53 protein-coding genes and 1 tRNA gene (1 of these 54 cut by a window edge) are annotated in these 55,244 nt (G+C 61.4%); 26 read left to right on the top strand and 28 right to left on the bottom strand.

Going from position 1 to position 55,244, the window contains the following annotated elements; all coding sequences use genetic code 11:
* From MK745_RS05015 to MK745_RS05000, 4 genes are all read left to right on the top strand, one after another.
* Positions 1-2,406, top strand: partial view of a helicase-related protein gene (locus MK745_RS05015; protein WP_243612178.1) — the 3' portion only. 387 nt of this gene lie to the left of the window's left edge; 2,406 of the gene's 2,793 nt are visible here — the last part of the coding sequence; the start codon falls outside the window, past its left edge; it ends in the stop codon at positions 2,404-2,406.
* Between the two features lie 44 nt (positions 2,407-2,450).
* Entirely contained in the window at positions 2,451-2,825 is a 375-nt protein-coding gene (locus MK745_RS05010; RefSeq protein WP_243612177.1) for an RNA-binding S4 domain-containing protein, read from the top strand.
* 52 nt (positions 2,826-2,877) lie between these two features.
* Entirely contained in the window at positions 2,878-3,216 is a 339-nt protein-coding gene (gene fdxA / locus MK745_RS05005) for a ferredoxin FdxA (protein WP_243612176.1), read from the top strand.
* Between the two features lie 310 nt (positions 3,217-3,526).
* Complete coding sequence (locus MK745_RS05000) at positions 3,527-4,042, top strand: CarD family transcriptional regulator (RefSeq protein ID WP_243612175.1); 516 nt, start codon at positions 3,527-3,529, stop codon at positions 4,040-4,042.
* A gap of 60 nt (positions 4,043-4,102) precedes the next feature.
* Here MK745_RS05000 and MK745_RS04995 read toward each other — a convergent pair whose 3' ends face one another.
* On the bottom strand, positions 4,103-4,852 hold the full coding sequence (locus MK745_RS04995) for an adenosylcobinamide-GDP ribazoletransferase (RefSeq protein ID WP_243612174.1): 750 nt from the start codon (positions 4,850-4,852) through the stop codon (positions 4,103-4,105).
* 82 nt (positions 4,853-4,934) lie between these two features.
* On the opposite strand from MK745_RS04995, the gene cobT reads away from it, so the two are divergent.
* Positions 4,935-5,945, top strand: coding sequence for a nicotinate-nucleotide--dimethylbenzimidazole phosphoribosyltransferase (gene cobT / locus MK745_RS04990; protein WP_243612173.1), 1,011 nt, complete (start codon positions 4,935-4,937; stop codon positions 5,943-5,945).
* A gap of 55 nt (positions 5,946-6,000) precedes the next feature.
* On the opposite strand, the gene MK745_RS04985 is transcribed toward cobT, so the two are convergent.
* The 4 genes from MK745_RS04985 to MK745_RS04970 all read right to left on the bottom strand — a co-directional run bounded on the left by MK745_RS04985 (position 6,001) and on the right by MK745_RS04970 (position 11,908).
* A complete protein-coding gene (locus MK745_RS04985) occupies positions 6,001-7,872 on the bottom strand; it encodes a monovalent cation:proton antiporter-2 (CPA2) family protein (RefSeq protein WP_243612172.1) in 1,872 nt (623 codons plus the stop codon).
* Between the two features lie 17 nt (positions 7,873-7,889).
* Entirely contained in the window at positions 7,890-8,345 is a 456-nt protein-coding gene (locus MK745_RS04980) for an Lrp/AsnC family transcriptional regulator (protein WP_243612171.1), read from the bottom strand.
* 308 nt (positions 8,346-8,653) lie between these two features.
* A complete protein-coding gene (locus MK745_RS04975; RefSeq protein ID WP_243612170.1) occupies positions 8,654-9,526 on the bottom strand; it encodes a 1-acyl-sn-glycerol-3-phosphate acyltransferase in 873 nt (290 codons plus the stop codon).
* Between the two features lie 36 nt (positions 9,527-9,562).
* Positions 9,563-11,908, bottom strand: coding sequence for a hypothetical protein (locus tag MK745_RS04970; protein WP_243612169.1), 2,346 nt, complete (start codon positions 11,906-11,908; stop codon positions 9,563-9,565).
* A gap of 166 nt (positions 11,909-12,074) precedes the next feature.
* Between MK745_RS04970 and MK745_RS04965 the strand changes: the two genes are divergently transcribed.
* Positions 12,075-12,770 carry an SIMPL domain-containing protein gene (locus tag MK745_RS04965; protein ID WP_243612168.1) on the top strand — a complete coding sequence of 232 codons (696 nt, stop codon included), beginning with the start codon at positions 12,075-12,077 and terminating at the stop codon, positions 12,768-12,770.
* 115 nt (positions 12,771-12,885) lie between these two features.
* Here MK745_RS04965 and MK745_RS04960 read toward each other — a convergent pair whose 3' ends face one another.
* Positions 12,886-14,178, bottom strand: a complete 1,293-nt coding sequence (locus MK745_RS04960; RefSeq protein WP_243612167.1) for an O-acetylhomoserine aminocarboxypropyltransferase/cysteine synthase family protein — start codon at positions 14,176-14,178, stop codon at positions 12,886-12,888.
* A 120-nt stretch (positions 14,179-14,298) separates the two neighbouring features.
* Positions 14,299-15,303 carry a hypothetical protein gene (locus MK745_RS04955; RefSeq protein ID WP_243612166.1) on the bottom strand — a complete coding sequence of 335 codons (1,005 nt, stop codon included), beginning with the start codon at positions 15,301-15,303 and terminating at the stop codon, positions 14,299-14,301.
* A 120-nt stretch (positions 15,304-15,423) separates the two neighbouring features.
* On the opposite strand from MK745_RS04955, the gene MK745_RS04950 reads away from it, so the two are divergent.
* Complete coding sequence (locus MK745_RS04950) at positions 15,424-15,876, top strand: hypothetical protein (protein WP_243612165.1); 453 nt, start codon at positions 15,424-15,426, stop codon at positions 15,874-15,876.
* Positions 15,877-15,881: 5 nt separating this feature from the next.
* On the opposite strand, the gene MK745_RS04945 is transcribed toward MK745_RS04950, so the two are convergent.
* Positions 15,882-16,556 carry a TetR/AcrR family transcriptional regulator gene (locus MK745_RS04945; protein WP_243612164.1) on the bottom strand — a complete coding sequence of 225 codons (675 nt, stop codon included), beginning with the start codon at positions 16,554-16,556 and terminating at the stop codon, positions 15,882-15,884.
* A 75-nt stretch (positions 16,557-16,631) separates the two neighbouring features.
* Between MK745_RS04945 and MK745_RS04940 the strand changes: the two genes are divergently transcribed.
* The 4 genes from MK745_RS04940 to MK745_RS04925 are packed head-to-tail and all read left to right on the top strand — an operon-like array spanning position 16,632 to position 20,540.
* Positions 16,632-17,951 carry a flavin-containing monooxygenase gene (locus MK745_RS04940; RefSeq protein WP_243612163.1) on the top strand — a complete coding sequence of 440 codons (1,320 nt, stop codon included), beginning with the start codon at positions 16,632-16,634 and terminating at the stop codon, positions 17,949-17,951.
* Positions 17,948-18,850: a bile acid:sodium symporter family protein gene (locus tag MK745_RS04935; protein WP_243612162.1), complete on the top strand. Its 903-nt coding sequence runs from the start codon at positions 17,948-17,950 to the stop codon at positions 18,848-18,850. Before MK745_RS04940 ends, MK745_RS04935 begins: the two co-directional genes overlap by 4 nt.
* The gene (locus tag MK745_RS04930; protein ID WP_243612161.1) at positions 18,847-19,785 is read left to right on the top strand and encodes an SDR family oxidoreductase; all 939 of its coding nucleotides are present in this window, start codon (positions 18,847-18,849) and stop codon (positions 19,783-19,785) included. Before MK745_RS04935 ends, MK745_RS04930 begins: the two co-directional genes overlap by 4 nt.
* Positions 19,782-20,540 (top strand): SDR family NAD(P)-dependent oxidoreductase, encoded by a 759-nt coding sequence (locus MK745_RS04925; RefSeq protein ID WP_243612160.1) that lies wholly within the window; start codon positions 19,782-19,784, stop codon positions 20,538-20,540. Before MK745_RS04930 ends, MK745_RS04925 begins: the two co-directional genes overlap by 4 nt.
* Here MK745_RS04925 and MK745_RS04920 read toward each other — a convergent pair.
* Entirely contained in the window at positions 20,537-21,649 is a 1,113-nt protein-coding gene (locus MK745_RS04920; protein WP_243612159.1) for a CaiB/BaiF CoA transferase family protein, read from the bottom strand. The two genes, MK745_RS04925 and MK745_RS04920, sit on opposite strands and share 4 nt — an antisense overlap.
* A gap of 9 nt (positions 21,650-21,658) precedes the next feature.
* Entirely contained in the window at positions 21,659-22,231 is a 573-nt protein-coding gene (locus MK745_RS04915) for a cupin domain-containing protein (RefSeq protein WP_243612158.1), read from the bottom strand.
* Positions 22,232-22,388: 157 nt separating this feature from the next.
* Between MK745_RS04915 and MK745_RS04910 the strand changes: the two genes are divergently transcribed.
* Positions 22,389-23,603 carry an acyl-CoA dehydrogenase gene (locus MK745_RS04910; protein WP_243612157.1) on the top strand — a complete coding sequence of 405 codons (1,215 nt, stop codon included), beginning with the start codon at positions 22,389-22,391 and terminating at the stop codon, positions 23,601-23,603.
* Between the two features lie 57 nt (positions 23,604-23,660).
* Here the strand turns inward: MK745_RS04910 and MK745_RS04905 are convergent, their stop codons facing one another.
* Both MK745_RS04905 and MK745_RS04900 read right to left on the bottom strand, forming a co-directional pair.
* Positions 23,661-25,631 carry an elongation factor G gene (locus tag MK745_RS04905; protein ID WP_243612156.1) on the bottom strand — a complete coding sequence of 657 codons (1,971 nt, stop codon included), beginning with the start codon at positions 25,629-25,631 and terminating at the stop codon, positions 23,661-23,663.
* Between the two features lie 178 nt (positions 25,632-25,809).
* Positions 25,810-25,893: transfer RNA gene (locus tag MK745_RS04900), tRNA-Tyr, on the bottom strand.
* Positions 25,894-26,030: 137 nt separating this feature from the next.
* Between MK745_RS04900 and rlmB the strand changes: the two genes are divergently transcribed.
* From rlmB to MK745_RS04885, 3 genes are all read left to right on the top strand, one after another.
* Complete coding sequence (gene rlmB / locus MK745_RS04895; RefSeq protein WP_243612155.1) at positions 26,031-26,816, top strand: 23S rRNA (guanosine(2251)-2'-O)-methyltransferase RlmB; 786 nt, start codon at positions 26,031-26,033, stop codon at positions 26,814-26,816.
* Between the two features lie 47 nt (positions 26,817-26,863).
* Positions 26,864-27,157 (top strand): hypothetical protein, encoded by a 294-nt coding sequence (locus MK745_RS04890; RefSeq protein WP_243612154.1) that lies wholly within the window; start codon positions 26,864-26,866, stop codon positions 27,155-27,157.
* Between the two features lie 184 nt (positions 27,158-27,341).
* Positions 27,342-27,809, top strand: coding sequence for a CoA-binding protein (locus tag MK745_RS04885; RefSeq protein WP_243612153.1), 468 nt, complete (start codon positions 27,342-27,344; stop codon positions 27,807-27,809).
* A 7-nt stretch (positions 27,810-27,816) separates the two neighbouring features.
* Here MK745_RS04885 and MK745_RS04880 read toward each other — a convergent pair whose 3' ends face one another.
* Genes MK745_RS04880 through hisA form a run of 3 tightly spaced genes read right to left on the bottom strand, consistent with a single transcriptional unit; the run spans position 27,817 to position 29,665 of the window.
* Entirely contained in the window at positions 27,817-28,131 is a 315-nt protein-coding gene (locus MK745_RS04880) for a phosphoribosyl-ATP diphosphatase (protein ID WP_243612152.1), read from the bottom strand.
* Positions 28,128-28,892 (bottom strand): imidazole glycerol phosphate synthase subunit HisF, encoded by a 765-nt coding sequence (gene hisF / locus MK745_RS04875; RefSeq protein WP_243612151.1) that lies wholly within the window; start codon positions 28,890-28,892, stop codon positions 28,128-28,130. The genes MK745_RS04880 and hisF overlap by 4 nt, the downstream gene beginning before the upstream one ends.
* A gap of 50 nt (positions 28,893-28,942) precedes the next feature.
* On the bottom strand, positions 28,943-29,665 hold the full coding sequence (gene hisA / locus MK745_RS04870; protein ID WP_243612150.1) for a 1-(5-phosphoribosyl)-5-[(5-phosphoribosylamino)methylideneamino]imidazole-4-carboxamide isomerase: 723 nt from the start codon (positions 29,663-29,665) through the stop codon (positions 28,943-28,945).
* A 133-nt stretch (positions 29,666-29,798) separates the two neighbouring features.
* Between hisA and MK745_RS04865 the strand changes: the two genes are divergently transcribed.
* Positions 29,799-30,185, top strand: a complete 387-nt coding sequence (locus MK745_RS04865; protein ID WP_243612149.1) for a DUF2147 domain-containing protein — start codon at positions 29,799-29,801, stop codon at positions 30,183-30,185.
* A 33-nt stretch (positions 30,186-30,218) separates the two neighbouring features.
* Here the strand turns inward: MK745_RS04865 and hisH are convergent, their stop codons facing one another.
* A complete protein-coding gene (hisH, locus tag MK745_RS04860) occupies positions 30,219-30,857 on the bottom strand; it encodes an imidazole glycerol phosphate synthase subunit HisH (protein WP_243612148.1) in 639 nt (212 codons plus the stop codon).
* A 4-nt stretch (positions 30,858-30,861) separates the two neighbouring features.
* The gene (gene hisB, locus MK745_RS04855) at positions 30,862-31,449 is read right to left on the bottom strand and encodes an imidazoleglycerol-phosphate dehydratase HisB (RefSeq protein ID WP_243612147.1); all 588 of its coding nucleotides are present in this window, start codon (positions 31,447-31,449) and stop codon (positions 30,862-30,864) included.
* 134 nt (positions 31,450-31,583) lie between these two features.
* Here hisB and MK745_RS04850 point away from each other — a divergent pair, with 134 nt between their 5' ends.
* Positions 31,584-31,823, top strand: a complete 240-nt coding sequence (locus tag MK745_RS04850; RefSeq protein ID WP_243612146.1) for an Lrp/AsnC ligand binding domain-containing protein — start codon at positions 31,584-31,586, stop codon at positions 31,821-31,823.
* Positions 31,824-31,939: 116 nt separating this feature from the next.
* On the opposite strand, the gene guaD is transcribed toward MK745_RS04850, so the two are convergent.
* Positions 31,940-33,232 (bottom strand): guanine deaminase, encoded by a 1,293-nt coding sequence (gene guaD, locus MK745_RS04845; RefSeq protein ID WP_243612145.1) that lies wholly within the window; start codon positions 33,230-33,232, stop codon positions 31,940-31,942.
* Between the two features lie 257 nt (positions 33,233-33,489).
* Between guaD and mgtE the strand changes: the two genes are divergently transcribed.
* The 5 genes from mgtE (at position 33,490) to MK745_RS04820 (ending at position 39,140) form a co-directional block, all read left to right on the top strand.
* Entirely contained in the window at positions 33,490-34,884 is a 1,395-nt protein-coding gene (gene mgtE, locus MK745_RS04840; protein ID WP_243612144.1) for a magnesium transporter, read from the top strand.
* A gap of 17 nt (positions 34,885-34,901) precedes the next feature.
* Positions 34,902-35,459: a 5-formyltetrahydrofolate cyclo-ligase gene (locus tag MK745_RS04835; RefSeq protein ID WP_243612143.1), complete on the top strand. Its 558-nt coding sequence runs from the start codon at positions 34,902-34,904 to the stop codon at positions 35,457-35,459.
* 153 nt (positions 35,460-35,612) lie between these two features.
* Positions 35,613-36,431 (top strand): TIGR00282 family metallophosphoesterase, encoded by an 819-nt coding sequence (locus tag MK745_RS04830; RefSeq protein ID WP_243612142.1) that lies wholly within the window; start codon positions 35,613-35,615, stop codon positions 36,429-36,431.
* The gene (locus MK745_RS04825; protein ID WP_347813642.1) at positions 36,428-37,318 is read left to right on the top strand and encodes a DMT family transporter; all 891 of its coding nucleotides are present in this window, start codon (positions 36,428-36,430) and stop codon (positions 37,316-37,318) included. The genes MK745_RS04830 and MK745_RS04825 overlap by 4 nt, the downstream gene beginning before the upstream one ends.
* 43 nt (positions 37,319-37,361) lie before the next feature.
* On the top strand, positions 37,362-39,140 hold the full coding sequence (locus MK745_RS04820) for an SLC13 family permease (RefSeq protein WP_243612140.1): 1,779 nt from the start codon (positions 37,362-37,364) through the stop codon (positions 39,138-39,140).
* 379 nt (positions 39,141-39,519) lie between these two features.
* Here MK745_RS04820 and MK745_RS04815 read toward each other — a convergent pair whose 3' ends face one another.
* Genes MK745_RS04815 through MK745_RS04785 form a run of 7 tightly spaced genes read right to left on the bottom strand, consistent with a single transcriptional unit; the run spans position 39,520 to position 45,563 of the window.
* Positions 39,520-40,293 (bottom strand): HpcH/HpaI aldolase family protein, encoded by a 774-nt coding sequence (locus MK745_RS04815; RefSeq protein WP_243612139.1) that lies wholly within the window; start codon positions 40,291-40,293, stop codon positions 39,520-39,522.
* A 3-nt stretch (positions 40,294-40,296) separates the two neighbouring features.
* Positions 40,297-41,217: a DUF6282 family protein gene (locus MK745_RS04810; protein ID WP_243612138.1), complete on the bottom strand. Its 921-nt coding sequence runs from the start codon at positions 41,215-41,217 to the stop codon at positions 40,297-40,299.
* A 58-nt stretch (positions 41,218-41,275) separates the two neighbouring features.
* Positions 41,276-41,608 carry a cupin domain-containing protein gene (locus MK745_RS04805; protein ID WP_243612137.1) on the bottom strand — a complete coding sequence of 111 codons (333 nt, stop codon included), beginning with the start codon at positions 41,606-41,608 and terminating at the stop codon, positions 41,276-41,278.
* A 47-nt stretch (positions 41,609-41,655) separates the two neighbouring features.
* Complete coding sequence (locus tag MK745_RS04800) at positions 41,656-42,708, bottom strand: dihydroorotate dehydrogenase (RefSeq protein ID WP_243612136.1); 1,053 nt, start codon at positions 42,706-42,708, stop codon at positions 41,656-41,658.
* A gap of 3 nt (positions 42,709-42,711) precedes the next feature.
* A complete protein-coding gene (locus MK745_RS04795) occupies positions 42,712-43,989 on the bottom strand; it encodes a TRAP transporter large permease (RefSeq protein WP_243612135.1) in 1,278 nt (425 codons plus the stop codon).
* Entirely contained in the window at positions 43,986-44,513 is a 528-nt protein-coding gene (locus MK745_RS04790) for a TRAP transporter small permease (protein ID WP_243612134.1), read from the bottom strand. Before MK745_RS04790 ends, MK745_RS04795 begins: the two co-directional genes overlap by 4 nt.
* Before the next feature lie 60 nt (positions 44,514-44,573).
* On the bottom strand, positions 44,574-45,563 hold the full coding sequence (locus tag MK745_RS04785) for a TRAP transporter substrate-binding protein (protein ID WP_243612133.1): 990 nt from the start codon (positions 45,561-45,563) through the stop codon (positions 44,574-44,576).
* Positions 45,564-45,707: 144 nt separating this feature from the next.
* On the opposite strand from MK745_RS04785, the gene MK745_RS04780 reads away from it, so the two are divergent.
* The 4 genes from MK745_RS04780 to MK745_RS04765 all read left to right on the top strand — a co-directional run bounded on the left by MK745_RS04780 (position 45,708) and on the right by MK745_RS04765 (position 49,437).
* Positions 45,708-46,448: an IclR family transcriptional regulator gene (locus MK745_RS04780; protein ID WP_243612132.1), complete on the top strand. Its 741-nt coding sequence runs from the start codon at positions 45,708-45,710 to the stop codon at positions 46,446-46,448.
* Positions 46,449-46,562: 114 nt separating this feature from the next.
* Positions 46,563-47,585, top strand: coding sequence for an AraC family transcriptional regulator (locus MK745_RS04775; protein WP_243612131.1), 1,023 nt, complete (start codon positions 46,563-46,565; stop codon positions 47,583-47,585).
* A 96-nt stretch (positions 47,586-47,681) separates the two neighbouring features.
* A complete protein-coding gene (locus tag MK745_RS04770) occupies positions 47,682-48,878 on the top strand; it encodes a serine hydrolase domain-containing protein (protein WP_243612130.1) in 1,197 nt (398 codons plus the stop codon).
* 229 nt (positions 48,879-49,107) lie between these two features.
* Positions 49,108-49,437, top strand: coding sequence for a hypothetical protein (locus tag MK745_RS04765; protein WP_243612129.1), 330 nt, complete (start codon positions 49,108-49,110; stop codon positions 49,435-49,437).
* Positions 49,438-49,505: 68 nt separating this feature from the next.
* Here the strand turns inward: MK745_RS04765 and MK745_RS04760 are convergent, their stop codons facing one another.
* The 3 genes from MK745_RS04760 to MK745_RS04750 all read right to left on the bottom strand — a co-directional run bounded on the left by MK745_RS04760 (position 49,506) and on the right by MK745_RS04750 (position 55,116).
* Positions 49,506-50,747 carry a class I SAM-dependent methyltransferase gene (locus tag MK745_RS04760; RefSeq protein WP_243612128.1) on the bottom strand — a complete coding sequence of 414 codons (1,242 nt, stop codon included), beginning with the start codon at positions 50,745-50,747 and terminating at the stop codon, positions 49,506-49,508.
* A gap of 101 nt (positions 50,748-50,848) precedes the next feature.
* Positions 50,849-52,561, bottom strand: coding sequence for a glycosyltransferase family 2 protein (locus MK745_RS04755; protein ID WP_243612127.1), 1,713 nt, complete (start codon positions 52,559-52,561; stop codon positions 50,849-50,851).
* The gene (locus tag MK745_RS04750; RefSeq protein ID WP_243612126.1) at positions 52,558-55,116 is read right to left on the bottom strand and encodes a glycosyltransferase; all 2,559 of its coding nucleotides are present in this window, start codon (positions 55,114-55,116) and stop codon (positions 52,558-52,560) included. The genes MK745_RS04755 and MK745_RS04750 overlap by 4 nt, the downstream gene beginning before the upstream one ends.
* Positions 55,117-55,244: the final 128 nt, after the last annotated feature.

Here is a 55,244-nt window from a genome sequence, read left to right as displayed (position 1 = left end):
CGGGGCGCGATTGCGGAATTGGTGCCGGAGGCCGAATTCATGCGGCGCGAGCGCATGTCGACGCTCAGCTATTCTGGCAGCCGCAAGATCAGCCGGATGCAGCCACGCTCGGCCATTGTCGGATTTTCGGTTGATAACGTCTATGCCATTGCCGAGTTGCTACGCCGTCAGAAGGGCGGTGCGGCGGTTGTTATGGGGGCGCTTTCTCCGCGCACGCGCAACGCTCAGGTGGAGCTCTATCAGAATGGTGATGTGGATTACCTCGTGGCGACGGATGCGATCGGCATGGGGCTCAACCTTGATATCGACCATGTGGCCTTTTCCTCGACGGTGAAATTCGATGGCCGCCGGATGCGGCCGCTGGCGCCCAACGAGCTCGCGCAGATCGCGGGCCGCGCGGGGCGGGGGATGAGCCACGGGACGTTTGGTGTTACCGGCGAAGCGCCGCCCTTGGACGATGCAGTGGCCGAGGCGATCATGGAGCATCGGTTCACACCGCAGAAAAAGCTCAATTGGCGCAATGCGCGGCTCGAATTCGGCTCGGTCGATGCGCTTTTGGCCTCGCTCGATATGGCGCCGAAGGATGAGCGCCTTGTGAAGGCGCGCGAAGCAGACGACCAGATGGCGCTCAACACCATGCGCGCCTCTGCCGAGGTCATGGCGCGGGCGAGTGATGGGGCGTCGGTGCGCCTTTTATGGGATGTGTGTCGGGTGCCGGATTTCCGTGGCATCAGCCATGCGGAACATGCGTCGCTTATTGAGGGGCTTTATGGCTATCTGCATGAGCGCGGGCAGGTGCCTGATGACTGGATGGCGCGGCAGGTCAAGCGGCTTGACCGGACAGAAGGCGACATTGACACGCTGTCTAAACGACTGGCGTATATTCGCACATGGACATATGTTGCGCAGCGAAAAGGCTGGGTCGATGACGAAAACCATTGGCGCGGGGAGACCCGCGCTGTAGAAGACCGCCTGTCGGATGCGTTGCACGAGCGTTTGACTCAGAGATTTGTGGACCGGCGCACATCCGTGCTCTTGCGCCGGCTCAAACAGAAGGAGGCCCTGTTGGCCGAAGTGAATGACAAGGGTGAGGTGACCGTCGAAGGCGAATTCGTCGGTCGGCTCGAAGGGTTCCGTTTCGTGGCGGACAAAGAGGCCTCCGGTCAGGAAGCCAAGACGCTCAAGCAGGCGAGCCTGCAGGCGCTGGCGCCGCAGTTCCATCTGCGCGCGGACCGGTTCTATAACGCGCCCGATACGGAAATCGATTTCACCGAACAGGGGGGTCTGATGTGGGGCGAGCAAGCCGTTGGTAAGCTCGTACCCGGAGATGATCCGCTCAAGCCGGGCATCAAGGTCTTCGTTGACGACGAAGCGGGGGCAGATGTCGCCCAGAAGGTCGCACGCCGCTTGCAGCATTTCATCGACCGCAAGATCGCCGCGCTGTTTGAGCCGCTTTTGAACCTGTCCAAGGATGAAGAGCTTACCGGTCTGGCGCGGGGCTTTGCGTTCCGTCTTGTCGAGACGCTTGGCGTTATTCCGCGCGGTGAGGTTGCGGGAGAGGTCAAGGAGCTTGATCAGGACGCGCGCGGATCGCTGCGCAAACATGGTGTTCGGTTCGGCCAGTTCACGATCTTCATGCCGCTTCTTCTGAAGCCTGCACCGACGCGCCTGCGTTTGGTCCTGTGGTCGCTGGCCCAAGGGCTTGATGAATTCCCCGAAGCGCCGCCGCCCGGCCTTGTGACTGTGCCGTCGGGCAAAGGTGTGCCGCAGGGCTATCACAGCATGGCTGGCTACCGCGCCGCCGGGGAACGCGCGATCCGCATTGATATGCTGGAGCGCCTTGCCGATATGCTGCGCGCGGAGGATAGCCGTGGGGGCTTTGAGGCTAAGGCCGATATGCTCTCGATCACTGGCATGACGCTCGAGCAGTTTGCAGATCTGATGCAGGGGCTTGGCTACAAGGCCGAGAAGGGCGAGCGCGAAAAGGTCAAGGCTGCACCGGAAGCACCGGCAGAGGCTGCGACCGAGAGCACCGAGACAGCCACCGATGCGCCCGTCGAAGACGCGGCAGCAGAGGACGCGGTTGCCGCGGACGCCGCGCCCGAAGCACCGGCAGCGGCAGAGGAGACGCCTGAGGCCACAGAAGGGCCGGAGATGGAGGTATTCTTTACCTTTACCTGGGCTGGAAACCGGCAGGGCAACCGGGGGCCGCGCCGTGGCGCAGACCGTGGCGCGCCGCAGGGCGACAAACCGCGCGGCAAGGGCGGCAAACCCAAGGGTAAGGGCGCACCGCGTCGTGATCAGGGGGCCAAGCAATATCAGGCCCGCCCGCCGAAAAAGGAAAAAGCCATTGATCCGGACAACCCCTTCGCTGCGGCGCTGATGGGGCTCAAGGACAAGGGATAAGAGATGACGGGGCCGGGATTTCCGGCCCCGCGTGGTTTCGTGATGTGAGTGATCCTTCTTCCAAGCAACGGCTCGACAAGTGGCTTTGGCATGCGCGGTTCTTCAAGACCCGCACGCTGGCGGCCAAGGTGGTCACGGGCGGTCATGTCAGGGTCAACGCGGCGAAGGCCGCCAAGGCGAGCCATTCGGTTGGTCCCGGCGACGTTCTGACCTTTGCGCAGGGACGGGCGATCCGGGTGGTGCGAATCGTTGCGATCGGCGAGCGCCGTGGACCGGCCCCCGAGGCGCAGGCGCTCTACGAGGATTTGAGCGAAGTCAAAGACAACGTTCCGCGCGCGCCTAGATATGAAGGACAAGGCCGTCCGACGAAGCGTGATCGGCGTAAACTCGACCTCAAACGTCGTGGTGAACTTGAATGATCCGGCGCACTGGATTAGCTAGGTGCCGGAAAAATGTAGATGAGACTCGACTATGACCTATGTCGTCACCGACAACTGCATCGCCTGCAAATATACCGATTGCGTCGAAGTATGCCCCGTGGACTGTTTCTATGAGGGCGAGAACACGCTGGTCATTCATCCCGATGAATGCATCGATTGCGGGGTGTGTGAGCCGGAATGCCCGGCCGATGCGATCCGCCCGGACACCGAGCCGGACATGGAAAAATGGGTCGAGTTCAACCGGAAATATTCCGAGATCTGGCCGGTGATCATCACCAAGAAAGATCCTCTCCCGGAGGCGGATGAGCGCGACGGAGAAGAGGGTAAGCTTGAGAAATACTTCTCGGAAGCGCCTGGCGAAGGCGGCTGAGACCCGATTCGAATCGCCCGACATGCGGGGCAGCGCCGAAAGGTTTCGGCGTCGTTTGGCGTGTGAAAAGGCGATAAAAACCGTGTGAAAGGGCCGAAAACGGCCCCGAGACCGCCCGTTTCAAGCTGCCCAGCTTGGAGATATGCGGTTTTTATGTTATAACTCTGTCACATAGACATACTGCCCACGAGCCATCCCGGGTCTGCCGAGGATGGTTTTTTGTCCCAAAGAGAAGCTGATGGCCGGGAAGGTCTTTCCCGGGCCTCCGTTTTTTTCGCGGGTGCAAGGGCCTGCGTCAGGAAGGACCCAGATGAGCAAGACCAGTAAGACCGAATTCCGCCCCAACGAATACGTCGTTTATCCCGCGCATGGCGTGGGTCAGATCGTGTCGATCGAGGAGCAGGAAGTCGCCGGCATGCAGCTTGAGCTGTTCGTGATTTCGTTCGAGAAGGACAAGATGACGCTCCGCGTGCCGACGCACAAGGCGACCGAGATCGGGATGCGCAGCCTCAGCTCGCCCGATGTTGTCGATCAGGCCATGACGACCCTTAAGGGCAAGGCCAAGGTGAAGCGGGCCATGTGGTCGCGCCGCGCCCAGGAATACGAACAAAAGATCAACTCGGGCGATCTTATCGCGATTGCCGAGGTGGTGCGCGACCTGCACCGCACCGACGATCAGCGCGAGCAGAGCTATTCTGAGCGTCAGCTCTATGAAGCCGCGCTTGAGCGTCTGACTCGTGAAGTCGCGGCCGTGGGTGGCGGTGACGAGGTGGCTGCCTCGAAGAAGGTTGATGACGTTCTGACATCGCGCGCAGCGGCAGCTTAAGCCACAGGCTAGTTGCAGAAATGAAGAACCGCGCTCCAATGGGGCGCGGTTTTTTCGTGCTCAGGCGGTCAGAGCGATCAGAAGGGCGATTTCCGTCATCTGCTGCGTCGCGCCAAGGATGTCGCCGGTCTGACCGGCGATCTTGGCCTTGGCGATGGCGGCACAGGTCAGCGCAGTGAGCCCGGCGAGAAGCGCAAGACCGATCCCGGAAAAGCCACAGAACAAGAGAGCGCCCAGCGCGGCGAGACCCGCAGCGAGGAGGGCGGTCTCTTGCGGGGCGCGGCCTTGTGCGTGGCTAAGGCCGGTGTCGCGTGCGTGCGGCAGGGCGGCCATAAGCGCGGGCATGGTGGCGCGGGAGAGCATGGCGACGGCGAGGAGCGGCCAGAGCCAGCCGCCGTGACCGAGGAGTAGGCCGACGGCGAGGATGCGTGCGCCGAGCGCGAGGACGAGGGCGAGGACGCCGTAGCTGCCGATATGGCTGTCCTTCATGATCTCAAGGCGGCGGACGCGTTCCCATCCCCCCCAAAGCCCATCGGCGCTATCGGCGAGGCCGTCCTCGTGCATGGCTCCGGTGAGGATCACCTGAAGCGCGACGAACACCACCCCGGCAAGCAGGGGTGCAACACCGAACCAGAGTAGAACGCCCGTCGGCAGCGCCGCGACGAGCGCCACCGCCAGCCCGGCAAGCGGATAGGCCCAAGCGGCACGCGCGCCACGTTCGAATGCGGCGTGCACCGGCAAGCGCGTCAGGAGCGCCAGCGCAGTGGCGATATCGGAGGGCATTGCGAGGCGGGTGTCGTCCTGCGTCATGTGTCGGTCTCTTTCCGGCCTTGCAGGCCCATCGACATCAGGTAAACAACGCACAACAACGAATTTCAACAGGAGCCACGCCATGCCCGCGCCTTTTTCAACGCTTGATGATTTCCGCAAATTGCTCGCCGAGGCACCGAAGGCGGATCAAGGCGTGTTGGACGCGGCAGCAGAGCGCAATGGCCAGTTGACCAAACCGCCGGGGGCGCTTGGGCGGCTTGAGGAGATGGCGATCTGGTACGCAGGATGGCGCGGGACGGCGCGGCCGGAGATCGCGGCGCCGCAGGTGATCGTTTTCGCAGGCAATCACGGGGTCACGGCGCAGGGCGTATCGGCCTTTCCGGCGGAAGTGACCGAGCAGATGGTGCTTAACTTTCAGCACGGCGGCGCAGCGATCAATCAGCTTTCGCGCGCGGCGGGGGCGAAGCTTTCGGTGCATGCGCTCGATTTGGACCGACCCACGGCGGATTTCACCCAAGGCCCGGCGATGAGCGAAGCAGAGGTCATCGCGGCGCTGGCCACGGGTTGGGATGCGGTAGCGGAGAACACCGACCTTCTTGTCGTTGGGGAAATGGGGATCGGCAACACCACAGCGGCGGCGGCTATCGCGGCGGCGCTTTTTGGTGGTGCGGCCGAGGATTGGGTTGGGCGCGGCACGGGCGTCGACGATGCGGGCCTTGCGACCAAGGCACGGGTTGTCGCCGAAGGGCTTGCCGTCAATCCTGCGCGCGAGGGGCTCGAGGTTCTGCGCTGTCTTGGCGGCCGGGAGTTGGCCGCGATGGCGGGGGCGATTGCCCGCGCGCGGAGCCTGTCGATCCCGGTTATCCTGGACGGGTTCATCTGTTGCGCGGCGGCGGCGGCACTTGAGGCGGCAGAGGGCGGCGCGCTTGATCATGCGCTGGCGGGCCATGTGAGCGCGGAGACCGGGCATGTGCGGCTTCTGGAGAAGCTTGGCAAGGCGCCGATGCTGTCGCTTGGCCTGCGCCTTGGGGAGGCGTCGGGCGGAGCCTTGGCGATCAATATCCTGAAATCGGCCATTGCCTGTCATTCCGGCATGGCGACCTTTGCCGAGGCGGGCGTCTCGGACGGGTAGCGCGCAAGGGCTTTCGAAAGCCCTTCTTCACGCGATTTCGAAGGCGCTTGTGCCTTCAGTCCTGCTCTTTGCGCTCGGATTCCAAGAGCGCGAGGAGCGACATCTCCAGCTCTTTCTCCAATTCCTTGGCGCGCGCGATATAGGCGCGGTTCTCGACCGTGGGGACCTTTGGGTCCCAGTGTTGGGCGAGTTCGCGGATCGTGTAGCGGTCGTGTTTGTAGAAGGCCTGTTCGGCCTGTGCGGCCTCGTATTCGCTCAGACCCACATTCTCGAGGACGTAGCGGCCTGCGCGAAGTGAGGAGTCGAACATCTCGCGCACGATATCGTTGGCCCCGGCGTTGAACAGCTCGAAGGTGTGATGACGGTCATGGGCGCGGGCGACGATATGCAGATCGGGTCGGTCGCGCCGCGCGAAGGCGACGAGCTTGGTTGCGGCTTTGGGGTCGTCGAGCGCGACGACGAGAACGCGCGCCTCAGCAAGCCCGGCGGCGTGCAGGAGTTCCGGGCGGGTCGGGTCGCCGAAGAAACCTTTGACGCCAAAGCGGCGCATCAGTTCGATGGTACGCATGTCATGGTCGAGCACTACGGTACGGAAGCCTGCGGAGCGCACGAGGCGATTGACGATCTGCCCGAAGCGTCCGATCCCGGCAATGATGACCGGACCTTGTTCGTCGACCTCGTCATCGGGATGGATCTCGGCGCTATCGCTCATGCGACGGGTCAGAAGGTCATAGGCGATGAAAAGAAGCGGCGTGATGAGCATCGAGAGAGCGACGACAAGCATCAACTCTTCGGCCAGTGCCGGTTCCAACACGTGTTGCTGCAGGGCGAAAGAGATCAGAACAAAGCCGAACTCCCCGGCCTGTGCGAGGCTCAGGGTAAAGAGCACCTGATCGCGGCCCCTGAGGCCAAAGACGCGCCCAAGGCCGAAGAGGATCACCGCCTTGGCAAAAATCAGGGCGAGGGTCAGCGATAGGATCGGAACGGGGTCAGAGAAGAAGCCGGCAAAATCGATCTGAGAGCCGACGGTGATGAAGAACAGACCAAGAAGGAGACCCTTGAACGGTTGAATGTCGCTCTCGAGTTCGTGGCGGAATTCGCTTGTGGCGAGGATCACGCCCGCAAGGAAGGTGCCGAGCGCAGGAGAGAGGCCGACCATGGTCATCAGAAGAGCGATGCCGATCACGATCAAGAGCGCAAAGGCGGTATACATCTCGCGCAGGTTGGCGGAATGGATAAAGCGGAAGACCGGGCGCACGAGGTAGCGCCCGGCGAGCACGACGGCGACGACGGCGCCGACGGTCACAAGCGTCACGCCCCAGCCGGGCAGACCTTCGACAAGGGAGAGTTCGGCGGCGTGCGCCTCGTCACCGCCGACGCTATGAATCGAGCCATCAGTGGCGATCTGCAGGATCGGCCCCGCCGCGAGAAGCGGAAGGATGGCAAGCATGGGAATGACCGCGATGTCCTGCGTCAGAAGGACGGCAAAGGCCGAGCGTCCACCGCCCGTCTTCATCAGGTTCTTCTCCGAGAGGGTCTGAATCACGATGGCGGTTGAGGACAGGGCAAAGATCATCCCAAGCGCGATCGAGGTCTTGACGGGCTGGTCCATCCAGATCGCCCCGGCGGTAATGGCGGTGCCGGTCAACAAGACTTGCAACCCGCCCAGACCGATCAATTTGTGGCGCATGGCCCAAAGGGCGCGGGGGTCAAGCTCGAGACCGATCAGGAAGAGCATCATCACCACGCCGAACTCGGCGAAGTGCAGCAAGTCTTCGGAGTGTTCCACAAGGCCGAGGATCGGGCCGATCAACACCCCGGCCAAGAGATAGCCGAGCACCGATCCCATGCCGAGCCGGGCCGAGATCGGCACGGCGATCACGGCGGTGCCGAGGAAGATCGTTGTCTGGAGTAGGAATCCGTCCATGGGGCGTTAGGTGTCCTTCAGGTGGGCAGGGGCGCGTCGCGCTTGCATTGATCCATGACGATCTGACTCTGGACGCGGGCGACAGCCGGATGCGGCAGAAGCACATCATGGATCAGGGTGTTGAGGGCGGAGAGGTCTTCGCAGAAGACGCGCAACAGGTAGTCGGCATCGCCTGTCAGGGTCCAGGCGCTGATGATCTCGGGGCGGGTCGAGATCATGGAGACAAAGCCTTGTCCGTGCTCAGGGCTATGCAATGCGAGGGTGACTTGTACGAAGGCCTGCACATCGAGCCCGACGCGCGCAGGGTCAAGGCGAGCGGTATAGGATTGGATATAGCCATCGCATTCGAGCCGTTGGCGGCGGCGTCCGGCCTGAGACGGGGAGAGGTTGAGAATATCGCCCAATTCCTGCGCCGTCAGGTGGGCGTTCTTCTGCAGGGCGGCCAGAAGCCGTTTGTCCATCTCGTCCAGCATTGCGAAAAATCCGCGTGATATTGGGGTTTCATGCGTAGAATACCTGAAAAATGTAACATGTGCACGTCAATATGCGCAAAAACTGTGGGCAAGGCGACGTATACTCGGCGGGAAGGCGCTGAACAGGTTAAGTAGAAAGCCGCGCGATCCACCCTTTCCCGACATGGGACGGGTGGTGCGCGGTTCTGGTGTTTGTCGATGCTGACCGGCGTTCCGCTCTTATCGAGATATGACGAACCCGCTCACGGGCGAGGGGGCGCCGCTGCGGTCTATGGGGATGGATCGTGGCGGCGTTTCAATAGGCGGGATCAGGTGCCGTAATAGAGGCCTGGCACGAGGCTTTCGGCCTTCTTCTGGATCAGTTCCGGAGGGCTTCCGGGAGCGAGCGGCGTGCCGTAATGCAGATCATAGCGCCCGCCCAGTTGATCCAGCATTTCGATCAGATACCGCAAAGACCCGACGGTGACGGCGAAGTTGTCGCTGCCACTTAGGCGCCACGCGAGATGGCGCAGGCGGTAGTAGTAGCGCGAGTTTCGCACGTCGATGCTGGCCGGGATGATCGGCACGTTGCAACTCTCGGAGACGCGTGTGGTGCCGGAGCGCCAGCGCGGTTCGATCAACCCGCTTCCGGCGCGGCGGGGCACGCGGCCAGAGCCGAAGATCAAAAGCGCGCCGCCATCGCGCAGATGGGCCTCCATGCCTGCGACCGTGGCGCGGGCAGACAGCGCCCGGTTGTGGCGGTTGACCCGGACAGAGACGATACGGTCGGCGCCAAGGAAGGTGCGGGCGTCATTGTTGGCCACGACCTTGAGATCTGGGCGGCGTTTGAGCAGCGTGCCGGCGTGGGCGATAAAATCGAAAGGGCCGGTCGGATGGGTCGAGGCGATCAGGGCCGGGCCGGTTTCGGGGATATGTTCGAGCCCATGCGGGTCAAGTGCGGTGCCACCTTTGAGCGCCAGAAGCGCATCGACGAGATCCACGTCGGTCGCCATGTCAAGTTCTTGCCAAAGCGCTTCGCATTCGCGCAACCCGAAGAAAGGCTTGCGAAAAAAGGCGCGGCTTGTGCCATCGACGAGATGGATCAGGCCTCGCATGAGCCGCAGTCGCAGGGTCGCATCCATTGGCAGGTGCAGCCGCTCGAGGAGGGTCTGGTCGAGGGGATGGTGCTTCTCTGGCTGCAAGGGAGACCTCTTGGCTTGGGCAGGCGGGGAACAGCCCTAGCCGCGGGGCAGTTTGAGAACGACGTTCTTGCCGGACTTGATGTAGCGCAGTTCAGTGTCACCGATGGCAGCGACCTTGCCGCCGTCAATGCGATCTCCGACCTTCACCTTTTTGAAGCGCCCGTTGGACAGGCGGACCAAAGCGCGGCGAGAATTCGATGTGCCATAGACCCCGATCAGGTTCACCTTGCGCAGGTTCATGGCATTCTGGATCGTGGCCTGCCGGGCGACAGAGGCGCTGCTTGGGATCGAGGGCGTGACGGTGGCGACGGCAGCGGTTGGCTCGACGCGCTCAGCCGGATCGGCGCGGGCGACGATCGCTTCGAAATTCTGCGGACGTGGTTTGGGGCGGAGCGAGGCAGTCACTGCGTATTGTGTCGCGGTGGTGTCCTCGGCTTCCTCTTCGGCCTTTTCGGTCTCCGGTCGCAGACGCGGGCGCATGTTCGACAGTTCCGCGAGGGTGCGGCCACCATTGGAAGCGCGTTCGTTTTGTTCGATCAGGTCTTCGGGGCGCAGGCGTGGGCGCAGCGTTGCAATCCGGGCGCGTTCGACGGGCGGCAGGGCTTCGCCCGGTGCGGCCTTGCGAACCGGATAGGCAGCGGGCAGGACCGGTGGCTTGCCAAGATAGACCAGGATGCCCTCCGGCGAGAGCGCGCCGTCCGGCGTGGCCTTGACCAATCCGCGTTCGTCCATGTCAAAATCGAGCCCGCGCGGCAGCGGTGACATCTGGCGCGGCAGGGGGCGGTCGGTGGCATAAGACTTCAGCGCCGGGAGCGCGACCGCATCCTTGGCAATCACCACGCGGTCGATCGAGGTCAGGTAGAGATCGTCGGTGCTTCCGGACTCAGGCGTTAGAGCCTGATCCGGGGCGCGTTGCCAGATTCCCGTAGCCGCATAGCGGGCCTCGGCTTCGTGCCCGTCCAGCGCGGTCGGGTGATCCGCGTCGGTCATCGCTTCGATCTCGGCACTGTCGGTGATCGTGTCGGGCGACACGGGCGGCAGCGCGGCGGTTTCGAGATTTTCGACCGGTTGGCTTTCGGGGGCGCTGTCGGCGATCTGTTGTGGCGGGTCGCGGCGGAAAAGCCCGGCCAGACCCTCGTCCATGAACAGCGACGCCCAAGCGGCGACCGCGGCGAGGAACACGAGCAGAACGACGGTAAGGGCAAGGCCAAGGTAACGCGGCTTGCCGCCGATTTCGGTGCTGCGCGCACCAAAGACCATCATGCGTTGGCGTTCGTTGGTGGCGGCAGCCTCGGCCGGAACGGCGGAACCCGCGGCGCGACGCGCTCTGCGGGCCTCGCGACGCCGGCTCAGGAAGGCGGTGGCCGCGACCACGGCGCCGGATGCATTCTCGGCCAGTCGACGGCCCCGGCCATCGGTGTCGTCGGTGGCCTCGGTCTGTTGAGGACGCAAGCCTGCTGCGACGCGGGCCGGATCGAAGCGCAGCGCCTGGCCGTCTTCACGGCTTGCGGTCAGGGTGTTTTCACGGCGCGGCGCGGTTTCGGCGCTCCGCTCTGCGCGCAAGGGGGCGGCGGTGCTACGACGACTGCCAAAAGACGGTGTGGGGGTGGCGTCAGGAAGGACTTCCGGTGCGGCGGGCAGGTCTGTGGCGTCTTCCGCCTCTTGCGGTGTCGCTTTCGTCTCAAGGGCGGGAGCAGGTGCCTCTGGCGCGGCAGCGAGCGGCAATTCCGGCTCGGCCTCGGGTTTGGGGGCGGCGGGCGCGGTGGCAAGGCCCGGGGCCGGCGCAGATTCAGGCGCGGCGACGGGCTCTGGTTCGGGTTTGGGTTCGGGCAGGGGGCCGGACGAGATCACGTGGATTGGCAATTCGTCGGGTTTGGCGGTGTCTTTCTTCAGGAGTTTCGGCGCGATCTCGGTCTGTCCGAAGAACGGCTCACCCGAGAAGGTTCCGGCGGGTGGGATGGCAACGAAACAAACCGGGTTGAAGGCGTGTTCGACGGCAAAAGCCTCGGCCTCGACAAGGGTCTCGCGCGCGACGGCGGCGACATGGGTTTCGGGCCCTGCCGCTGTCAGGTCAAAAGCCAGTTCGTCGATACCATACGGTGTCGTCGCCTCAAGCTCGGCAGAGACCGCCGCAATGCGCGCCTCGCGGTCGATTTTGCCGGTGGAAAGCGAGAGGTATTTGATCTGTTCGTTGGGAAGGACAAGCTTGGTTCGGAACGCCTTGCCGCCGATGGATTCGGCCGTATCCCGCAGGGCCTCGAGATCGGCCCCGAGGGTTTCCGAGGTCAGGGCGGCTTCGCCCATAAGGTGCCACCCGCCCTCGATGCGGTAAAGAAGGCTAATCCCTTCAAAGGAAAGGGAAAGGGCAAATTCCGGTTTCATATGGCGGCTCTAGCACCCACGTCATGGCTTGTGGAGTCTCAGCTCCGTGCGCAGGATTTTATAGCAGGGATTCGCCGAAGGGAAGGAAAACAGGCACCCCCGTAGGTTTTGACACACCCCGGCCAAAAGCGCAGTGTCGCCGGGACAGACAAAAGGAGATGTCGATATGCGTTTGTTGGTAATGGTTTTTTGGGTTTTGGGCCTCACGAGCGCCGCACAGGCAGACCCGCGCACGATCAGTGTGACAGGCGAGGGTGTGGTCACGGCAGTGCCGGATATGGCAGTTCTGACGCTTGAGGTCAGCGAGGAGGCGGCGACGGCGACAGAGGCGCTCGATACGGTGGCGAAACGTGCGCAGGCGGTATTTGAGCGGCTTGAGGCCTTCGAGATCGCGTCGCGGGACATGCAGACCAGCGCTTTGTCGCTCAATCCGCTTTGGAGCCGGGACCGGGCGCCGAACGAGGCACCGGAAATTCGCGGTTACCGGGCCGAGACCCGGGTGACGGTGCGGTTGCGCGATCTTGGGATGATGCGCGGGATTTTTGACAAGGTGGTCGCGGATGGCGCCAATGGCTTTGGTGGGTTGCAATTCGCGGTGCAGGATACGGCCCCGCTCCACGAGGCGGCGCGACGCGCGGCAGTGGCCGATGCCAAAGCACGGGCGGCGCTTTATGCGGAAGCGGCGGGCGTCACGCTCGGTCCGGTGCTAAGCCTATCGGAGACCGGTGCCGCGACGCCACGCCCGATGATGATGGCGCGGGCCGAGATGGTCTCGGACGGTGGCATGCCCGTCGCTGCCGGGGAGATGGAAACCCGTGCGCTGGTGTCGATGGTGTTCGCGATCGAAGGCGGGGAGGAGTAGGGGCACGCCCCCTTCTGACGCTGTGCCGGGGGCAAGTCTCCCCGGAGTTCGCGACAATAGGAAAAGAGAAAGGCCGCGCTGTCTTGAGCGCGGCCTTTCCTGTCTTGTGGGGCTATTAGGCGTGGGCCTTGGCCAGCGCCTGTTCGAGATCGGCGATCAGGTCGTCCGCGTCCTCGATGCCGATGGAGATCCGCACCACATTCGCGCTCGCGCCTGCGGCGTCCTGCTGCTCGGGGGTGAGCTGACGGTGGGTGGTCGAAGCAGAGTGGATCACCAGGCTGCGGGTGTCGCCGAGGTTGGCGACGTGGCTGAACAGCTCGAGGCTATCGACGAACTTGACGCAGGCGTCATAGCCGCCTTTGAGCGCCACGGTGAAGAGACCGCCGCTCCCTTTGGGACAGATGCGTTTGGCGCGCTCGTGATAAGGCGACGAAGGCAGGCCCGCATAGGTCACACCGTCGACATGCGGGTTGGTTTCGAGCCATGCCGCGACTTTCTCGGCGTTCTGCGTATGCTTGTCCATGCGTAGCGAGAGAGTCTCGATACCCATCAGCGTATAGTGCGCTGCCTGCGGGTTCAGGGTCATGCCGAGGTCACGCAGACCGATGGCGATGCCGTGGAAGGTAAAGGCGAGGGGGCCGAAGGTCTCGTGGAACTTGAGGCCGTGGTAGGCGGGTTCGGGTTCGGAGAGCGACGGGAACTTGTCCGAGGCGGACCAGTCGAACTCGCCACTGTCGACGACGACACCGCCGGTCACGGAGCCGTTGCCGGTCAGGTACTTGGTCATGGAGTGGACGACCAGCGTTGCGCCATGTTCGATCGGACGGCAGAGGTAAGGGGTGGCAGAGGTGTTGTCGACGATAAGCGGCAGGCCGGCCTTGTCGGCGACGGCGGCCACGGCGTCGAGGTCGGTCACCACGCCACCGGGGTTGGCGACGGATTCGCAGAATACCGCACGGGTGTCGTCATCAATGGCGGCCTCAATGGCGGCGGTGTCGTCGAAATCGACGAATTTCGCCGACCAGCCGAAGCGTTTGATGGTCTGGCTGAACTGGGTGATGGAGCCACCGTAGAGACGGGTCGAGACCACGACATTGCGACCCGGCGCCATGAGCGGGAACAGGGCCATGATCTGGGCTGCGTGACCGGAGGAACAGCAGACCGCGCCCACACCGCCCTCAAGCGTCGCGACACGTTCCTGAAGAACGGCGACGGTCGGGTTGGTCAGGCGCGAATAGATATAGCCCACTTCCTGAAGGTTAAAGAGCGCGGCGGCGTGTTCAGCGTCGCGGAAGACATAGGCCGTGGTCTGATAGATCGGCGTGTTGCGGGCACCGGTCGCGGGATCGGGGCGGGCGCCGGCGTGGATCTGAAGTGTATCAAAGCCGAATGCGGGGGCGTCAGACATGGGGTTTCCTCCTGCAAAATATGTCGCCGCAATCATTAGGCAGAGTCATAGCGCGGTGCAACGGCGCTTTGGCGATCAGGGAAAATGGTTTGGTTTCAGGAAGAAAGACGGAACGAGCGTTTAGCGCATCCAGAAGCCGTTGCGCTTGATCTTGTTGCGGATCGCCTGTTCCTTGCGGGGCAGGTTGTCGCGATCAAAGAGCGCGCGGACCTTCTGGCCGCGGCCTTGGTAGATCATGCGCTTCATCGGGTCATATTCCTTGAGCACTTTCTTGATCTTATTGGGGGCGGCAACGTCTTCGAGGGTCTTGATCACGGCATCAGATTCGCGCGCATAGGCGAGCGGCAGGATGCGGTAATGGCAGGTCACATCCCCGTCGAGATAGCCCTCGGGCAATGCATCGCGGCCGCCGCCGAAGGAATGGATCACAAGCGGCAGGGCGACTTGGTCAAGCCATGGGTCCAGCGGCTGGCAGATCAATTCGGGCGGTGCGTTCCAGTGGATTTCGTTGGCGTAGTCGAGGAAGCGTTCGCCAAAGAGCTTGGGGCATTTGTAGTAGAAGAACCCGGCATTGAAATAGAGATAGCGCCGCCAGTATTCGTCAGGCCAGGAGAGGTCGAGCGAGGTTTCGAAATCGAGGCCGAACTTGTCGTAGAGCGATTTCCAGATTTGCGTGTAGCCGGGGCCGTAGAGTTCAATGGTGGGCCACGTGCCTTCGACCTTGCGCGAGGCACAGGGGCGGTCGAAATCGAAGGGGACGGACATCAGATCGCCCGTGACAAGCGTGTCGGTGTCGAAGAATACGAACGGCTCACCCTCGGGTAGGGCGAGAAGCGCCTCGATCTTGTTGCCATAGGGGTAGGCGCCGCCGAAATGCGTGCTCTCGCAGGGGATGATCTCGGCGCCGAGTTCCTCTAGGGCGCTGCGCACCGGCTCAGAGTGGATGCGCGGATCGCTATCCCAGCTTGGCCCTGGCTGGGGTTCGGCGACGAAGAGGCGTCCTGAGAAATCCGGCGAATTGGCGCGCAGGGAGGCGGCGAAGAGAACCGCTTCGTATTGCAGGCGGCCCGATTGACCGACGATGACGATATTGAAGTCTGGCCGCTTCGACGCTTTTCTTGCCATTTTGACTGCTGCCCTGCACGATACTCATATGCCGCAACTATAACGGCGAAATCCATGTGTTCCACCCGGGATTGCGGGGACGACCTGTTGCGGTGCTGCAAAATCGAAGGGAGGGAGCGAATGTCAAACTATCTAAGGGCCGGATTGCTCGCAGTGGTTGCCGGGGTGGCAGGGATGGCGTTGGCCGATGAGAACTATGCCAAGGAAGACCAAAGTCCGACGGGGAAGTTTCTGACTGCGACGGAGGTGCGACCGATCCTCGAGGCGACCCGTGCGAACTGGATCGCGGTACGAGAGTATAACGGGCTCGACCTGCTCTACTTCACACATCTCTTGTCGTGGCGCTGTGGATTGCACGAGGTGCGGTTCGCGTTGAACGGCGGCGAAAGCATGGTGTTTGACTTGCCGCCTTGTGATGCGGAAGGGCCGTCACCTGCGGCCATTCCCGAAGACGCAGTCATCTACCTCAACTATCCGCTTGGGTCGATCGAGACGGTCGAGGTCGAACTGCTTTACGACGATCTTGGCACGGCTGAGGCCGTCTTCGAGCGCAAGGCGGTGCTCATCCCCTGATGGCGTCAGGCCGGATCCGGGGGTGTTGCGGCGGCGGTGATCCCGGCGGCGCAGAAACGCACCAGTTCATCAAGGTGGCTTGTCATGTCCTGTGGGGCGTCGCTTAGGGCGCGGACGCGCCAGCGGGACGTGGCAAGGGCCAGCATGGCCGAGACCGAATAGACAAAACCGGCGGCGATATCATCGCGTCGTGCATTCGGAAAGAGCGAGGCGATGGCGTCGATAAAGCGGCGCGCGGTGGGGTCGAAACAGCGCTCGGTCAGGTCTTTCCATTGCGGATCGGCCGAGACAATAGCCACCAGTCGGGCATAGGCGCGCCATTGCGGTTCGGCGGCTTCGGCTTTTTCGAGATAGGGGCCAAAGAAAGCTGTCAGCACCCCTTCGAGTGTCGGGGCGCCTGCGTGGTTATGGGCCGCCAGCGCGCTTAGGCGGGCGATGGAAAGCTCATCGGCCCGGCGCGCGACGATCCGTGCAAAAAGCTCTTCCTTGGTGCCGCCATGATGGTTCACCAGACTTGTCTGTACCCCGGCTTCTTTGCCGATATCACGGATGGAGGTGCCGTCGAATCCCCGTGCCGCAAAAAGCCGTTCGGCGGCGTTCAGAATCGCCGCGCGGGTTTCGAGGGCACGTTTGGACGGCGCTCTTTGCCGTTGTTTTTCCTGAGGAATCTTCATCTTCATAAAAACATCTTGCCTTATATTGAACGAGTGTTCAATCTAATATCATTAACACAACAATAGCACAGGGGAGGGTGCATGTTGGAAACGCGCGAGAAATTCGCCCTGATCGGGGCGGGGCCGATGGGGCTTGCAGCGGCCAAGGTTCTCAAGGAGCAGGGCGTCGGGTTCGATGGGTTCGAACTGCATTCGGATGTCGGCGGATTGTGGGATATCGACGCCCCGCGTTCGACCATGTACGAAAGCGCCCACCTGATTTCCTCAAAGCACATGACGGAGTTCGAAGACTTCCCGATGGATGAGGATGTGGCCGAATATCCGAGCCACCATGATCTCAAAGGCTACTTCCGCCGTTTTGCAGATCACTTCGGACTGAGGGAGCATTACCATTTCAATGCTGAGGTGACATCGCTTGCCCCGCTTGGAGGCAGTGGCGAAGGCTGGCGTGTGACCTGGCGTGATGGCGAGGGCGAGCATGAGGCGGTCTATGCCGGGGTGATGATCGCAAATGGCACCTTGTCCGAGCCCAACATGCCGCGTTTTGAAGGCACGTTCGACGGCGAGTTGATCCATGCCTGCGACTATCGCTATCCGTCGCAATTCGATGGCAAGCGCGTGCTTGTCGTGGGGGCGGGGAATTCGGGCTGTGATATCGCGGTGGACGCGATCCACCACGCCAAGCGCACCGATCTTTCCATGCGGCGTGGCTATTATTTTGTGCCGAAATACGTCTTTGGCAAGCCGGCCGATACGCTTGGCGGGGCGATCAACCTGCCGATGTGGCTTAAGCGGAAGGTGGATGGCTTTCTGCTCAAATGGTTCGTGGGGCGGCCCGAGAAATACGGTTTTCCCAAGCCAGACTACAAGCTCTACGAAAGTCATCCGGTGGTGAATTCACTCGTCCTCTATCATGCCGGGCATGGCGATCTGCGGGTGCAGCCCAATATCGCGCGGCTTGAGGGTAAGACGGTCCATTTCACCGATGGCACGCAGGAAGACTATGACATGATCCTCGCGGCAACGGGCTACAAGCTGCATTACCCGTTCATCGAGGATTCACTGCTGAACTGGCAAGGCGATGCGCCGCATCTTTACCTCAACGCGATGCATCCCGAGCGCGACGATCTCTTTGTGCTTGGTATGATCGAGGCGACGGGCCTCGGCTGGCAGGGACGGCATGAACAGGCCGAGATGGTGGCGCGGTATGTGGCCGGTCTGCGCGATGGCACGGCGGCGGCGAAAGAGCTTAAGGCAGAGAAAGCCAAGGGCTATGACAGGGCGACGGGCGGAATGGACTACCTCGATTTGGCCCGAATGGCGTATTACGTGGATAAGGCGACCTATCGCGGCGCCGTCACGAAATGGATCAAACGCCTTCAGAAAGGAGCGCGCGCATGACCCCTGTTGATGACGTGATGCTGAATTTCAGCCCCGGATCCCTGCAACTTCTGAACGGGATCCTTGCCGTGGTGATGTTTTCAATCGCCATTGATCTCAAGCCCGAAGATTTCAAACGGTTGGCCCATGCCCCCAAACCGCTGATCGCGGGGCTGTTCTCGCAATTCGTGGTCTTGCCGGTGCTGACATTCGGGCTTGTCCTGTTGACCAATCCGCAGCCCTCGATCGCGCTTGGCCTGATCCTCGTGGCGGCCTGTCCGGGCGGCAATATCTCGAATTTCATCACCCATCGGGCGGGCGGCAACGCGGCGCTTTCGGTGTCGATGACAGCCTTTGCAACGGTGGGAGCGATCTTTCTCACGCCGTTCAACATCGCCTTTTGGGGCAGCCTATATGAACCGACACGCGAGATCTTGCGCGCCACATCGGTCGATCCGATCTCTGTTGCTATCACGGTGGGATTCATGCTCGTGCTGCCGTTGATCCTTGGTATCTGGCTCAACATGGCGCGTCCGAATATCACCGCGCGCTTGCGCACGCCGCTGCAATGGGTGTCGATGGGGATCTTCATCGCCTTTGTCGTGCTCGCATTGGCGGCGAACTGGAACTACTTCCTGCTTTATGCCGGTCTCGTGGCGGGGCTTGTCTTGCTGCACAATGCGCTGGCGCTTTCAGGGGGCTTTGTCACAGCGACGCTTGCGGGGCTGTCGCCTTTCAACCGCCGCGCAGTCACCATCGAGACAGGGATTCAGAACTCGGGCCTCGGCCTTGTGTTGATCTTTGGGTTTTTCCACGGGCTTGGCGGCATGGCGGTTGTCGCGGCGTTTTGGGGTATCTGGCATATCTTGTCGGGTATGGGGCTTGCCTACATGCTCTCGAGGCGCGAGGCGGCCCAATGAGCAAGATTCTGATTACCGGGGCTGCCGGTTTGGTCGGGCAGGCCTTCCTGCGCGAGTTGGACGGCACGGATCACGAGGTGATCGCGACGGGGCTTTTTGCGCCGGAGCATATGCCCGAGAATGCGCGGTTTGTGCCGCTTGACGTGACCAAAGAGGATGCCGCGCGGGTCTTGGCCGAAGAACGGCCAGAGGTCGTTGTGCATCTGGCGTCGATCGTCACGCCTCCCAAGGGGGCGGATCGGGCCTTTGCCTATGCCGTCGATGTCGAGGGGACCGAGAAGGTTCTCGCGGCGGCGATCGCCGCGGGGACGCGACGCTTTGTCGTGACCTCGTCGGGTGCGGCCTATGGCTATCATGCGGACAACCCGGTGCCGCTGCGCGAGGGGGACCCGTTGCGCGGCAACGAGGCCTTTGCCTATAGTCATCACAAGCGTCTTGTGGAGGAGATCCTTGAACGCGCGCGGCAAGAAGCGCCACAGCTCGAACAGGTGGTGCTGCGCGTCGGGACGGTTCTCGGGCAGGGGACAGAAAACCAGATCACGGCGCTTTTCAAAAAGCCGCGCCTCCTTGCGCTCAAGGGGAGCGAAAGCCCGTTTGTGTTTATCTGGACGCGCGACCTTGCGCGGATTCTCTTTCGTGCAGCGACCAGCGGACCAGCCGGGATCTTTAACGTCGCAGGGGACGGTGCGATGGGGATGTCCGATTTGGCCCGTGCGCTCGACAAGCCGGTGGTGCGCCTGCCTGCGGGGCTTCTGAAGGCGGCGCTCGCCGTGGCGAAGCCTTTGGGGCTGAGCCGCTATGGGCCGGAACAGGTTCGGTTCCTGCAATATCGCCCGGTGCTCGCCAATGATGCGCTGAAGCGCGAGTTCGGCTATGTGCCAGAGAAGACCAGCGCTGAAGTATTTGAGCACTGGCGCCAGAGTGTGCAGCCATGAAAACGGCGGTGATTTCTGGGGGCGCAGGCGGGCTTGGCCGGGCGCTTTCGGCGGCGTTGCGGTCGACAGGGTGGCGTGTGGTTCTTGTGGATCGGGATATTTCCGGGCTTCAGGCGAGCGCGATGCAGATGCCTGTGGCCTGCGACCTGACAGATGGGGCGGCGCGGGCGGCAGTGTTTGACCAGATCATCGCCGAAAGCCCGTCCATCGACCTTGTGATCTACAATGCCGGGATCACGCAGATCGGCGCCTTTGCCGATCTCGACGAGGCGGCGCTGCGGAAGGTGTTTGAGATCAACCTTTTTGCCGCGACGGCCATGGCGGCGGCGTTTCTACAGCCGTTGCGCAAGAGCAAGGGCACGCATCTGGCGATTTCCTCGGTGGCGGGGTTCTCGCCGCTCTATCACCGCACGGCCTATGCGGCGTCGAAACACGCGCTTGAGGGGTTCTTCTCGTCCTTGCGTTCGGAGGAGGCGGCGCATGGGGTGCAGACGCTTATCGCGGCACCATCTTTCATTGCGACCAATCCGGGTCAGGCCGAGCGACAGGAGGATGGCACGGCGCGGCCCGGATCGGCAGGCGACGGGATCGATGCGATGACACCGGAGGAGGCGGCCACGGTGATCCTGCGCGGTGTGGCGCGGCGACAGCCGTTTATTCCAGTGGGGCGCGTGGCAAGGGTCAGCCATATGCTGCACCGCCTGAGCCCACGCCTTTTTCAGTATGTGATGCAGAAGAATATTCGCGGGGCCTAAGGCTTGGATTTCGGCAGCACGGGGGCGGATTTGTCGAGCGCAAGCTCTGCGTCTGAGAAGCGCCACGGGCCGCGCACGCCGGGGATGCCCTCGGGCGCGATCTCTAGGCCGCGTGCTTTTATCTGAGGATCTTCAAAGGCTTCTCCGATGGCGTTGATCGGACCCGCGGGGACGGTTGCGGCCTCGAGCGCGGCGAGGAGGTCGGTCTTGGTCCAGCGGGCCATCGCGGTTTCGAGCGCGGCGGTCAGGGCGTCACGGTTTTCGACGCGGAGCTGATTGGAGGCAAAGCGCCTATCCTCGGCCAGATCGCCTGCCCCAAGCACGCCGCAGAGGCGCTGAAACTGGCCGTCATTGCCGACGGCGATGATGATATGGCCATCACTTACCGGCAGTACCTGATAGGGTGCGATATTGGGATGAGCGTTGCCCTTGCGCATCGGGCTTTGGCCGGTTGCGAGGTAGTTCATCGACTGGTTGGCGAGCATGGCCGTGGCGCAGTCGAGGAGGGACATGTCGATATGCTGGCCCTTGCCGGTGCGATGGCGTTGTTCGACGGCCGCGAGGATGCCGATGGTGCCGTAGAGGCCGGTGACGATATCCGTCACCGCGACACCGACCTTTTGCGGTTGGCCGTCCGGTTCGCCGGTGATCGACATCAGGCCGGACATGCCTTGGATGAGGAAGTCATAGCCTGCGCGCGCGGCATAGGGGCCGTCCTGTCCGAAGCCTGTGATGGAGCAATAGATCAGGCGGGGATTAAGGGCGGCGAGGCTCGCATAATCAAGGCCATATTTCGCCAGTCCCCCGAGTTTGAAATTCTCGATCAGGATATCTGCGTCGGCCACAAGGGCGCGCACGCGGGCCTGTCCCTCATCGGTACGGAAATCCAGAACCTCGCAGTCCTTGCCGCGGTTCGCAGCATAGTAATAGGCCGCGGTCACATCGCCATCGCGCTCGATAAAGGGCGGTCCCCATTTGCGGGTGTCGTCGCCATCGGGGCTTTCGACCTTGATCACCTCGGCGCCGAGATCGGCGAGGGATTGGCCGATCCACGGACCCGCGAGAATACGGGCGAGTTCGACGACTTTCAGACCTTCGAGCGGTTTCATGGGCTTCCTTCAGAGATAGGGGGGCGTGCAGGCAGAGACGACCACGGCCTCGGCCTCGGAGGTGTTGCGAAAGCGGTGCGGCTGGCGGCTGTCGAAGAGATAGGCCTCGCCGGGGCCGAGCACGCGGGTTTGGCTGCCGACGGTGACTTCGATCTCGCCAGAGATAACAAGGCCGCCCTCGCTCGCCTCGTGCTCAAGCAACGTCTCTCCGGTATCGGCACCGGGGGCATAGGTTTCGTGCAGGATTTGCAGGCCCCGTTTCTTTGCGTCTCCGACCTGACGCAATTGGAGCCGCCCGGTCGCGTCGGCATAGAGCGCGGAAGTAAGATCCGAGAACTCGGCGGGGGCGAAGAAAACCTGATCCTCGGGGGCTTCCTCGGGCTCAAAGAACTCGGCCATGGAGATACCAAGCCCGCCGAGGATTTTGCGCAGCGACGAGACAGAGGGGCTCGAGCGGTTGGTTTCGATCATCGAGACCTGTCCGTGCGGCACGTCGGAGGCTTCCGCGAGCTGTCGCTGCGAAAACCCGGCTGCGTTGCGCAGCGTTCTCAAACGTGACCCTACGTCGAACTCTTCACTCATGGCCGTTTCCGCTCTAGGTTCCTCCTCGGTTCTAGGGGGATTGTGCGCCTTGCGCAACTTTTTGTTCGACTTGCTCAAAAAAATGAGCAATAGAGGAGCGAACCTGCGGAGCCGACCTGATGGAAACGCAACCGACCGTATCAAGAATGGGGCGCATATGACCGATCATCTCAAGCCGCAAAGCCGGCCCGACCTTTCGTCTTTCACCTGGGAGGACCCGTTTCTTCTTGAGGATCAGCTCGAGGAAGATGAGCGCATGGTGCGCGATGCGGCGCGGGCTTATGCGCAGGACAAGCTGTTTCCGCGGGTGACGGATGCGTTCGAGAACGAAAAGACCGACCCGGAGATTTTCCGCGAGATGGGCGAGATGGGCCTTCTTGGGACCACGATCCCCGAGGAATATGGCGGGATCGGCGCGGGCTACGTGACCTATGGCCTTGTGGCGCGCGAAGTGGAGCGCGTGGATTCGGGCTATCGCTCGATGATGTCGGTGCAGTCCTCCCTCGTCATGTATCCGATCTATGCCTATGGCACCAAGGAACAGCGCGAGAAATACCTGCCGAAGCTTGCTTCGGGCGAATACATCGGCTGTTTCGGCCTGACCGAGCCGGATGCGGGCTCTGATCCGGGCAGCATGAAGACCGTCGCGAAGAAGACCGAGGGCGGCTATGTCCTGAACGGCTCGAAGATGTGGATTTCCAACGCGCCGATCGCGGATGTGTTCGTCGTCTGGGCCAAGTCCGAGGCGCATGGCGGCAAGATCAAGGGCTTTGTCCTCGAGAAGGGCATGACCGGCCTTTCGGCGCCGAAGATCGAGAACAAGATGTCCCTGCGGGCCTCGATCACCGGCGAGATTGTGATGAACAATGTCGAAGTGTCGGAAGATGCGCTTCTGCCCAATGTCGAGGGGCTCAAGGGGCCGTTCGGTTGTCTCAACCGGGCGCGCTATGGCATTGCCTGGGGCGCAATGGGCGCGGCGGAGTTCTGCTGGCACGGGGCGCGGCAATACGGGCTTGACCGCAAGCAGTTCGGCAAGCCGCTTGCGCAGACGCAGTTGTTCCAACTGAAGCTCGCCAATATGCAAACGGAGATCGCGCTCGGCCTGCAATCCTGCCTGCGGGTGGGGCGTCTGATGGACGAGGCGAAGGCCGCGCCGGAGATGGTCTCGATCATCAAGCGCAACAATTGCGGCAAGGCGCTCGACGTGGCGCGCATGGCGCGCGACATGCATGGCGGCAACGGGATCAGCCTCGATTTCCACGTGATCCGTCACATGGTCAATCTCGAGACGGTGAACACCTATGAAGGCACGCATGACGTCCACGCCCTGATCCTTGGCCGCGCGCAGACCGGGCTACAGGCATTCGTATAAGACTCTGTATCATCGACATAAAAGCCCGCCGTATCCCGGCGGGCTTTTGCTTTGGGATCAGACCTTCTGAAGATGGTCGAACTCTGAGGTTAAGGTCCCGACGCCAAGGCTCACTGAGCGCAATTCGGTGACGATATCGCCCATTTCCGCCGCCGGGATCAGGGCTTGTACCTCGTCCCAACCGGGCCAGCCGGGTTTGGCGTCGAAACCTAGGAGTTGGCCGCGCCGTCCGGTGGCGATGCGCTGCACCTTGGGGGTGAATTCGGACGGGGCGGAGAGGGTCACTTTCTGCACAGGTTCGAGCTTGATCGGGGCGCACTTGGGGAGGGCTTCGCCCATCGCCTTGGCGGCGGCCTTCTGAAACGCCATGTCGGAGCTGTCGACATTGTGGTGGCTGCCATCGACGAGCGTCACGGCGACATCGACGATCGGGTAACCGTCAGGGCCTTTGTCGAGGAAGGCACGGACGCCTTTTTCCACGGCGGGGATATATTGTTTGGGGACCGCGCCACCAACGATGCGATCAACAAAGGCAAAGCCCGTGCCGCGCGGCAGGGGTTTGACCTCAAGCTCGACATCCGCAAATTCGCCGTGGCCGCCGGATTGTTTCTTGTGGCGGGCCTTCTGTGTGATGGATTTGGTGATCGTGCCGCGGAACGGCACAGTCGGGATGTCTTGGGTCAGGGACAGGCCGGTGTCGGCCTCAAGCTCTTTGAGAGCGATCTGTAGCTGGATCGCGCCTTGGCCTTCGAGGATCAACTCGCCAGTTTCGGGGTCATGCGCGGCGCGGATCGAGGGATGGGCCTCGGAGAGACGCGCGAGAGCTGCGGAAAGGCGCACCTCGTCTGCGTGGTGATCGGTTGAGAGGGCAAGGGCGAACATCGGCGTCGGCGGAGCGGGCCAGTCGGCCTTGGTTGTGCCACCCTCAGTCAGGAAATCGCCGGTTCTGGCCTCGGCCATGCGTCCAAGAGTGACCACCGCGCCGGGACCGGCCTTGCCAACAAGCGTTGTCTTGGCGCCGAGCGGTTGGCCCACATTGGCGACACGGTCGCCATTGAGCACATCGCCATCTCCGATCTCACCGGACCAGACCCGCACATGGCTTTGCTTGCCAGCCTTGCCCGCGTAGCCGGTGTTGAACACCTGCGCGGATTTGGCAGCCTCGGGCAGGCCAAGCCGGGCGGCGGTTTCAGCGGGGGAGGGCGCATCGTGGCGCAGCGCCTTCATTAGGCGGGTGACGCCGTTCTCGTTCTCGGCGGAACCAAAGAAGACTGGCACGATCAGGTCTTTGCGCAGGTCACGGACGAGGTTTTCATAGACGTCGCCCGTCGAGGGCGCGACATCCTCAAGAAGTTCCATCATCAGGGCATCATCGAAATCTGCGAGTGATTCCAGCATGGTATTGCGCGCACCTTCTTCGAGCGCGGCCATGTCCTTGGGCATCGAAATCATCTCGGATTTCTTGTGTGGCTCCCAGCGGAAGGCGCGTTCGCTCACAAGGTCGACCATGCCCGTCAACTGGCCGTCTGCGTCGCGGATCGGAATTTCGCGCAGCAGGAGCGGGCGGGACGAGATCGCCTGAAGCGCCTCGAAAGTGGCGCGCACGGAGGCGTCTTCCTGATCCATCTTATTGATGTAGAGCATGTGCGGGATGTTGCGGTCATCCAAGAAATGCAGGACCGGCGAAAGGGTCACGGCGCGTTCCGGCTTGGGATCGCAGACCACCACGACCACATCCGCCACCATCATCGCGCATTGCGCGTCATGGATCAGTTCGACCGAGCCGGGGCAATCGATCGCCGTCCAGGCGTCGCCAAGATAATCGAAAGAGGCGATATTGAGGTCGGTGGACATGGTGCGGGCGCGGGCCTCTGCGCCGCTGTCGCCAAGGCTCGTGCCGTCCTTGACGGAGCCGCGCCGGGGAATCGCTCCGGCGCTAAAGAGGATATCCTCGAACAGGGTTGTCTTGCCGCTTGAATAAGGGCCGACAAGGGCGGCAACGCGCGCGCCATTGGATTGGTCTGTCATGGGTGTCCTCCATCTGCCGAGTGTCTTGGCTCGGACCGCAGGAAGGCAGTCGGGACACCTGCGGTCCCGGTATGGCCACAGTCCGCAGCAGTATGAGACGCGTCCATGACTTGTGTCAAACCGCCGCGGGAATCGCCCGGAAGCACCCGAAGATCAGTGCGAAAAAGGAGGGGGAAAGTGGTGGGCGACCTTGGAATCGAACCAAGCGTGCGTCTCCGCGAGGGAGTTACAGTCCCCTGCCACACCTTGCGGCCTGTCGCCCACTTTCCTTGGCCTTGCGGCCTCGGTGTGAGGGGCTGATTACCGGGACAGAAAGGGGGCGTCAACAAGAAAATCTCTTGCACATGGCCCGCGCCCGTCGCATTGCTGGGGGCTCATGAAAAACGGGGAAACCGGGCAATGAAAAAACCGAAATGGGTCGTGGAAAAGGAACAGCAAAAGCGCAAGGCGGCTGCGGAAACCCTTTGGCTTTTCGGTCTGCATGCGGTGCGCGATGCGTTGATGAACCCGGCGCGCGAAAAGCTTCGGCTTGTGGTGACGAAGAACGCGCATGACAAGCTGTCCGAGGCGATTGAAGCGTCCGGGATCACCCCCGAGGTTGTCGATCCGCGCAAGTTCTCTGTGCCGATTGATCCGCAATCCGTGCATCAGGGCGCGGCGCTCGAGGTGAAGCCGCTGAATTGGGGCACGCTGGCGGAGCGGGCGATTACTGGCGGCGATCGTCCGTTGCGGTTGATTCTGCTCGACCGGGTAACCGATCCGCATAACGTTGGCGCGATTTTGCGCTCGGCCGAAGTTTTCGGGGCGCAAGCGGTGATCGGGACGCGTCACCATTCGGCGCCGGAGACGGGGGCGCTTGCCAAAACCGCGTCGGGCGCGCTTGAGCGCCAGCCCTACGTGCGGCTGCGCAACCTTGCCGATGCGATCGCGGAATTGCAGCAGATGGGATACCTCGTGCTTGGTCTTGACGGTGAAGCCGATCAAACCATTGAGGAGGTCCTTGATGGGCGCACGGATGCGCCTGTGGCGCTTGTTCTTGGGGCGGAAGGGCCGGGGCTGCGCCAGAAGACCAAGGAGACGGTCGATGCGCTTGTGCGGATTGATTTCGCCGGTGGCTTTGGCTCGCTCAATGTCTCCAACGCCGCTGCTGTCGCGCTTTATGCGTCACTGCCGCGCAAGGGCTGAAAATCCGCAGGCTTCGCCCTAGATAGGGGCGAGACCAAGGAGAGACGATGCCCCAGACCCCCAAGATCGCCACTTGTTGTTATTGCGGCACCCGTGCGGCCCTCGTGTTCAAGGACAGCGGGCGGCATGAACTGGCCTGTTCGGCTTGTGGTGCGCCGCTGCATGAGTTGAAGCAGATGCCGAGTGCGCCGCAAAAGCAAGAGCGCGTCAAGGTGGTGCATGTGCCGGTCTACCGCGATTCGAAACCGTCTAAGCCGAAGCGGAAGAAGAAACGCAAAAAGAGCTGGTCCCGGCGGTTCGCCGAGGAGCTTTTTGACGTGGTCGAGGATATTTTCGACTAAACACCTCAAGATCACAGCTTCTTGAGGAGTCTTTAAAAAAACCGCAACACACCTATGTCTTTCTACACGAGAGGCGGCAACGGAACTGCTGTCTCTGCGTTTACTGTCCCTCGTTCCGTACCTAGCGCCCAAGTCTGCACTTGGGCGCTTTTTTCTTCCGCAAAGCCGCGCTAGGGTTTGGCCTATGCAGTACTCTGATCAACTTCTCAAAGATGTCCTGAAGCGCACCAAGTCGGTGGCGGTCGTGGGCGTGTCGATGAACCCGGTGCGCCCGAGCTACTATGTGGCGCGCTACCTGTCGCTCAAGGGCTATACCGTGATCCCGGTCAATCCGGGCCATGCGGGCAAGATGCTCTTTGGTCAGACCGTGCGCGCGAGCCTGTCGGAGATCGACGTGCCGGTGGATATGGTGGATATTTTCCGCCGTTCCGAGGCGGTGCCGCCGATTGTCGACGAGGCGTTAGAGCATCTGCCGGGGTTGAAGACGATCTGGATGCAGATCGGGGTCGAACATGCCGAAGCGGCGGCCAAGGCAGAGGCTGCGGGCCTGACCGTGATCCAGAACCGTTGTCCGAAGATCGAATATCAGCGCCTGTTCGGAGAATTGCGCATGGGCGGGTTCGCGACAGGCGTGATTTCCTCAAAGCTCTGAGCACGTGCTAGCCCTTGGGGCGGGAGGCCTTCTCGACGATGCCGCTGGTGCCTTGGCGGCGGGCGAGCTCGGTCATCACCTCGTCGAGGCTGACGCCGCGCGATTGCAGCATGACCAGCAGGTGAAAAAGCACATCGGCGCTCTCGGAGATGAGGCCGTCGCGGTTGTCCTTGACGGCTTCGATGATCGCCTCGACCGCCTCTTCACCGAACTTCTCGGCGCATTTCTCCGGGCCTTTGGCGAGGAGCTTGGCAGTCCAGCTCGAGTCCGGGTCGGCTTCGGCGCGGGCGGCGATGGTCTTGGCAAGGTCGTGCAGCGTCATGTCAGGTGCCTCATCGGGATGCCGGCGTTTTCCATATAGGCTTTGGCTTCTTGAATCGTGTATTCGCCAAAGTGAAAGATCGAGGCCGCGAGAACCGCGCTTGCGCCGCCTTTGGTCACGCCTTCGACAAGGTGGTCAAGCGTACCGACACCGCCAGATGCAATCACGGGAACGTCCACGGCGTCCGAAATGGCTTTGGTCAGGGGCAGGTTAAAGCCGGACTTGGTGCCGTCGCGGTCCATCGAGGTCAGCAGGATTTCGCCTGCGCCTTTCTCCACGACCAGCTTGGCAAATTCGACCGCGTCGATGCCGGTTGATTTGCGTCCGCCATGGGTAAAGATCTCCCATTTGCCGGGCGAGACGGTCTTGGCGTCGATGGCGACGACAATGCACTGGCTTCCGAACTGTGCGGCGGCTTCGGCCACGACATCGGGGTTGGCGACAGCGGCAGAGTTGAACGAGACCTTATCGGCCCCGGCCAGAAGCAGACGTCTTACATCCTGCACCGTGCGCACGCCGCCGCCGACGGTCAGCGGTACGAAACATTGCTCTGCGCAGCGCTGCACCATGTCGATCATCACGCCGCGGTTGTCATGGGTGGCGTGGATGTCGAGGAAACAGATCTCGTCCGCGCCCGCCGCGTCATAGGCACGCGCCGCTTCCACCGGATCGCCCGCATCGCGCAGGCCGACAAAGTTTACGCCCTTGACCACGCGGCCATCGGCAACATCGAGACAAGGGATCAGACGGGTTTTCAGCATATCGGGTTTATGCGCCTTTTCAGGGAAGTGGGGAAGTGGGGAAGGGGGGATCAGCCCTTCATGACGGCAAGCGCCTCGGCAAGGTCGATGGCCCCGTCATAGAGCGCGCGGCCCGAGATCGCCCCGTTGAGCGCCGCGCCGCAGGATTTGAGCGCCCGCAGGTCGTCGAGCGAGGAGACGCCGCCAGAGGCGATGACCGGGATCGAGACGGCCTTGGCGAGTGCCGCGGTGGCCTCGACATTGGGGCCTTTCATGGCACCGTCGCGCATGATGTCCGTGTAGATGATCGCGGCAACGCCTGCGTCCTCGAAGCTGCGCGCGAGGTCGGTGGCGTCGACGTTGGTTTCCTCGGCCCAGCCTTTGGTTGCGACCATGCCCCCTCGGGCATCAATGCCCACGGCGACTTTGCCGGGGAAGGCCCGCGCCGCCTCGCGCACGAGGTCCGGGTTCTCGACCGCCACGGTGCCGAGAATCACGCGGGCGAGGCCCTTATCGATCCAGCTTTCGATGGTTTTCATGTCGCGGATCCCGCCGCCAAGCTGGGCCGGGACTTTGGTTTGCTTGAGGATTTCCTCGACCGGGGCGGCATTGACCGGCGCACCGGCAAAAGCGCCGTTCAGATCGACAAGGTGCAGCCATTCACAGCCTGCCTTGACGAACTCGAGCGCTTGGGCGGCGGGGTTCTCGTTGAACACCGTTTCCTGCTCCATGTCTCCATGCACGAGGCGCACGGCGTTGCCGTCTTTGAGGTCGATGGCGGGGTAGAGGATCATCTCGGTCGTCCTGTCAAAAATGCGTCGCGGATGCTTTGGCATGAGGTCGCGCGAAATGCAACGTGACCCAAAGTCAGGGTTGATCGGAATCGCGCTCTTGTGGACACTTTCGCTCAGGACATGGGAGGAAAACATGAAAAAACTCGTTCTCGCAGCGGCTCTGACCGCGGCTTCTGCCACTCTGGCGCTTGCCGATCCGGTGCTTGGCACCTGGAAGACCGAAGTGGATGATGGGTCATACGCGCATATCTCGATGACGCCTTGCGGCGACAAGATCTGCGGCACGATTGCCCGCACTTTCGATGCCAATGGCGAATACAATTCCCCGAACAAGGGCAAAACACTGGTGCGCAACATGGTGCCCAAGGGAAGCGGAAAATATGAGGGCAGCGTATGGCGCCCGTCCAATGATAAGATCTACATCGGCAAGATGGATCTGAACGGCAACAAGCTCAAGCTGCGCGGTTGCGTGGCGGGCGGCCTCTTCTGTTCGGCGCAGAACTGGACCCGCGTCAAGTAAGACAAGTGGGTTGGGGGCCGAGCCCCCAGCCCGTCAAGGCCGCCAGGTCAGGAAATTCCCGATCATGCGCAGGCCAACCGCCTGGCTTTTCTCTGGGTGGAACTGCATGCCCAACATTGTGTCGCGGCCAATGATCGCCGTAACGTCGCCGCCATAATCCACATGCGCGATCCGCTCAGCGGGTTTGGCGACGTGGAATTGGTAGGAGTGGACGAAATAGGCGTGATCGCCGGTCGCGATCCCTTCGAGCACCGGGTGAGACTGGTCGATCACGAGGTCGTTCCAGCCCATATGCGGCACTTTCAGAGCGGTGTCGGCCGGGGTGATCTTTTCCACGTCTCCCGCGACCCAATCGAGGCCGGGGGTCTCTTCGTATTCATGGCCTGTCGTCGCCATCAACTGCATACCGACGCAGATACCGAGGAAGGGGCGGCCCTTGGCTTCGACCGCTTCGACCATGGCGTCATAGATGCCCTTGTGGCCGCGCAATTCGGCGGCGCAGGCCGGGAAGGCGCCGTCGCCGGGCAGGACGAGCCGGTCGGCCCTGGCCACGGTCTCGGCGTCGGAGGTCACGACGACCGTGCCGCCATCCACCTCGCGCGCCATGCGTTGAAACGCCTTCTCGGCCGAGTGCAGGTTGCCGCTCTCGTAATCAATGATTGCCGTCAACATGGGCTTAGAGCGCTCCCTTCGTCGAGGGCACGGCGTCGGCCTTGCGTGGGTCGGTCTCGACCGCTTCGCGCAGGGCGCGGGCCACGGCCTTGAAGGTCGCCTCGGCGATGTGGTGGCTGTTGAAGCCGTGGATTTGGTCCACGTGCAGCGTGATGCCGCCATGGGTCGAGAGCGCTTGGAAAAACTCGCGCACCAGCTCTGTGTCGAAGGTGCCGATCTTGGGGGTCGGCATTTCGACGTTCCAGATCAGGTAGGGCCGGGCGGAAAGGTCAAGCGCCGCGCGCACCTGCGCGTCGTCCATCGGCAAGTGGCAGGCGGCATAGCGGCGGATGCCGCGCTTGTCGCCAAGCGCCTGTGTCAGGGCCTGTCCGAGCGCAATGCCGGTATCCTCGACCGTGTGGTGGTCGTCGATGTGGTAGTCGCCCTTGGCACGGATCGTCATGTCGATCAGCGAGTGGCGCGAGAGCTGATCCAGCATGTGATCGAAGAACCCGACACCAGTCTGGTTGTCATAGACGCCGGTGCCATCGAGGTTGATCTCGACGGTGATCTTGGTTTCCGCGGTGGTGCGGCTGATCTCTGCCTTGCGCATCGTCAGGGTCCTTATACGTGGTCTGTCGCGGCTCTTATAGGCGGGTGCAGAGGCGGGGCCAAGAGTGCAGGTTTCGGGATTGTCGCCCCGTGCCAATTGTGCCAGCCTAAGGCCAAAGAGAACGAGGCCCCGATATGAGCACCTGCGTCTATGTCCAGATCCGCTGCAAACCCGGCACCACCTATCGCGTGGCCGAGGAAATCGCGCTGAAGGAAATCCATTCAGAGCTGTTTTCGACCAGCGGCGATTTTGACCTGCTGATGAAGCTCTACATTCCCAAGGACGAGGATGTGGGGAAATATATCAACGATCACTTGCTAGATATTGACGGCATCGAACGGTCGTTGACCACCCTGACCTTCAAGGCGTTCTGAGGGCGGTGTTTGAGTGTGCGCGGCCAAGGCCGCGCGCAGGATATCTCGTCAGCGCCCCCTTGGGCCGCTGCCTGCGGGATGTGCCTCCGGCGGGGATATTTCCGGCAAGAGGAAGATCAGGCCGTTGGTGCGCCGTTGATCCAGGTGGCGCGGACGGCGCGATCGTCGCCCATCATGATTGTGGGGAAAAGTGCTTCCCAGATATCTCCGGCGCGTGCGCTGCGCTGGGCGATGTCGGGCGTCGAGGCGAGGTCGAGCACGACGAGATCGGCTTCCATGCCGGGGGCAATATTGCCGATCTTGTCTTCCATGTGCAGCGCCTTGGCCGAGCCAGCGGTGGCGAGCCAGAGGAGCTGCGCGGCGTGCAGGGAGTTGTGGCGCAGGTGGGCGATCTCATAGGCGGCGGCCATGGTGCGCAGCATCGAGAAGGAGGAGCCGCCACCGGTATCCGTCGCGAGCCCAACGCGCTGCCCTTCCGCCATGAGGCCGCCCATGTCGAACAGGCCGGAGCCGATGAAGGTATTTGATGTGGGGCAGTGGATCAGCCCGGCGCCGACCTCGCGCAGGCGGTCCTTTTCGCGTTGTTCGAGGTGGATGGCGTGTCCGTAGAGCCCTTTTTCGCCCAGAAGCCCGTAGGCCTCGTAGGTGTCGAGGTAGTCGCGGGCCTCTGGGAAGAGGGATTTGACCCAAGTGATCTCGTCCGTCTGTTCGCTGAGGTGGGTCTGCATCAGACAGTCGGGGTGTTCGCCCCAGAGCGCACCGAGCGCGGCGAGTTGATCCGGCGTTGAGGTGGGCGAAAAGCGCGGCGTGATGGCATAGGAGAGGCGATCGACCCCGTGCCATTTGCCGATCAGCGCCTTGCTGTCGTCATAGGCGCTCTGGACCGTATCGCGAAGACCTTCGGGGGCGTTGCGGTCCATGCAGGTTTTCCCTGCGACGACGCGCTGGCCGCGCTTTTGGGCCTCGGCAAAGAAAGCATCGACGGATTCAGGGTGAATGGTGCAGTAGCTGACCATGGTGGTGACGCCATGGGCGCGGGTCAGGTCGAAATAGAGCGCGGCGATCTTGGCGGCATAGGCCGGATCTCCAAAGCGCATTTCTTCGGGGAAGGTGTAGGAGTTGAGCCAGTCGATCAGGCGTTTGCCCCAGCTGGCGATGATGCCGGTCTGGGGGTAGTGCACATGGGCATCGATGAAGCCGGCACAGATCACCCCCTCGCCATAGTCGATGCGCGCCACCTCGGGATGGGCTGCGAGGAGCGTGTCGGCCTCGTCTTCGGCGACGATATGGCCGTCCGCGACCAGAACCGCGCCGCGGCGACGGAAGCGCGCGGCCTCGGCCACCGGTGTCTCGAAGGGATTGGCCGCAAAGCCAAGCGTTTGGCCCAAAAGCAGTTTCGCCTCTGTCATGGTCGTCTCCGAGATGTCAGGCATTTTGATACAGGATACTGTTTTTTGATCTTGTCGTGAAACCCGGCAATTCCGTGAAAGTGTTTCAACATGGCGCCATGTGACGGGAGCGGGGCGGGCGATGCGCGCGAGGGATGCTCAATCGGGCGTATTGCCCGGAAATCAGGCGTGAGATCGCCGCGCGCCATTGAGTTTTCGACCTGCTTTCCCCTAATGTCAGCAGCAAGAGATGCACAAGATCACGCGGAGGGGGCAGCATGAGCCAGACGACCGAAACCGACACCCCCGAAAGCGAGGCCGAGGACGAGGCCTATGTGATCGATCGCAGAGCCATCGCGGCAATCCTCTATGCAGTTGAGATATGGGATCAGGAGAAGCTCTTCGAGCTGATGGAGCCGCTCCATCCGGCCGATATTGCCGACATTCTTGAACAGATCAACGCCTATGACCGTCGCCGCCTGATCGAGTTGTACGATCAGGAATTCGACGGGGAAATCCTGTCTGAACTGAAGGAAAGCCTGCGCGAAGAGGTCATTTCGGTTCTGAAGCCGGGCGTTCTTGCCGAAGCGGTGCGCGACCTTGAGTCCGATGACGTTGTTGACCTTGTCGAGGATATGGACGAGCCGCAGCAGGAGGCGATCCTCGAGGCGCTCGAGGAATCCGACCGGGTTGCGGTGCAGACCTCGCTTGCCTACCCGGAGGAGTCCGCGGGTCGTTTGATGCAGCGCGAAACGGCCTGGGCGCCGGAGCATTGGAACGTGGGGCAATGTATCGACTACCTGCGCAATGCCGAAGACCTGCCGGAGCAGTTCTATCACGTGATCCTTGTCGACCCCAAGATGAAGCCCGTGGGCAATGTCACATTGGGGCGGATCATGGGGTCGCGGCGTGAAGTCCTGTTGCGGGATATCGTCGAAGACCTTTTCAAGACCATACCGGCGACGCAGGACGAAGAAGACGTGGCCTATGCGTTCAATCAGTATCACCTGATCTCGGCGCCGGTTGTGGACGAGAATGACCGGCTTGTCGGGGTCATCACCATCGACGACGCCATGGCAGTTCTGGACGAGGAACACGAGGAAGATATCCTGCGCCTTGCGGGTGTGTCGGCGGAAGGGTCGCTTTCGGACAAGGTCATCGAGACTGCGAAGCAGCGCTTGCCGTGGCTTGCGGTCAACCTTTTGACGGCGATCATCGCCTCGCTTGTCATCGCGCAGTTCGAAGATACGATCAGCCAGTTTGTTGCGCTTGCCGTGTTGATGCCGATCGTGGCCTCGATGGGTGGCAATGCGGGGACGCAATCGCTCACCGTGGCGGTGCGCGCACTTGCCACCAAAGACTTGACCGGGGCAAACGTCTGGCGCGTGATCCGACGCGAGGTTCTGGTCGGGCTTGGCAACGGGTTGGCGTTTGCGCTTGTCATGGGGGTGATCGGGCTGATCTGGTTCGGGTCGATGACGTTGGCCTATGTGATCGCTGTCGCGATGGTGATCAATCTGGTCGTGGCCGGGCTTGCCGGGACGGTGGTGCCGGTGCTTCTTGAGCGCATCGGTGTCGACCCGGCATTGGCCTCGGGCACCTTCGTCACCACGGTGACGGATGTGGTCGGGTTCTTTGCCTTCCTCGGGTTGGCGGCGATGGTTCTGACCTGAGGCCGGAGGGGCGTTTCATGGAGCTTGCAGAGATCAAGAACGCCGCCCGTGCTGCGGCCTTTGCCCGTCGCAAGGAAGCATTCGAGGCGGCACCGCCGGGACAATCGGCGCATCTCTCAGAAGTGCTTGCGGGCTATCGCGGCGTGCCTCTGGCGGGGTTCATGCCGATCCGTACCGAGATCAACCCTCTGGCCGCGATGGCCGAGGCGGCGGCACATGGGCCGGTGGGGGTGCCGGTGATCCAGGGCACGGGCCTGCCGCTCGAGTTTTCGCGCTGGGAGCCGGATTTCGTCCTGCGCGAAGGGCCGTTCGGGGCAATGGTGCCGGAGACGGACGATTTCTTTGAGCCGGAGATCCTCATCGTGCCGCTTGTCGCGTTTGACGCGAAGGGGGGGCGGCTAGGCTATGGCGGTGGATTCTATGATCGCACGCTTGAGCGCCTTCGGGCGCGCCGCGCGACATTGGCCATCGGATTCGCCTTTGCCGCGCAGGAGGCAGAGGCGCTGCCGCTTGAGCCGACGGATCAGCCGCTTGACATGATCGTGACCGAGCAGGACATCCGCGATCTGCGCTAGGCAGATGGGGTAGAAAGGGGCCAGCCCCTCTTGGCCGCGGGGCGGCCAATTCACCCCGGGATATTTCCGGCAAGAGGAAGAACCGTCACGATCGCTTGTGATCCCGCCTGTTCCCTCTTGCCCGCGCGCGGGGATGGCGGTAGCCAGAAACGCATGAGACTTCTTTTTCTGGGTGATGTCATGGGGCGCGCGGGGCGCGCCGCTGTGGCCGAACAGCTGCCGCGCCTCAGGGACGAATGGCGGCTCGATTTCGTGGTGGTCAATGGCGAGAACGCCAGCAATGGCATGGGGCTTTCGGGCGCGCATGCCAAGGACTTGCTTGATGCGGGGGCGGATTGCCTGACGCTCGGCGATCATGCCTTCGACCAGAAAGACATGATGCAGTTCATCCAGACCGAGCCGAGGATCATCCGACCGGTGAACTATGCCCATGGCGATGTGCCGGGGCGCGGCTACCGTGTGTTCGAGGCACGGGGCGGGCGCAAAGTTCTTGTCGCGCAGGTTCTTGGTCAGGTGTTCATGAAGCGTCCCTTCGACGATCCGTTTTCGGCGATGGATGCGATCCTGCGCAAGCATCCGCGCGGCGGCATGGTGCAGGCGGCGCTTGTCGATGTGCATTGCGAGGCGACCTCGGAAAAGATGGGGATGGGCCATTTCTGTGATGGCCGCGCGAGCCTTGTCGTCGGCACCCACACCCACGTGCCCACGGCGGATGCGCAGATCCTTCCGGGCGGGACGGCGTTCCTGTCGGATGCGGGGATGTGCGGCGACTATAACTCTGTGATCGGTATGGAGAAAACCGAACCGATGCGCCGTTTCGTGACCGGCATGCCGAAAGCGCGGTTTACCCCGGCGCTCGGCGAGGCGACGGTTTCGGGGGTCTATATCGAGACCGATGATCGCACCGGTGAGGCGACGCGGATCGAAATGGTGCGACGTGGCGGCCGGCTTGCGCCAGCGGGGCCTCTGTGAGCCGGTTTGCGGCGTTCGGTGTCCTCCTGGTCCTTGGGTCCGGGTGGGGGATCACGATGCCGCTTGCCAAGATCGCGGTCAGCGAAGGCTACCAGCCTTTCGGCCTCATCTTCTGGCAGCAGGCCATCGGCGTCGTGGCGCTTGGCTTGATCCGGGTGGTGCAGAAGAAGCCGATCACGCTCCCGCCAAAGCTCTTGTGGTTCTTTCTGCTCATTGCATTGATCGGCACGTTGATCCCGAACAGCTTTTCGTATCAGGCGGCGATCCACTTGCCAGCTGGCGTCGTGGCGGTGTTGATCTCGCTCGTGCCGCTTCTTGCGTTTCCCATTGCGCTTGGGCTTGGGATCGATCGGTTCACGGGGCTGCGCCTTCTCGGCATCGTGACGGGGGGCATCGGGGTTATCCTTTTGGTTCAACCAGATAGCCTCCCTGATCCTGCAATGGTGTTGTGGGTGCCTGTCGCGATTGCGGCGCCATTTTGCTATGCCTGCGAGGGCAATATCGTTTCCAAATGGGGCACGCATGGGCTTGGGCCCGGCCACGTTCTGTTTGGAGCGTCACTGATCGGGGCGATCCTTGCCTTGCCGCTGGCGATCTCCACCGGGCAGTTCATCGACCCGCGCACCGATTGGGGGCCGCCGGAGTATGCGATCATCTTGTCGGCGCTTGTGCATGTGGCAGTTTATACCGGGTATGTTTGGCTCATCGGGTGGGCCGGGTCGGTTTTCGCGGCGCAGATCGCCTATGTGGTGACCGGGACCGGGGTCATCTGGTCTATGATCCTGCTCTCGGAACGCTATTCCGGATGGGTCTGGGCGGCGATGCTGCTTATACTGGCAGGGATGGCATTGGTGCAGCCGCGTCAAAAGGAGACGCTTGCCCCCTGACTGCGCATCGGCAATTGTGGCGCGAGGCAATACCGGGACATACATGGACCTGTTCGACTTTTCACAGACCACCCAAGCGGTGATCGCGCTTGCGACCGTGGGCGTTATGTTTGCGCTTTTCCTGCGTGAGATTTTTCCAACCGAAGTTGTGGCAATTGCCGGGGTGGCGGCGCTTCTGGCCTTTGGGGTTCTGCCCTATGACAAGGCGCTTGTCGTTCTGTCAAACCCGGCGCCTTGGACCATTGCGGCGATGTTCATCGTCATGGGGGCTCTGGTGCGCACGGGCGCATTGAGCGCCTTTACCCACATGGCCGATAGCCAGGCCCGCACCAACCCGCGCCTTGCCATCGCGATGCTTATGGGCTTCGTCATTATCGCTTCGGCGGTTGTGTCGAACACACCGGTGGTCGTGGTGATGATCCCGGTCTTTATTCAGCTTGCCCGGACGCTCGACACCAATGCGTCCAAGCTATTGATTCCGCTCTCATATGCGGCAATCCTCGGGGGCACTCTGACGCTTATCGGGACATCGACCAACCTGCTTGTCGATGGTGTCGCACGGGCCAATGGCATGAAAGCGTTCTCGATCTTCGAGGTGACGAAACTGGGTGTTATCCTCGTGATCTGGGGCATGATCTACCTGCGGGTTTTCGGTTCGCGCCTCTTGCCGTCACGCGACAGCATGTCGGACCTTTTGTCGGATCGTTCGCGGATGAAATTCTTCACCGAAGCTGTGATCCCGCCGGAGTCAAACCTCATCGGGCGTGAGGTCAATGGCGTGCAGTTGTTCAAGCGGGAAGGGGTGAGGTTGATCGACGTGGTGAGGGGGGATGTGTCGTTGCGGCGCAACCTTGAGGGGGTAACGCTTCAGGTTGGGGATCGGGTTGTCCTTCGGACACGGATGACGGAGCTGTTGTCGTTGCAGCGGGATAAGTCTCTCAAGCGCGTGGATCAGGTTTCGGCGGTTGAGACGACCACCGTGGAGGCGCTGATCACGCCGGGCTGTAAGATGGTGGGGCGGCGACTTGGCGATCTGCGGCTGCGGCGGCGCTTTGGGGTCTATCCGCTGGCCGTGCATCGGCGGAACCAGAATATCGGACGCCAGCTTGACGACCTCGTGGTGCGGGTCGGGGACACGCTTCTCCTCGAGGGCGCACCGGCGGATATTCAGCGGCTGTCGACGGAGATGGATATGGTCGATGTGACCCAGCCATCAGAGCGGGAATATCGACGGGGTCATGCGCCGATTGCCATCGCGGCGCTGGTCGCCATCGTGGCGCTGGCAGGGCTTGGACTAGCGCCGATTTTCCTGCTTTCCGTGCTCGCCGTGGCGGTGGTTCTGCTCACGCGCTGCATTGACGCGGACGAGGCTTTTTCCTTTGTTGACGGGCGGTTACTGGCGCTTATCTTCTCTATGCTGGCGATTGGCGCGGCGCTGGAACACTCCGGCGCGGTCACGCTCATCGTGGAGGCGGTGGCGCCTTATCTCGGCACATTGCCGCCCTTCCTTCTGGTGTGGGCGGTTTACCTGCTCACTTCGGTGCTGACCGAGCTTGTGTCGAACAACGCGGTGGCCGTGGTGGTGACGCCGATTGCCATTGGTTTGGCGAGCGCGATTGGCATTGATCCGCGCCCGCTCGTGGTGGCGGTGATGGTGGCGGCTTCGGCGAGTTTCGCGACGCCGATTGGCTATCAGACCAACATGCTCGTCTATGGGCCGGGGGGGTATAAGTTTACCGACTTCCTGCGGGTGGGTATCCCGCTCAACCTCTCTATCGGGCTTCTGGCCTCGGCGCTGATCCCGGTGTTCTGGCCGCTTTGAGCGGGGGGCGTTCGTGGACCCTTTTCTGACCGTGCGGTGCGGCGGCGAATCCGGGAGGAAAACCGGGGTTAACGCCTGAAATATTGGCTGAAACGGGTTTCTGTATCGCGTCGGTATAACGTCGGTATTGCGTCGGTGCGCGGGCCGTCCGAGGGGCGGTTTAACGCAGCGCGCGATGGTGAACGGGGCGTGCGGGTTAAGGAAACGTGAACCTGGGTTTGAGGGACTTGGGCCGGTGATCGACGCGTTGGTCCGGCGGGCAGAATTTCTGCTCCGGCCTATTGCAAGACACATGCAAGAGGCTCGACCATCGGTCAGTGCGCCTCTTGTATCCATGTCAACATTTCGGGGCCCGCCCTTGCGAGTTGGGCGCGATGCGTTACCCGGTTTGCTGTACCGCGTCCGTCATGCTTGCCAATGCACCGCTGGCCGCGGCGCGGAGGAAGCCTTGATCTGAACTGAGGATAAACGCGGTTGAACCGGCCTTGCGCTGGATCGCTGCGTCTTGGGGGCTTCCCGGCAGGATCGCAACGGGGCGCTTTGCCGCCTTGGCGGCCTGGTGTACCCGGTCGGTCGCATCGCGTAGCTTTGTTGCGACATCGTCGTCCCCGGCATAGGCAGCGGCCAGATCACCGCGCCCGATAAACACGCCGTCCAGGCCCTCGACTGCGAGAATGTCGTCGATCGCTTCGACCGCTTCCGGGTCTTCGATCATCGCAATCAAAGTCACGCGCTTGTCTTCGCTCTTCATATGTTCCGCCTGTCCGGCGTTCCCGAAATCGCCCGCGCGGGTTGTCGGGGCAAAGCCGCGCTTACCGCCCGCATAGCGCCCCGCCGCGACAATGGCGCGGGCGGTTTCGGCATCCCTCACATGCGGCACGAGCACCCCATCCGCACCGCAATCCAGCACAGATAAGATGGCCTCAGGCGCACCCGATTGCACCCGTACAATTGATGCGAGGCCAGATGCGCGACACGCCAGAATAATCCGGTCCGTGGTTTCGCGATTGAACGGCGCGTGTTCTTCGTCGATCACCACGAAATCGTATCCGACGCTACCGAAGATCTCGGCGGGCATGGTCGCGGGCACTTTCAGGAAAGTGCCGAAAAGAAGCTCTTTGGCGATGAAGCGATCCCGGAATGACTTGGCCATCGCTTATCCCTCAAGACCTATGACGGTGGCCGGGTTGGTCGCAACCATGGCCCGCACGTCAGCATCGGAATACCCAAGCGCAAAGCAGGTCGCGATGCCACGTCGCATGCCTTGGAGCGGTGTCAGGGTGCCCACTTGCCCAAGGTCCGACGCAAGGATAGTCCGTTCAGGCCCAACACAATCAATGAAGGCACGCAGCTCTTCTTCGGTGCGGTTGCGGAACTTCGAGCCTTCGGCAAAGAACGCAAGCGAATGCTCGGCATAGGCCCCCATCGCGGCGATCTCTTTCATGTCGTCGAACGACGCGCCGACAATGTCTTCGGGGTGGGTAAAGATGAGCCGCTCCACACCGCGCTTGCGCGCCTCGGCGAAGACCTGTTTCGTTTCAGACACATGGATATGCCCGCTGGCCAGGGCGAGCCCGGTGGCGGCGACAACATCAAGAATGTCCAAAAGCTCTGGCCGCATCTTGCCGTCTTCGAACAGAGGCACGGCGGTTGCGGGACGGATCTTTGCCGTGGCGGCGGGGTGCGACCAGCCTGCGGACTTTTCCCACTCCAGATGGTTTTCAGCGGCAAGTGTCGGCAGCCAAACGATACGCCCATCCATCGCGGCGGTATGTTCGACCCCGTAGGCGTTTAGACCACCGACAACGTTGTTCAGGACGATGCCGGAATACACTTTGGTCGTCAGATCCGGGTAGTGGTCACGGATCATCTGCGCGCACATGACACCGGAATAATCGTGGTCCTTTGTCACCACCGCCCGCAGGCCGGCCTCGGAATAGACCTTGGCCAAGGCGAGATGGTCAATCGCGCGAGGGGCGATTGACGGGCCACTATGGACATGAGGATCGACCGCGCCTTGCAGGATGTCTGAGATACGCGCGTCTTCCTCGCGCTCGGTTTTGATGATGTCGATCATTGCCATTTTCCTTTTGCAGTGGGGTCGGCATCGTGTGCCGCCCCTCTGGATTTGCGACTTAGGCGTATTCGGGCCGGCGCGGGGTGAAGACGTCGAGATTGAGGACCTCTTCATCGCCCACTACGACCGCGTAGTGCATGGTGTCCGGGGGCACGACCAGCATGCCGCCGGGCGTCAGGCGCACGACGTCGTCGCCCACATGGAAATCAACCGATCCGGAAACGATATAGGCGATCTGTTCGTGCGGATGCTTGTGCGGCTTGGGCTCGTGGTCCGGCTGTAGACGATGCAGGGCGACGGTCGCGCCTTCGCCCGAGAACGCCTTTTGTTCGACGCCGGGGCGGATCTGTTTCCACTCCATGCTGTTCCAATTGATTGTGTGAATGTTCATCTCATGTCCTCCAGAAAGGTGGCGCGCCTAGGGGCGCAAAGGGTTCGTTATTTGCTTTGGGGCGGGACAAAGCTTTGCCAGTGGTTGTCGAGTTCGGGCATGTCGGCAAAGGCCTTGCGGGCGTCGGCCGCGCGCCCGATCAGATCGACCACGGTGACTCCCTTGGCATGGCAATAGGCGTCGAGCTCGGAAAGGCTGTCCGAGATGACGTCGAACCCGCGGAGCATGACCGCCGAGGCAAGTCCCGCCGCTGACGCCCCAGAAAGCAGAGCGCGCGCAACGTCGTGGCCACCTGTGATCCCGTTGATCCCGATCAGCGCGTCGTTCGGACCGAGAGCCGCACGGCAGAGCGCCAACCAGTGGCAGGTCAGGGGCAGGTTCCAGAAGCCGCCGAAGCCGCCGGAGGTACCAAGCATGGGTTGCATCGTTTCGAGATCCGGCAGCATTCCGAGCAATCGCCCCGCGACAATCGATGCCTGCGCCCCGGCATCTGCGGCGGAGGCCGCCAGATCGGGAACGTCGCTCGATTGTCCGGTCAGCTTGACCCAGACGGGGATGTCCAGCTTTTCAGTCATTGCCCGCGTCAGCGCTCCCACACGGTCCGCGGCGGTTTCCGTGGAAACAGCGCCCTTGGCCGCTTCGCGCCCGTAAGGTGTGCCGATGTTGAACTCCAGCACGCGAAGGCCGGCCGACTGAACCGCCAATGCCATGTCGATGGCCCGGTCCAGATCGGCCAGGATCAAGCTGGGCACCAACAGACAGTCGTTGTCCCGCGCAATCCGATCATGGGCAACGCATTGCGCCAGCCAATCCTCGAAGCCCAGCGGATGTAGACCTGAGCGCGACAGGATCATTGTCGACGGATCGGCATTCGCCCCCCATGCGACGGGCTGCCATTGCGTATCCAGCGCCACATATTCCGCCGCGCGAAGTTGGGCCTTGGCGGCCTGGCTTTCATTGGTCGATTTGACCACGACAGCGCCAGCACCGGCGTCGATCGCAGCGCGAAGACCACCGTCGGCGATCATGTGTTCGGCAGGCGCCGCGATGATCGGGTTCTTCAGGGTGATATCCCCGATATGTGTTTCAAGACGGTTCATTCGCTACTCCACCAGAACATTCGGCAGGTACAAGACGAGCCCCGGGAAGACCGTGATGATCCCCAGAACGAGGATGGCCAAGCCAACCATCGGCAGCGCATGGATCGAGATCGCCTCGATCGGGCGTTTGGTGACGCCTGACATCACGTACAAACACAAGCCCACGGGCGGGGTTGCGAACCCGATCAGGCAGTTGAACACGACGATCACCCCCAGATGCACCGGGTCCAGTCCAAGCTGTGCCCCGATGGCCATCAGCGCCGGAACGGTCAGGATCAGGATGCCGACGGTGTCGAGGAACATGCCAAGAACCAGCAGGATAATGTTGACCATGATGAGAATGACCCACTTGTTGTCCGACACCGTTGACAGCGTCGTCACAACCGCCTGCGGGAGACGCTCAATCGAGAAGATCAGGGACAGGACATGGGCAAAAGCGATCAGGAGATAGATTGCGGCGCTGACTGTCGCAGTTCTCAGGAAAACATGCCGCAGACGCGAGACTGAGAGCGCCCGATACCAGAGACCCGCCACCAGCAGCGCATAGACGACGGCCACGGCCGCGGCTTCGGTCGGGGTCACAACGCCGCCGCGGATGCCGCCGATGATAATGATCGGAAGGAGGAGCACCGGGGCGCATTTGCCAAGGGCGCGCAGGATGTCCATCAGCCCCATTGCGGGCAGTTTCGGATAGCCGTGGCGATGCGCGATCAGCATGGCATAGGCCGACAGGATCACAGCCAGAATCACGCCCGGTATGATGCCCGCGACGAAGAGTTTCGAAATGGAGGTGCCGGAGAGGGCGCCGTAGAGGATCATTGCGATGGATGGTGGCACCAGCGGCGCCATGATCGAGGACACGCCAATCAGCGCGGCCGAGTAATCCTCGTGATATCCCTGTCGTTTCAGTTCAGGCGTCAGCACAGTGCCAAGCGCCGCAGCGTCAGCCGCCGCCGATCCGCTGACGCCGCCAAACAGGAAGCTGCCCCAGATCGCGGTCAAAGACAGTCCGCCCCGGAACCGGCCTACGAGCGAGTTGGCAAAACCGACCAACCTCTGTGTCAGGCCTCCGACATCCATCAGGTTGCCGGCCAGAATGAACAGCGGGATGGCCAGCAGGATGAAGCTGTCCTGTCCTGCGAACATTCGCTGGGGCACGGCCACGAGGAACCGCAAGTTGTCGGTGGCGATGAAATACCCGATCGACGAAAGACCGAGCACGAAAGCGATCGGAACCCCCATCAGCAGGGTCGTGAAGAAAATTACAGCGAGCCAGATCATTCGATAATCACCACGGGTTCGGCATCAGGATTCTGCGGCCCGCGAAGGAGGCCGATCATGCTTGCCAGAATATGGATTGAAATCAGGAGGGCGCTGACTGCGATGGAGATGTGCAGCCAGAACATCGTCACCGGTAGCGCAACGGCGCGGCCATCGCCGGTCTTCACCGCGAATTGCCAACCGTAGACCACCACCAGCCCCATGGCCGCAAGAACCAAGAGACGGCCTGCGATCTGCACCGCCAGCGAGATCTGTCGCGGCAAGCGGTTCACCAGTATGGTCATGCCGATCATCTCGCCGCGTGAATAGGCAAGCCCGGCGCCAAGCGACGAAATCCAGATCATCGTATAGCGCAGTGCTTCTTCTGACCACGACAGCGAAGCGCCGACGACATAGCGGAAAAAGACTTGTAGCGCGGCGATGATAACTACGGCAGCCATGCCGGTGATCAACATTGTCTCAAGGATCGCCAGATATGCGCGCACAACGCGCGGCAGGGCTGGCGGCTCTACCTGGGCCGTCATCTCAAACTCCTGAATTTGGGGGGGACCCCGCAGCGCGGGGCCCTTGGTCAAGCCAGCGTATCAGTCGCCAGATGTGGCGGCTTCAACGAAATCCGCAATCAACGGATCCCGGTCAGAGTATTTCTTCAGAACCGGCTTCCACGCTTCACGCAGGTCGGCCTTGAGCGCCTCGCTGGCTTCGGTGAGGCTTACGCCTTCTTCGGCGAGCTTGACCTTCAGCTCTTCATCGTAGGCCTTGACCGCCATCACTTGCGGCTCGACAACCTCGGCGGCCGCTTCGCGCAGGATGGCTTGTTGATCTTCGGTCATGCCATCGAAGACGGCCTTGTTGATCAACAGCATACCGGGCCAGAAATAGTGTCCCATGAGGGTCACGTTCTTGGCCGCGTCGAAAAGTCCTTCGGACTGGATCGAGGTCAGGTTGATCTCAACCGCATCAATTGTGCCGGTTTCCAGACCAGAATAGACTTCGCCATAGGCCATCGGCGTCGGGTTCACGCCGGTCGCTTTCCAGATATCGAGGAAAAGCTCGGTCGGGGCGACACGCGTCTTCAGCCCGCCGAAATCCTCCATCGTCGCGACCGCGTCACCGGTGGTAAGAAAGTGGCGCTGTCCCCCCTCATAGAGGCCGAGCCCAATCATGCCGTGGCTACCCAGATTGTCCATGATCGCCTGCGCTTCGGGCGATACGGCCATACGAGCGAAGTCCTCATAGGTCTCCATCACGTATGGCAATTGGAACGCATCCACCGCCGGATCAAGCGTGGCAAGCGCCGAGGACGAATTCACTGTCATGTCCACGGTGCCCAGTTGCACGCCTTCCATCAGCTCTTTCACGTCACCCATCTGTCGCGCGGGAAAGATATCGATCTTCATGTCGCCGTTGGACCGTTTGTCCACGGCGTCCGCAAAACGCGCCGCTGCGTCATGCAGAGGGTGAGATTCGAAAACCGCGTGGCCAAGTGTCAGCGTCACCGATTGCGCCAGAACCGGGGCCGCGCTGAATGCAAGGCCAGCCACAATTCCTCCGAAAGCTGTCGTAAATTTCATTTGATCCTCCCTTAAGTTCTCAATATAAGAACCATAGTTCTCAAAATGAGACTGACATTTTTTCTGAAGGCATGTCAATATGCTTGCAGGGACGGAAAAGATCGGACGGAGGCCATGGCTACATCACGCGTCAAGACATCTGATATGGCATTGACAATCATAGAAAAAATCGCGTTCTCGGATGTCGCGCTCAACCAGACAGAAATCGCGGAAGCCGTGGGTATCGTCAAGAGCGCAGCCCATAAGCATCTGAATACACTTGAGGAAACTGGCTGGATCATGCGCGATCTTGCGTCTGGGCGGTATCAACTCGGCACCAAGGCATGGATCATCGGCCAGCAGGCGACCGCGATCCAGAACCTTGCGGAGGTCGGTCGAGAGCCAATGCGCGCCGCCCGCAACGACACCGGCCTTGCCGTTGTCTTGAGCCTTGTAAATAAGGGCGGCCTGAGCGTGATCTCCGCTCTGCACGGCACCCACCCGATTGAGATCGGCGTGCGGGAGGGGAGCGAACTTGCCCTTCATGCGACGGCGCAGGGACAGGTTGCGATGGCCTTCGGTGGCCCGGCTCTGACCGAAAAAACGTTGAAGGGCGAGCTTGCCGCGCTGACTCCCAAGACGCTGACCAGCCCGGAAAGGGTCCGAGATCGAATCAAAGAGGTGCGGTCGCATGGTTTTGCTTGCGCACCGCAAGAGACACTATTGGGCGTAAACGTGATCGCGGCCCCGGTTTTCGATCACACAAATTCTCTCATAGCGACTGTCGCGCTCGTTGGGTCCATTCAACACCTTACAGACCCGCCAGCCCAAGACCATGTCGAGACGGTTCAGAAACTGTCGGTCGCGATTTCAGTCGCTCGAGGCTATCGGCCCAAGGGCGGCTAGGCGCTTAGGTAAAGGCAGCCGGTCTCTCGGGGGCTGCACGCGCGTCAACGCTTTGTTAGTGCTGTGAGGGAGATGTGCTACAGTGCCCGCGAAACCACGAGGAGGAGCGGGGTTTTGTTGGAAAATGCGCTTGTTCTGAATGCACTCGGGGAGCCGATCCGGCACCGACAGAAGACCCATTCAGCGGATTGGGACGAGGTAGAGGAGTTCTGCCGCACCGTCTACATGCCTTATCGCGTGCGGCCCTTGGACCGCCTCTCTCGCCCTGACGCGACCATGATTTCCGCGAAGGCAGGCTGCGTGACCATGACCCGGTTTGCCTATGGCACCGGCATTCATCTTGACCGGTTCGATCCAGATGCCGGAAACATCCTTGTCCTGAACACGCTGCGCGGTGCTTTGGATCACCAGACTGATGGCGGATCTGTCGGCACCGGTGCCGGGGAGAGCTTCGTGGTTGATTGTTCTCGGGCTGAATACTGGCTTGAGGGTGATGCAGACCACATGCAGTTGAACCTGACGATCCCACATCAGGCGATGGAGGATATGGCGGAGCGGTGGTTTGGTTTTGTCCCCGATGACCGCCTGTGGACGAGCCGCGTCAAGATTGGTGGCGCCTCGTCTGCTTGGCCTGCGCTGCTCGACTATGCCACGCGGGCACTGTCGCAGGATGGCGGTCTTGCGTCCGACACGGTGCTGGCACGACATATCGAAGAGCTGCTCTGCGTCGAGTTGTTGCGGCAGTGGGCCTCTTCGGCGGGGCTGAACCTTGAAGCGGGAGCGCGTTGCGCTGCACCAGCCTATGTGCGAGCTGCCGAAGAAATCTTGGAAGCCGAAGCGCGAGACGCGCCCTCCATTGGCGATGTCGCGAAACGGATCGGTGTTTCTGCGCGCACGCTGTCGGGTGGGTTTCAGAAGTTCCGCGGGATTTCCCCGCGGGCTTTTCTTGCTGCGCGGCGCCTTGAGGGGTTTCGCGAAGACCTCGAGACGATGCCAGGCGATGTGACTGTGACCTCGATCGCGACGGATTGGGGGTTCTCGAATTTCGGGGCGCTGGCGGGTCGATATCGCGAAAGATATGGCGAAACGCCCTCGCAGACCCGGCTACGCTCGGCAGGTCCGTCCCGTCGGCACTAAAACGACTTCCGAAATCGGACAGGGCATGCCGATCGAGGACAGCGCGCCAGCCGCAAGTGCCGCATTCTTCCCTGCACGTCTTCAAGGGAGGAACCAATGAAAGACATCCACACAAAGACCCTGAAAACCCGCTGTGACGCCGTTCTCGACAGTCTGGCGACCGGCCCAAGCCGTGTCCCCGGCGTCGTTGCAATGGTGACAGACCGCGATGCCGACATCTATTCCGGTGCGGCCGGTGAGCGCCGTTTGGACGGTGAGCCAATGACCGAGGATACGGTGTTCGCCATTTTCTCGACGACCAAGGCCATTGCGGGCACCACGGCTCTGCAATGTGTCGAGGAGGGACTTCTGGACCTCGATGCGCCCGCAAAGGAATATGCCCCGGCTCTCGGTGATATTCAGGTGATCGACGGTTTTGAGGCTGACGGCACGCCCCGTCTGCGTGCGCCGAAAAGCGAGGTCACGACACGCCAACTGATGCTGCATACCGCCGGTTTTGGCTATGATTTCTTCAACGAGGTCTACAAGCGGCTTGCTGAGGAGCAGGGCCAGCCATCTGTCGTCAGCGCGAGCCGCGCCTGCATCGAGACGCCTCTGCTCTTCGATCCGGGCACAAAGTGGGAATACGGCTCGAACATTGACTGGGTCGGGCAGGTCGTGGAAGGCATCCGCGGGAAGCGTCTTGGCGAAGTGATGCGGGACAGGGTGTTCGATCCGCTTGGCATGCAGGACATCGCTTTTACCCGGACGTCTGACATGAAGGCGCGCACCGCCACAATCCATGCGCGTGGAGAGGACGGCGATCTGCTTCCCATGGACGACTTCGCGCTTCCCGATAACCCCGAGGTCGATATGGGCGGCCACGGGCTCTATGCCACGGTGCCGGAGTATATGAAGTTCATCCGGATGTGGCTGAATGACGGGGCCGGTTCGAATGGGCGGGTGCTACGGCCGGAAACGGTTGAGTGGGCCGTGCAGGGGGCTCTTGTGCCGCCGCAGAAGGTCACGATGCTGCCTGGTGTGATCCCTTCGCTGTCAAATGATGCAGAGTTCTTTCCGGGGTTGGCCAAGGATTGGTCCTATACCTTCATGGTGAATTCCGAAGAGGCCCCGACAGGCCGTCCTGCCGGAGCAATCGGCTGGGCTGGGCTTGCGAACAGCTACTATTGGATCGACCGCAAGAACGGGGTCGGCGGCTATTGGGCGACACAGATCTTGCCGTTCGCGGATGGCGTCTCTTTTGGGGGATACATGGATTTCGAGAGCGCCGTCTACGCCGCGCTTTCGCAATAGTCGCGCATCGACTGTAAGACGTTGAGGAGCGGGGCGCAGGGGCGCCCCGTTCGCGATGAGGCGCCACAGCCCGACGCGTCGGGGATCGCTTTGGCCCCTCTGCCTCGTGATGACTATGCGCCCTTTCGGCACTGTGAGGGCGGTTCTCGCGGTGATCCCTGTCACACGACCCTATACAGCTCTTCATTTCACTGCTATTTTCAAATGAAGCACACGAATAGGTAGAACGATGAACAAGCTCAAGGCATCCACCGCGCTCGTCTCAGCACTTCTGACATCGCAAGCAATGGCTGATCCGACGGTGATGTTCGGCCTTGCTTTCAACTTCGGCGGTGGCGCGCCGGTGTCTACCGGTCTGACCCTCAAACTTCTCACCGATGATGAGGCACAATCTGTTGTGGGTGCTGCTGGTGTGTCTTACTTCTTCGACAATGGCGGCTATTTCGGCCTTGATGCGGGTGTGGGGTATCTTTTCGATGGCGATGTTGCCACGACGCTGACCTATGACTTCATCAATGATCGTCCGCAGTTCAGCCTCGGTTACGCGGACGTTTGCTAAGCGTCTCCAAGGTATAGATGTCTCGAAAGCCTCCGCCGATGCGTGGAGGCTTTTCTTATTGCGGGGGACTAGGGGTTGTCCTCTAGTAGCTCTTCTGAAGATCGCAGAGGGCAGCTTGCGAGGTGAGCGGCAAGCCCGTCCTCATCGAGCTCCAGATCCATGAACTCTTCCACGATTTTGTCGTAGTTGTCTTCCAGCGTCCTGTCTTGCGGATTGAGCCGCGTGAGCATGAGAAGCCCAGTCGGCGGGCAATCAAGAAAGGTCATCTCCAGGTCAGGCCGGTATTTCCGCAGGATCGGCACCAGTTTCCAGACATCTCCGGTCCACCACTCTGGATAAGGCCCGTCTCGGGGCACGTCGGCATGTTCGCGCACGGTCATCTCGACGCTGAGCGGTAGGCAGTCATGCAGGAAGATGACCCCGCCGGGCGTGCAGTATCTCTCTGTGTGAAACAGATCCCGTAGCAGCGCTTCGAAGAGGTGCATCCCGTCCAGAAAAGCAGAGGTGATCGGGCTTTGCAGGAAATGGCAAGGGTCATGCGCTTCAAAGAACGCATCACTCGTCGTCTGAAAAAGGAATGCCGCCTGTTTCTTGCCCATGACAGGCTTGCGGAGTTGAAACTCTGGATCAATCGCAAGGGTCGTACAGGTCAAGGGAGCGAGCGATTGGCCATGAAAGGTTCCAATCTCAAGGTGCGCATTTGAACCACGTGCTTCCAGGAAGTCGGTGATATAGCTCACATAGTTGCGCCCCCCAAGTTGGACGGCCTGTTCTGAGGCGAGTTGGTCCTTTGTCGGCGCAGTGGCCCTGAAGACACCAACAAGATCGCCCCATTCACTCTCTGTATCATGCCAGCTCTCAATGAGATCGCAGCCAGCATATTTCGCGAGGGCGGTCATCGAGTCCGGGAGGAACCGGTAGCAATCGACGGGGTATCTGTGAATCGGACCGTGCGAAGGCACGATCAAGACGATGAACGCGCCGGGTTTGGCGATCCGCACCATTTCCTCAAACGCTTTCCAGAAGAATTCGCAATGCTCCAACATCTGGCCACTGACCACGATATCCGCGTCCTCGTCTGGAACTGGGTAGGCGTAAGGGTCTTCCGCCACCAGATCGACGCCTTTTCCTGCCACGAGATCGACCCCGACATAGTCAAAGGCAGGGCCCGAGAAAATCTCTCGGTAGCTACCGTTCTCATCCATTGACCCGATGTCCACGATCCGCAGGTTGTCGTCCGGCGCCCCGAGATGCGGCGCGACGTAGTCATCATAGAACCGCTGCATGTTCTTGAGGGACTCAGCGTGCATGGAATACTCCCTGGATCTTCACGTAAATTGGAGAAAGACGAACGGCTGCGCTTGCCCAGAGGTTTTGTCGCTCTGGCACCATCCAGTCATTATTTCCCGTCTCAAGTACCGGCATCGATGCCCCACGCTCTCAAGACGCGGCGAAGCATCTTGCGCTTTTGCTCAAGTGCGGGCGCGCGCACACTCGCCATCTCAAGGCAAAGGTAGTTAAGCGCGGAGTAGCGCGAATAGAGGCTCTTGCGTCCTGCGAGGGATAGGGCTGCCCTGCGTGCAGGGGAGAGGCTTGCACCGCGCTCGTGGAAGACAACGCAATCCGTCACGGCGAGAAGTTCATGACCGGCTGTGCGCATCCTGATCGACAGATCCTGAAACTCACCATACCCCTCGGGGAACAGGTCCTGATCGACACCACCTAGCGCGTCATAGGCCTCGCGGTCGACGAGGACACAGAACCCGTGGAGGATTTGCAACGGCACAAGAGCCCCTTGCTCCCCTTCCGAGATTTCTTTGGATATGTCGGCGCGGCACGGTGCAGACGGCGTCTGTAGTCCCGCAAACCCGCCAGACCGCCCAAGCACTGCGCCGTAATTCTGCCATCCTGCGTTGTTGGAAAGCGGCCCGACCATGGCGGTTTCCGGGGCGGATCGAAGCGCCGCGTGCAACTTGTCGAGCCAACCCTCTGTCACGATCGTATCGCTATTGAGGGCGACAAAGGCCGGGGCCGAGCTTTCTTTGACACCAAGCGCAAGCGCCCGTGAGAAACCGCTCTGTCGCGGGGTTTCAACGAGGACAATCCGATCATCGCTCTTGGATAGCGCCACGAGCCTCTCGCGTGTGTCTTCATCGCTCGCGTCGTTGACAAGGACCACTCGTCCCAGCCGAGCGCCGCTCGTTGCCTTGAGCGATGCGATACATTCCTTGACCGCGTGCCAGGCATTGTGCACCGGGATGATGACATCAACCGCCTCGGTCGCATCGCTCTCGCTGCGGTCCCGCGGCTTTGAAAGCGGTGTGAAGTGATCAAGCCCGTCAAGGAAATCCGCAAGATCTGCGCGTCGGTCGCTTTCATCAAAGGCGCTATAGGCCCGGCGAAAAGCGTCGAGACAATCTCGTGACTCCGGGTGGCGTTCACAGAGCTGCGCCGCAAGGAACATGGCGGACTCAAACTCCTTGCCATGAATAAGCAGATCCACCTCGAGAAGGCGCACTTCGTTTTCTTTGTAGCGACGAGACCTGACAAAGGTGATGTCAGCCTCGGCGCGGTCGGGATTGCCGAGGGCGATCTCCGCACGCGCCCGGCAGAGCCTGCTCTCAAGTCTCTCATCATCCAGTTGCAGCGCCGTATCCGCATAGCTGCGCGCCTCGGCGGGCTGTTCCAGATAGAGATAGGCCGCACTTAGGGACTCCAATGCCTCAAGGTTTTTCGCATCCAGTGAGAGCGCCTTTTGAAACGCTGTGATGGCTTCGGCGGTTTCGCCTTGCTGAAAGTGCAACGTGCCGATGCCGGTGTGGGCCTGTGCAGTCTCCTTGAACCGCAAGGCCTCTCTCCACGATCTTTGCGCCCGTGTCGTCAAACCTACGATCATCTCGCACCGCGCGACACGGGCGTAACTCTCATACCCTGCGCCAGCACGCTCTAGTTCCGCCACCGCATCGCCTAACGCTGCGAAGACCCGTCCTTCTTTGAGATGTCCCGCAATCAACCCGTCGATGGTTGCGCCTTTGAGAACCCGTTTCGCACGGTTTCTCTCTAGAAGACCGGCAAGCGCTTTGTTTTTCGCTTTGGATTGGGGCGTGTCTTGAAAAGCTGTCATTCCCGCGCTCCCGTTTTCTCAGAGCTGTCTTCTTCCACGCACTTGATCGCGTCCTGACGGGCGGAGGAACGCGCGTCCTGAACTTTCTCGAAAAAGCGCCAGATATGAGCGCGTTGTGCCTTTGAGGCGGAGTGCAGATGGACCTCTAGCGACGCAGATAATCTTGATTTCAGCCGTGCATCTGCAAGCGCACGCTCTTCCACATCCCCCCAGGCGTAGCCGAACCATTTATCGAAGAAGTGCTCTGCGCTCTTCAAGAAGACCGTCTGCCGCGACGTCTGTTCTGGATGTTGGCGCCAATTCGTGACGGTCACCGGACAGAAGCTCGTCTTGTATCCGGAGAGCAGCAGCCGAAGATAGAGATCGTCGTCTTCATAGCCCACCAAGGCCGGATCAAATCCCCCGACCTCGGCAAAGCTCTCGCGGCAGATCAGAGCGGCGCTCGGAAACATCACCGCGTCTCGCGCGATGAACTGGCTTGGGCGCTCTAAGACGGGATGGGCCGGATATGGGAAAACGGCCTCAGTCAGAATTGCGCCGTCGCGATCCATCTGTGCGACATCTGCAAAGACCCACCCGAGAGTCTCCTGATGCGAGATCGCCTGGCGCCAATGTGCGACGAGGATTTCGTTATGGTTCGTTCGAAACGTGTCATCCTGATCTAGAAAACAGAGATGCGTTCCCCGTGCAGCCTTCGCTCCGGTATTTCGCGCACCGCCTTGCCCCATGTTCTCTTGGGAAAGGAGGACGATGTCCTCTTCGTCGGCAACCGCCTCGAGCCAGCGTGTTTCGGACTCGTCAGATCCGTCATTGACGACAATGATCTCTCGCGCAGGCAAGGTCTGCGCCTTCACAGAAGCGATCGCGTCTCGAAGGAAGGCGCTGCCGTTATAGAAGGGGATCACCACAGAGATGGCGATGTTGCCCGGCCGAGTATGTTCAAGGTCTGTGATCTTTGGTGCGTCGCGTGTCACGTTGGGCGGCACGCAATACGTGCCATTGAGGAGCTTTCCGGCCCCGGTAATATGCGCTTTCGTGCCGTGGACCATACGCGGCCCGAGTTCAGTCTGTTCCCGTGATCCCTTGCGGATCACGACCATTGAGTTGAGGATCTCCACAGATTGGACGGCTGCGAGGATGCTCGGATCGAACTCGAGATCATAGGCGCGGATGAATCTTTCGAAACGGCTCTCGACGCTCGTCGCGACCTGCCAATGTTCCCGGTTGATGACATTGGCCACTTCCTTGAAGAAGGCGAGCGACGACGTCTCAAGATCCAGGCCGCCTTCAAACTCTTGCCAGAAACTGCAAGACATATCCTCGACGATGAACAGACCATCCTGCGCCAAGACAGGAAAGAAGGATAGGAAAGCGCGTATGATGTCGCGCGACTGGTGCGAACCATCGTCGATGATGATGTCGAACTGACCACATGCCCGCATGGCCTGTGTCCGGGCAATTGGCGCGCCAGCGTCGTTCACGATGACTGAAATACGCGGGTCTTCGTAGACGAGTTCTGCACAGCCGGGGTCGATGTCGCAGCCGATGAACCGGCGTCCGTTCGCAAAGTATTTCGACCAGATCTGTAGCGATCCGCCGTTCTGGACACCGATTTCGAGCAAACGCACCTCGCGGTCCCGGTGATCCCGGAGCAATCGCTCATAGTGAAGCAGGTTGCCGGTCCATTTGTCCGAGACAAAATCGCGATGGTCCTCGTGGAGCTGGTAGAGTGTCGGCGGCGTGTTTGGGTCACGCTCATGCCCCTCATCTTGCGGGGCATCCTTGTCGCCATTCGCGTAGATGCGCCCGAAATCAGTATCGCCATAAAGCGCTGAGGCTTTGGTGATTTCTGTTTCGCCATCCCAGAGCATGATCTTCTTGTCTTGTGCCGCAGCGACACAGCCGAAGGCGCGCTCGATCACATGCTCTGGTTGCCCATCATTGTCTGCATGAGCAACGAAACAGGTTTGCGGATAGAGTTCGACGAAGTCCACGAAGGCGCTCGGTCGGCACCAGAACATGGTTCCGGCAAAGAACCCGTAGCGCTCTGGCATAGGCCCGTGTTGCAGCGCCAGCGCCTTTTTGCTGAGTCCTTCGTGGCTCGGTCCGTCTAGGTAATACTCTCGCGGCCCCGCGAGCACGAGTTCCGGCTCAGCTTCAAAAGCGTCGCGATAGGCCCGGACTGTCTCAGGATTGCCCATGAGCCCTCGCACCAGAGACCTGCGCCACCTCGTGTGTCGTCCCTCGGACCGTTTGGTGTGCATTTTGCAGACCAGATCGAATTCCGTGAGACGCGGCAGTAGGGCAAGGAACGGCGCCACATCTCTGCCGAGATTTGGCACCGCGCGCACGTCTGCCTTTGGAAAACATCTGTGGATCTCATCGCCGAACGTGCTCTCGGGCTTCAAGGTAACAAATAACGAAAAGGGTTCGTCGATATGGCGTAGCACGGCTTCGAAATCTGGCCACTGATCTTCGTAATGAAGGTGGATGACAACGGCACAACTGAGCTGTTTAGAGCGCGCGTCCGTTCTCGAGGAGGTCTTCTTAGTCAATGCGTCTTATCCAAACCGCTTCAATCTTGTCGCTATGGCCCTTGGTGTGCCTCTCGATCACCGCCAAGGCAGGCGAGGCCCAATCAGTTTGGCTTTTCGCGACAGGAACTACTCTGCACGAAGACCCA

Origin of the sequence: Shimia aestuarii (assembly GCF_022814865.1) — a bacterium.
GTDB lineage: Bacteria > Pseudomonadota > Alphaproteobacteria > Rhodobacterales > Rhodobacteraceae > Shimia > Shimia aestuarii_A.
The sequence above is the reverse complement of the archived record's forward strand: the minus strand, read 5'-3'. Positions and strand labels throughout refer to the sequence as shown.

What these genes read in the sequence shown, in the direction of transcription:
- MK745_RS04945 (WP_243612164.1), bottom strand. Translation starts at nt 16,556, where the DNA reads ATGAAGATGAAGATTCCTCAGGAAAAACAACGGCAAAGAGCGCCGTCC.
- MK745_RS04830 (WP_243612142.1), top strand. Translation starts at nt 35,613, where the DNA reads ATGAGACTTCTTTTTCTGGGTGATGTCATGGGGCGCGCGGGGCGCGCC.
- guaD (WP_243612145.1), bottom strand. Translation starts at nt 33,232, where the DNA reads ATGACAGAGGCGAAACTGCTTTTGGGCCAAACGCTTGGCTTTGCGGCC.
- MK745_RS04805 (WP_243612137.1), bottom strand. Translation starts at nt 41,608, where the DNA reads ATGAACATTCACACAATCAATTGGAACAGCATGGAGTGGAAACAGATC.
- MK745_RS04985 (WP_243612172.1), bottom strand. Translation starts at nt 7,872, where the DNA reads ATGGACGGATTCCTACTCCAGACAACGATCTTCCTCGGCACCGCCGTG.
- MK745_RS04780 (WP_243612132.1), top strand. Translation starts at nt 45,708, where the DNA reads ATGGCATTGACAATCATAGAAAAAATCGCGTTCTCGGATGTCGCGCTC.
- MK745_RS04905 (WP_243612156.1), bottom strand. Translation starts at nt 25,631, where the DNA reads ATGACAGACCAATCCAATGGCGCGCGCGTTGCCGCCCTTGTCGGCCCT.
- MK745_RS05000 (WP_243612175.1), top strand. Translation starts at nt 3,527, where the DNA reads ATGAGCAAGACCAGTAAGACCGAATTCCGCCCCAACGAATACGTCGTT.
- MK745_RS04790 (WP_243612134.1), bottom strand. Translation starts at nt 44,513, where the DNA reads ATGACGGCCCAGGTAGAGCCGCCAGCCCTGCCGCGCGTTGTGCGCGCA.
- MK745_RS04800 (WP_243612136.1), bottom strand. Translation starts at nt 42,708, where the DNA reads ATGAACCGTCTTGAAACACATATCGGGGATATCACCCTGAAGAACCCG.
- MK745_RS04880 (WP_243612152.1), bottom strand. Translation starts at nt 28,131, where the DNA reads ATGACGCTGCACGACCTTGCCAAGACCATCGCCGCCCGCGCCGAAGCC.
- hisH (WP_243612148.1), bottom strand. Translation starts at nt 30,857, where the DNA reads ATGTTGACGGCAATCATTGATTACGAGAGCGGCAACCTGCACTCGGCC.
- cobT (WP_243612173.1), top strand. Translation starts at nt 4,935, where the DNA reads ATGCCCGCGCCTTTTTCAACGCTTGATGATTTCCGCAAATTGCTCGCC.
- fdxA (WP_243612176.1), top strand. Translation starts at nt 2,878, where the DNA reads ATGACCTATGTCGTCACCGACAACTGCATCGCCTGCAAATATACCGAT.
- MK745_RS04760 (WP_243612128.1), bottom strand. Translation starts at nt 50,747, where the DNA reads ATGCACGCTGAGTCCCTCAAGAACATGCAGCGGTTCTATGATGACTAC.
- MK745_RS04770 (WP_243612130.1), top strand. Translation starts at nt 47,682, where the DNA reads ATGAAAGACATCCACACAAAGACCCTGAAAACCCGCTGTGACGCCGTT.
- MK745_RS04955 (WP_243612166.1), bottom strand. Translation starts at nt 15,303, where the DNA reads ATGGCAAGAAAAGCGTCGAAGCGGCCAGACTTCAATATCGTCATCGTC.
- MK745_RS04815 (WP_243612139.1), bottom strand. Translation starts at nt 40,293, where the DNA reads ATGGCCAAGTCATTCCGGGATCGCTTCATCGCCAAAGAGCTTCTTTTC.
- MK745_RS04915 (WP_243612158.1), bottom strand. Translation starts at nt 22,231, where the DNA reads ATGAGTGAAGAGTTCGACGTAGGGTCACGTTTGAGAACGCTGCGCAAC.
- MK745_RS04965 (WP_243612168.1), top strand. Translation starts at nt 12,075, where the DNA reads ATGCGTTTGTTGGTAATGGTTTTTTGGGTTTTGGGCCTCACGAGCGCC.
- MK745_RS04885 (WP_243612153.1), top strand. Translation starts at nt 27,342, where the DNA reads ATGCAGTACTCTGATCAACTTCTCAAAGATGTCCTGAAGCGCACCAAG.
- MK745_RS04940 (WP_243612163.1), top strand. Translation starts at nt 16,632, where the DNA reads ATGTTGGAAACGCGCGAGAAATTCGCCCTGATCGGGGCGGGGCCGATG.
- MK745_RS04835 (WP_243612143.1), top strand. Translation starts at nt 34,902, where the DNA reads ATGGAGCTTGCAGAGATCAAGAACGCCGCCCGTGCTGCGGCCTTTGCC.
- MK745_RS04785 (WP_243612133.1), bottom strand. Translation starts at nt 45,563, where the DNA reads ATGAAATTTACGACAGCTTTCGGAGGAATTGTGGCTGGCCTTGCATTC.
- mgtE (WP_243612144.1), top strand. Translation starts at nt 33,490, where the DNA reads ATGAGCCAGACGACCGAAACCGACACCCCCGAAAGCGAGGCCGAGGAC.
- MK745_RS04795 (WP_243612135.1), bottom strand. Translation starts at nt 43,989, where the DNA reads ATGATCTGGCTCGCTGTAATTTTCTTCACGACCCTGCTGATGGGGGTT.
- MK745_RS04755 (WP_243612127.1), bottom strand. Translation starts at nt 52,561, where the DNA reads ATGACAGCTTTTCAAGACACGCCCCAATCCAAAGCGAAAAACAAAGCG.
- MK745_RS04970 (WP_243612169.1), bottom strand. Translation starts at nt 11,908, where the DNA reads ATGAAACCGGAATTTGCCCTTTCCCTTTCCTTTGAAGGGATTAGCCTT.
- MK745_RS04850 (WP_243612146.1), top strand. Translation starts at nt 31,584, where the DNA reads ATGAGCACCTGCGTCTATGTCCAGATCCGCTGCAAACCCGGCACCACC.
- rlmB (WP_243612155.1), top strand. Translation starts at nt 26,031, where the DNA reads ATGAAAAAACCGAAATGGGTCGTGGAAAAGGAACAGCAAAAGCGCAAG.
- MK745_RS04890 (WP_243612154.1), top strand. Translation starts at nt 26,864, where the DNA reads ATGCCCCAGACCCCCAAGATCGCCACTTGTTGTTATTGCGGCACCCGT.
- hisB (WP_243612147.1), bottom strand. Translation starts at nt 31,449, where the DNA reads ATGCGCAAGGCAGAGATCAGCCGCACCACCGCGGAAACCAAGATCACC.
- MK745_RS04765 (WP_243612129.1), top strand. Translation starts at nt 49,108, where the DNA reads ATGAACAAGCTCAAGGCATCCACCGCGCTCGTCTCAGCACTTCTGACA.
- MK745_RS04930 (WP_243612161.1), top strand. Translation starts at nt 18,847, where the DNA reads ATGAGCAAGATTCTGATTACCGGGGCTGCCGGTTTGGTCGGGCAGGCC.
- MK745_RS04820 (WP_243612140.1), top strand. Translation starts at nt 37,362, where the DNA reads ATGGACCTGTTCGACTTTTCACAGACCACCCAAGCGGTGATCGCGCTT.
- MK745_RS04925 (WP_243612160.1), top strand. Translation starts at nt 19,782, where the DNA reads ATGAAAACGGCGGTGATTTCTGGGGGCGCAGGCGGGCTTGGCCGGGCG.
- MK745_RS04910 (WP_243612157.1), top strand. Translation starts at nt 22,389, where the DNA reads ATGACCGATCATCTCAAGCCGCAAAGCCGGCCCGACCTTTCGTCTTTC.
- hisF (WP_243612151.1), bottom strand. Translation starts at nt 28,892, where the DNA reads ATGCTGAAAACCCGTCTGATCCCTTGTCTCGATGTTGCCGATGGCCGC.
- MK745_RS04810 (WP_243612138.1), bottom strand. Translation starts at nt 41,217, where the DNA reads ATGATCGACATCATCAAAACCGAGCGCGAGGAAGACGCGCGTATCTCA.
- MK745_RS04865 (WP_243612149.1), top strand. Translation starts at nt 29,799, where the DNA reads ATGAAAAAACTCGTTCTCGCAGCGGCTCTGACCGCGGCTTCTGCCACT.
- MK745_RS04995 (WP_243612174.1), bottom strand. Translation starts at nt 4,852, where the DNA reads ATGACGCAGGACGACACCCGCCTCGCAATGCCCTCCGATATCGCCACT.
- hisA (WP_243612150.1), bottom strand. Translation starts at nt 29,665, where the DNA reads ATGATCCTCTACCCCGCCATCGACCTCAAAGACGGCAACGCCGTGCGC.
- MK745_RS04980 (WP_243612171.1), bottom strand. Translation starts at nt 8,345, where the DNA reads ATGCTGGACGAGATGGACAAACGGCTTCTGGCCGCCCTGCAGAAGAAC.
- MK745_RS04950 (WP_243612165.1), top strand. Translation starts at nt 15,424, where the DNA reads ATGTCAAACTATCTAAGGGCCGGATTGCTCGCAGTGGTTGCCGGGGTG.
- MK745_RS04960 (WP_243612167.1), bottom strand. Translation starts at nt 14,178, where the DNA reads ATGTCTGACGCCCCCGCATTCGGCTTTGATACACTTCAGATCCACGCC.
- MK745_RS04935 (WP_243612162.1), top strand. Translation starts at nt 17,948, where the DNA reads ATGACCCCTGTTGATGACGTGATGCTGAATTTCAGCCCCGGATCCCTG.
- MK745_RS04920 (WP_243612159.1), bottom strand. Translation starts at nt 21,649, where the DNA reads ATGAAACCGCTCGAAGGTCTGAAAGTCGTCGAACTCGCCCGTATTCTC.